Origin of the sequence: Rhodoplanes sp. P11, assembly GCF_964266735.1 — a bacterium.
Taxonomy (GTDB): domain Bacteria; phylum Pseudomonadota; class Alphaproteobacteria; order Rhizobiales; family Xanthobacteraceae; genus Rhodoplanes; species Rhodoplanes serenus.
Window position 1 is genome coordinate 1,413,174 of sequence record NZ_CAXWGY010000001.1, and the last position, 55,589, is coordinate 1,468,762.

The window sequence follows — 55,589 nt, forward strand, 5'->3', positions numbered from 1 at the left end:
GACTCCGAGGTGGCGCCGGGCCGCATCGGCCTCGCAGCGCCGATCTTCCGCGGCGACCAGGTGGTGGCCGGCATCAGCCTGGTCGTCACCACGCCGGTGATGAGCCGCGCCCAGGTCGAGGCGTTCGTGCCGAAGCTACAGGCCGCCGCCGAGGCGATCGGCGAGCGGCTGTCGGACGACCAGGGGCTGCCGCGATGAGCCGCACGTCGTGTCGCCGCGGTGCCGCGTTCGGCCGTCGAAACCGCCGCCCGCGTGGGTTTGCATATCGGGCGGTGTAGGCTAATCAGGAGGACCAAGAAACACGCAGGAGACGAACGCTTGAGTGGGACGATGCGGGCCCTGGTGCTGCGCCGGCACGGCAGCCTCGATGATCTCGACTATGTCACCGACCATCCCCGCCCGGCCGTCACGGCTGGGCATGTCGTGATAAGGGTGCGGGCCTCGTCGTTCAATTATCACGACGTGTTCACGGTGCGCGGCATGCCCGGCATCAAGGTACCGCTGCCGGTGGTGATCGGCCTCGACATGGCGGGCGAGATAGCCGAGATCGGGCCGGGCGTCACCGGCTGGTCGGTCGGCGACCGCGTGCTGGTCAACCCGGTCAATCGTAAGCTCGGCCTGATGGGTGAGATGCTGGACGGCGGCATGGCCGAGTACTGCCGCGTCGCGGCCGATCAGCTCGTCGCCATGCCGGCCGGCGTCACCTTCGAGCAGGCGGCGGCGCTGCCGGTCGCCTACGGCACCGCGCACCGCATGCTGATCACCCACGACACCGTCAAGGCGGGCGAGCGGGTGCTGATCCTCGGCGCCTCCGGCGGCGTCGGCACCGGCTGCGTCATCCTCGCCAAGATGCTCGGCGCCGAGGTGATCGCCTGCGCGTCCAGCGACGCCAAGCTGAAGCGCCTGCAGGAGATGGGCGCCGACGAGGCGATCGACTACACCAAGGTCGATTTCTCCAAGTGGGCGATCGAGCGCTACGGCAAGCCGCAGCGCCGCACCTACGAGGGCGGCGTCGATGTGGTGATCAACTTCACCGGCGGCGACACCTGGGCGCCGTCGCTTAAGTGCGTGAAGCGCGGCGGCAAGATCCTGGTGTGCGGCGCCACCGCGGGCCACGATCCCAAGGAGGATCTGCGCTACATCTGGAGCTTCGAGCTGAAGATCATCGGCTCCAACAGCTTCTACGACGACAACCTGGCGGCCCTGATGGAGCTGATCGCGCAGAAGAAGCTGGCGCCGGTGATCGACACGGTGTTGCCGCTGGACGAGGCCCGCGAGGGCCTGCGCCTGATCCAGGACCGCGAGGTGATCGGCAAGGTCGTCGTCACGCCGTGAGCCGCCGCGTGCGCGGCCCGCGCACGCGGCATTCAGATCCTCCACGCGAAAGACATTTCATGAGCCAGGACCTCACGGCCGAGCAGGTCGACGCGATGATCACCCAGGGGCCGTTCCATCAGTGGCTCGGCCTGAAGGTGACGGCGCTCGACGACGCGGGTATCGAGATCCGCGCCACCTGGCGGGAGGAGTGGAAGGTCCACCCCGAGCGCCCCTACACCCACGGCGGCATCCTGGCGACGCTGCTCGACCTCGCGGCCGACTGGGCGCTGGTGCGCCGCACCGGGCGCGGGGTGCCGACCATCGACCTGCGGGTCGACTATCACGCGGCGGCGATGCCGGGCGACCTCGTCGTGCGCGGCCGCATCGTCAAGGCCGGCAGCCAGTTCTCGACCGCGGAGGCGCAGATCTTCGATCTCGACGGCAAGCTGCTGGCGAGCGGCCGCGCCACCTACTTCACCGGCGCCGTGGCGAAGCCGAAGGGCTGACGGACGCATGCGCGACGTGGCCAATCTCGGTGACCTGATCGATCGCGCCGACGACCCGGACAAGCTCGCGGTGATCGATCTCGGCGGCGAGGAGAGCCCGCGCGAGGTCACCTATGCGGCGCTCGACGCCGCCGCGAACGGCGTCGCCCGCGCGCTGACGTCCCGCGGTTTTTCGCGCGGCGACCGAGTGGCGATCCTCTCGGCGAACCGCTCCGAATATCTCGCCGCCTATCTCGGCATCATGCGGGCCGGTCTCGTCGCCGTGCCGGTGAACTTCAAGTTCCCGCGCGAGACCATCCGGTTCATCCTCGCCGACTGTGGTGCCCGCCTCGTCTTCTGCGATCCGGCGCGGCGCGCCGACGTGCCGGCGGATCTGCCCGCCGTCGATTTCGGGGCAGCCGGCCAGGAGGGGTTCGCGGCGTTCCTTGATCCCGGCCCGTTCACGCCTGTCGCGCCGCGGCCCGACGAGCCGGCGATGTTTCTCTACACGTCGGGGTCGACCGGCACGCCCAAGGGTGTCGTGCTGTCGCATCGCAGTCATCTCTGGGTGGTGCGCACGCGGCTCGCCGGCCAGGATCTCTCGGGCCACCGCTTCCTGATCGCGGCGCCGCTCTATCACATGAACGCGCTGGCGCTGGCCAAGCTCGCTTGCGCGGCGCACGCCACCATCGTGCTGCTGCCACAGTTCACCGCCACCGCCTATATCGAGGCGATCGGCCGCTACCGCGCGACGTGGCTCACCGCGGTGCCGCCCATGATGGCGATGATGCTGCGCGAGCACGACCTCTTGGCGCGCACCGATCTGTCCAGCGTGAAGCTGGTGCGCATGGGCTCGGCGCCGGTGAGCGCCAGCCTGATGGCGAGTCTGCGCCGGCTGCTGCCGGACGCCGCGATCACCAATGCCTACGGCACCACCGAGGGCGGCCCGGTGGTGTTCGGCCCGCATCCCGGCGGGCTGCCGCAGCCGGAGACATCGGTCGGCTATCCGCATCCGCAGGTCGCGGTGCGGCTCGTCGACGGCGACGACCGCGACGCCGACGAGGGCGAGCTGGAGCTGAAGTCGCCGGCCGTGATGCTCGGCTATCACGCCCGGCCCGACGTGCCGTCGCCCATCACGGCGGACGGCTTCTACCGCACCGGCGACGTGTTCCGGCGCGATCCGCAGGGCTTCCACTATTTCGTCGGCCGGGTCGACGACATGTTCGTGTCGGGCGGCGAGAACATCTATCCGGGCGACGTGGAGCGCATGCTGGAGCGCCATCCCGACGTGGCGCAGGCCGCCGTGGTGCCGGTCGACGACGAGATCAAGGGCCAGAAGCCGGTGGCCTTCGTGGTGCCGCGTGCCGGCACCCGGCCGGACGCCGCCTCCGTCAAACAGTTCGCGCTCGATCACGCGCCCGCCTACCAGCATCCGCGCCGGGTGTGGTTCGTCGACAAGCTGCCGCTCGCCTCGACCAACAAGATCGACCGCGGAGCGCTGCGCCACGAGGCGGCGCGCCGCCTCGGCGAGCCCGACGACGGGACGTGACGGCCCTGTCGTAACCACGCGGCGCCGCCGCTCAGCTGCGCACGTCGCGGCGCCAGCGAAACAGGTGCCGTTCGAGCGGCGCCAGAAGGCCGATCTCGATCACTACCATCATGGCGATCTGGGCGATGGTCCAGGCGAACACCTGATCGGTCTGGATCAGGTCGGACGCCTGGCGCAGCCGGTAGCCGACGCCGCTCGAGGCGCCGAGCGTCTCCGCCACCAGGCTGACGCGCCAGCCGAACCCGAAGGCGAGCCGGGCGCCCGAGAAGAAGTAGGGCAGGATCGACGGCACGTAGATCTTGAGCAGCGTCTTCAAGCGCGAGAAGCGTAGCGTCTGCGCCAGCTCGACATAGTCGGCGTTCACCGCCTGGGTGCCCTGCCAGACATTGGTGATGATCAGCGGCAGCGCCGTCATCAGCACCACGAAGATCGGGGTGAGGGGCGACAGGCCGAACCAGATGATCGCGAAGATCGCCCAGATGGCCGAGGACACCGTGTTCATCACCGGCAGCACCGGCTCGAAGAAGGCGCCGAGCGTGCGGTTGGAGCCGAGCAGGATGCCGCCCGGCACCCCGATGGCGACCGCGAGCGCGAAGCCGGCCAGCACCCGCGACAACGTGGTGAGCAGGTTGGCGACGAGATCGCCGCTCGCCGCCAGCGTCACCAGGCGCTGCGCCACCCGGTCGGGGCTGGGCAGCACGTAAGGCGCCGTCGCCAGCGAGGCGGCCCACCACAGCGCGATCAGGAGCAGCAGCAGGCCGGTGCGGCGCAGCGCCAGGCCGGTGCGGCTGGTGGCCGGCGTGCCGCCGGTGTCGGCCGGGGCTCTCACGGGGCCTTGGCCTGCTGATAGGCGGCGGGTGCGAACAGCGTGTCGGGCACCGGCTTCTCGATGGTGCCGGCGGCGCGGAACACCTCCGCCATGGTCTTGAGGGTGGCGATGTCGGCGGGCTCCAGCGAGGCGATGTAGATCTGGTCCCACAGCTTCACATACGAGGTGGCGTCACGCGCGTCGAGATTGGCGGTCCGCCGCAGGATATCGGCGGCCTTCTCGGTCTCGCTACGGCCGAACGCGGTCGCCGCCATGATGCCCTTGACGAACTTGGTCACGGCCTGCGGGCTCTGGCGGGCGAAGCTCTGATGCACCAGCGCGACCGCGAGGATCGGCGGCGCCTTGGCGCCGGTCATCCGCTGCCACTCCTCGACCACGTTGCCGAGCGGGCGCAGCTTGACGTCGGCCACCGAGGCGAGGGTGACGGCGCGCAGCGCCGCGACGTCGATGTCGCCTTGCGTCAGGAATTGCAACAGCCGGCCCTCGTTGCCGGGCACCGCCGTGTAGTCGCTGCGCTTGAGATCGTGGTTGCGTTCCAGCACCGCGGTGGTGATGGCATACATGGCGCTGCCGGCCGGCGACATGCCGACCTTCTTGCCCTTGAGGTCGGCGAGCGAGCGGATCGGCGAGCCGTCCTTGGTGACGAAGGTGGCTTCGGCGATCTGGGTGACCAGCGCCACCTCGAGTGGCGCGCCTTCGCCGCCGAGCGTGAAGGCGCCGGTGGCCGGCGCCCCGAAGGCGACGTCGATCGACTGGGTGATCAGCGCCTTGGTGGGCCCGTTGACGTCGGAGAACTTCACAAATTCGGGGGCGAGCCCCTGGGCCTCCAGGAACTTGCCGACCTCCAGCACGGCGCCGAAACCGACGCTGAAGCCGCTGGTCCAGTAGCCGACGCGGATCTTCTCCTGGGCGACGGCGGCAGCCGGCATCAGCAGGGCGGCCGCCAGGGCGAGGAGGGCGGTGGTCTTGCGCACGGGCATCGGGGTCTCCGTTGCGGAGGAGGGAACAGTCAGATCACCCAGTCGGATGACAGGCCGGCGATGGCGGCCCGCAGGTCGGCGACGAGCGCCTGCGCCTGCGGAGTGCCGAGGCGCGGATGCGGCAGCGTCACGGTGGTCTCGGCATGGACGCGGCCGGGCCGTGGCGACAGCATCACGATGTGGTCGGCGAGGATCACCGCCTCCTCGACGTCGTGGGTGACGAACACGATCGACATCGCGCGCTCACGATGGATGCGCAGCAGCTCGTGATGCATGGTCGTGCGGGTCTGCGCGTCGAGGCGCGAGAACGGCTCGTCCATCAGCAGGATGTCGGGCTCGGTGACGAGGCTGCGGGCGAGCGCCACGCGGCTGCGCATGCCGCCGGAGAGCTGGTGCGGATAGGCGCCGGCGAAGTCGGCGAGGCCGACGCGGGCGAGCTCGTGCTCGGCCCGGCGGCGCCGCTCGCGGCTGCCGATCGAGCCGGCTTCGAGCGCCAGCGCCACGTTGCCGAGCGCCGAGCGCCACGGCAGCAGGCGATCGTCCTGGAACATGTAGCCGAGCCGCGACCAGTCGACGGTTCCGCTGGTCTCGTGGCCGAGCACCAGCACCCGGCCCTCGTCGGGCGTCAGCAGGCCCGCCGCCATGTTGAGCAGCGTCGACTTGCCGGAGCCGGACGGCCCGAGGATCGACACCACGCTGCCGGCCGGCACGTCGAAGGAGACGTCGCGCAGCACCTCGAGCGAGGTGCCGTCGGCGCGGCCGAAGCGCTTGCCGACATGGCGAAACGCCAGGGCGTGGCGGTGGTCGGGGGGTGCGTGAGAGCTGGTCGTTGGTGTTGCGTGGGGCGTGGCGTCCATCGGCCGGTGGGGGTTCGGGGGTCGGACGCGCTCGGGCCGCGTCGCTCTGGCTCTCAAGTTCAGCAAAATCCTCCCCCGTGCAAGCGGGAACGACGTCCGCCGGTAGCGTGTTCCGCCTCGACGCCGCCCGGTCCTCGTATATAAGGCGCCCTCGCGGCTGCGGGCATCAACCGACGCGCGAAGCGCAAGAAAGCGACAGCGGCCACAGGATCGAGGAAGCTCATGAACGAATGCGTGCGTCGGCTGCCCGGAGCAGAGGAGATTTTTCTCGATCACGTCGGCCATTTCGTCGCCGACCGCGAGGCCGCGGCGGCGGCCCTCGCGCGGGCCGGGTTCGCCCCGACGCCGCCCTCCGTGCAGGTCAATCCGACGCCCGACGGCACGATGACACCGGCCGGCACCGGCAATGTCACCGCGATGCTGGACCGCGGCTATGTCGAGGTGCTGTTCAAGACCGCCGACACGCCGCTCGGCCGCCAGCTCGACACGGCGCTCGGCCGCCATGCCGGTGTCCATCTGGTCGCTTTCGCGGTGGCCGATGCGGCCGCCCATCACGCCCGCATGGCGGCCGAGGGCTTGCCGATGCAGCCGCTGGTGTCGATGCAGCGGCCGGTCGACACCGAGGCGGGACCGGATGTCGCCGCCTTCACGGTGGCGCGGCTGTCGCCCGGCGTGATGCCGGAGGGGCGCATCCAGCTCCTCACCCACCGCACCGAGCACACCGTGTGGCAGCCGCGTTGGCTGCGCCAGCCGAACGGCGCGCTCGCGCTGCTGGACGCGGTGATCGCGGTCGGCGATGTCGGCGAGGCGGCGGCGCGCTTCTCTCGCGTGCTCGCCCGTCCGGCCCACGCCGCCGAGGGACGCGCCTCGCTGGTGCTCGACCGTGGCCGCGTCGAGCTTGCGACGCCCGACACCGTCTCGGCCTGGCTGGGACTGGTGCCGCCGGGCCTGCCCTTCATCGGTGCCTATGCGATCGCAGTCGCCTCGCTGGGGGCGCTGCGGGGCCGGCTGGCGAGCGCCGGCATCGCCTTCACGGTGCGCGACGGCGCCGTGATCGCACCGTTTCCGGACGAGCTGGGGCAGGGCGCCTGGGTGTTCGTCGAGGACGCGGCGGCGCTGCCCTGGCGGCGTTGAGGCCGGGGGGAGGGGGCGGAAACTCACCGTGTCGTCGCTCGTTGAGCCTTCAGTCGGGAGATGCCGACGCGGAGGTGAGATAATGCGGCGCCGCTCGATCTGGACCCGATACGGTTTCGCCTGGGTGACCGGCGGGCTGTTCCTGATCACCTTGTCGGGGCACTGGCTGTTCGGCTGGTACGCCTATGTGGGCGAGCAGGCGCTGCATGGCCGGCCACCCGAAGTCGGCGACTACACCATCATGATGCTGCGCGACACGCTGGAGAACTGGCAATCGGAGTTCCTCCAGCTCCTATGGCAGGTCGCCGGACTTGCGCTTCTTCTGCATGTCGGCTCGCCGCAGTCCAAGGAGGGCGATGACCGGATGGAAGCGAAGATCGATGCCATCCTGCTGGCGGTCGACCGCCAGCAGGGCGAGAAGCTCCTGGAGGAGATCGACGCCGACTACGAGGGCCGCCACACCGATCCGCGGGTGGTCCGGATGATCGAGGCCGAGACGCGCGGAGCGTCGGCACGCGACGCTGCGCCTCGGTCCTGACGCGCTCGGCTGCGGGCCTCAGCGCGGTCCGGCCGGCCGGGCCGGGTCGCGCACGGGCGCATCGCGCGGATCGTCGCGGTTCGGCCGGTCACGACCGGCCCAGCGTTCGTCGCGATCGTCACGATCGTGATCGAAGTCGCGGCCGGGCGAGCGACCGGAGCGGAGCGGGGTGCCGGCTGTGCCCCCCATGAAGACGAAGCCCGCGGACGGGACGAGGATCAGAAAGAGGGCGAGGATCACTCCGAAGTTCTCGACCATGGCGGGCCTCCGATCGGTTGTGGGAGTCGTTCGAACAACCGCGCCGGCGCGGCGCTGTTCCACACGCGCGGTCGTGCGTCCGCGCGTTCCCGGACCGCGTGCGTCGCGACGGCGACACGAGCCTCTGCGCCAGCCTTTGCGGCAGCCCTCGCGGCGATCCCGCGCCGAGGCCGGGCGCCCTGCGAAATCAAAGCCATAGCGTTAAGCGCGCGTTAAATGCGCCCGGCTAGGCTGGGCCGATCCCGAGTGCAGTCGTGGCGCGTTCGCGCGGGACCCGTGATGTCGATGTCAGTTGCGTTGCGCGCGTTCCCCGGCCGGCCGGCATCGGCGCGGCCGAGGCTGCGGCGTGCCGGTGCGTCCTGGTTGGTGCGGGGCGCGGCGGCGCTGCTCGTCCTCGTGGCGGTCGGGCTCGTCGGGTTCACGAGCCCGGCGGCCGCGCGGGCCAAGGCCGAGCTGTCGGTGGTCACCAGCGAGGGGTTCGGCCGCCTCGTCATCCTGTTCGACGAGGACGTCGAAGCCAAGGTGCGGTCGGCCAACGGCATCGTGGTGGTCAGCTTCGACCGGCCGGTGGATATCGCGGTCGACCGTCTGTCGAGCCAGGCGTCCGGCTATGTGGCGGCGGCCCGTCGCGATCCCGACGGCAAGGGGGTGCGCATCGCCCTCGCCAGCAAGCTGCGCGTCAATTCGCTGACCGCCGGCGAGCGTCTCTATGTCGATCTCCTGCCCGACACCTGGACCGGGGCGCCCCCCGGCCTGCCCCAGGAGGTGGTGGAGGACCTGGCCCGGCGTGCCCGCGAGGCGGAGAAGAAGGTCCGCCAGCAGCAGCAGATCGCCCGCCAACGGCAGATGCCGCTGACGCGGGTGCGGGTGTCGAACCAGCCGACCTTCTCGCGCTACGTCTTCGATCTGCCGGACCTGATTCCGGTCGCCACTGCGCGCGAGAAGGACTCGATGACGGTCACCTTCGACGCGCCGCTGAAGTTCGATCTCGCCGACGCCAAGGGCGCACCGCCCCCGATGATGGCCGGGATCGAGACCGAGATCCGCGACAACATCACGGTCGTGCGGTTCAGCTTCATCGGCAATGTCGATGTCCGCACGTTCCGCGAGGACGCGAGCTTCGTGGTGGATGTCGGCGCCGTCGAAGCCGGCAAGCGGCGCGCCGAGAGCGATCCCACCGGCCTCGCCGCCCTGCTGGCCGAAGGGCGCGACCGCCGCCGGCCGGCGCCGCCGAGCGTCGATCCGCCGCAGACCGTGCCGGCACCCGGCCCGGCGACACCCGCCCCGGCAGCGGCTGCTGCGGCTCAGGTGCCGCCTCAGACGGCGCCCGTGCCGCCGGCGACCCGGCCGGCTCCTGCTCCTGCTCCTGCTCCTGCTCCTGCGCCGGCGCCGCTCGCCGCGCCGGTGACACCTCCGCCCCCCGTCGCGCCGGCTCCGGCAGTGGCTCCGGTTCCGGCTTCGGCGCCGCCTCCGCCCCAGCCGGCCGTGGCGGCCGCTCCGCCGCCTCCGCCGGTCATGCCTCCGCCGGACGCACCGCCCGCCGCCGTCTCACCGGCCGCCGCCGTCTCACCGGCCGCCGCCGTCTCACCGGCCGCGCCGCCGCCCGCGGCCCCTGTGCCTGCTCCTGCGCCGGCCGCGGCCGAGCCGCTCCGCGCCGCCGGGGCGACGCCGCTCGTGCCGGCCGATCCCACCGGCGCCGTCACGGTCGAGGTCACGCGCCAGTCCGACACGCTCAGCCTCGGCTTCCCGTTTGCGGTGGAGACGCCGGTCGCCGTGTTCATGCGGGCCGATTCGCTGTGGGCCGTGTTCGACACCCGCGCCCGCCTCGACATCGGCGCGATCACCCGTGACCGCAGCGGCGCCGTCCGCACCGCCACCGTGATGCCGCTGCGTGACGGCCAGGCGCTGCGCCTCAAGCTGGAGCGGCCGCGCCTCGCGACCGTCCGGATCGAGGGCTCGATCGTCACCATCCTGATCGGCGATCAGGTGATGGAGCCGCCGCGTCCGCTCGGCGTCGTCCGCAATCCGCCGAGCCAGAGCCGGGCGACCGCCGCGGTTCCGTTCGGCGATCCGCGCACCATCCACCGGCTCACCGATCCCGAGGCCGGCGACGAGCTCATGGTGGTGACCGGGCTCGGCCCGCCGCGCGGCTTTCTCCAGGGGCAGGACTTCGTCGAGTTCAGCGCGCTGCCGTCGGCCCATGGCGTGGTGGTGCAGCCGCTCGCCGACGACCTGACGGTCGAGCTCGGGACCGATCGCGTCACCATCGGCCGTCCGGGCGGGCTCGCGGTGTCGTCGAGCGACGCCGCCGGCCGGCGCTCCGGCCTGTTTCGCCCCGCCGTGTTCGACCCGCAGCTATGGGGCTTCGACCGCGAGGCCAATTTCGAAGAGCGCCGGCGCAGCCTGATCGACGGCGCCGCCGAGGCGCTGGAGACCCGCCGCACCGGCGCCCGCATGGACCTCGCCCGCTTCTATCTGGCGCGGGAGATGTATCCCGAGGCCAAGGGGGTGCTCGACGTGGCGATCGGCGACGAGAAGCCGGGGGCCGACGATCCCGCCGGGCTGCTGATGCGGGCGCTCGCCAGCATCATGCTGGGGCGCGTGCCGGATGCCCTCAAGGATCTGTCGCATCCGGTCGTCGTCGGCCATCCGGACGCCCAGATCTGGCGCGGCATGGCGATGGCGCGGCAAGGCAACTGGGCCGACGCCTACGACAAGTTCCGCAATGCCGAGGCGAGCGTCGCGCCGCTGCCGATCCAGCTCCAGCGGATGATCCTCAAGGAGGCGGTACGGGCCGGCATCGAGGTGAAGGACTTCGCCGGCGCCGCCCGCACGCTGCACGCCTTCGAGACCCTCGGCATCGACAAGGATATGGAAGGGGCGATCGCGGTGCTGGCCGGGCAGGTGGCGGAAGGGCTCGGCCGCAGCGGCGACGCGCTCACCGACTACCGGCTGGCGGTCGGCTCGGGCAGCGGGCCGGCGGCCGCCCAGGGCCGGCTGCGCGAGACGGTGCTGCGCTATCATCTCGGCGACCTCAAGCGCTCCGAGGTGATCGCCGATCTCGAGGAGCTGACCACCATCTGGCGCGGCGACGAGACCGAGACCGAGGCGCTCCAGCTCCTCGCCCGCCTCTACACCCAGGAGGCGCGCTATCGCGACGCCTTCCACGTGATGCGCACCGCCCTGATGGCGCATCCGAACTCCGACCACACCCGGCGCATCCAGGAGGAGGCGGCCGCCACCTTCGATACGCTGTTCCTGGCCGGCAAAGGCGACGCCATGCCGGCCGTCGATGCGCTCGGCCTGTTCTACGACTTCCGCGAGCTGACCCCGATCGGCCGTCGCGGTGACGAGATGATCCGGCGGCTCGCCGACCGGCTGGTCTCGGTCGACCTGCTCGACCAGGCGGCCGAGCTGTTGCAGCACCAGGTCGACCACCGGCTCCAGGGAGCGGGGCGCGCCCAGGTGGCGACCCGGCTCGCGATCGTCTACCTGATGAACCGCAAGCCGGACCGCGCCCTCGCCACCCTGCGCTCGACCCAGAGCACCAACCTCGCCACCGAGCTGCGCAATCAGCGGCTGCTGATCGAGGGCCGGGCGCTGTCGGACATCGGCCGGCCCGACCTCGCCCTCGAGGTGATCGGCAACCTGGAGGGCCGCGAGGCGATCCGGCTGCGCAGCGACATCCTGTGGGGCGCCAAGCGGTGGCAGCAGGCGGCCGAGCAGATCGAGCTGATGTATGGCGACCGCTGGCGCGACTGGCAGCCGCTGAGCGAGCCGGAGCGCGACGACCTGCTGCGCGCCGCGGTCGGCTACGCGATCGCCGGCGACGCCATCGGGCTCGGTCGCTTCCGCGAGAAGTACGTGGCCAAGATGGCTGACGGGCCGACCCGGCGCGCCTTCGACGTGGCCACTGCGCCGAGCCCGACCAACACCGGCGAGTTCGCCGGCATCGCCCGCATGGTGGCGGCGACCGACACCCTGGACAGCTTCCTGCGCGACATGCGGATGCGCTATCCCGAGACCGGCTCGTTCAGCCACGACGTGCCGCTGCCGCCCGGCAACCAGACCCGCGCGCCGCTCGCCGACCCGATCCCCACCGCGGCACTGCGGCCGCGACCGGCCACCGCCAAGGCGACGCGCTGAGCCGCCGCCGAGCTGGCCCGCCGCGGTCTTACGAGATCCGGCTGATTCATTCGGCGGTCATTCCGGAAGCCGCGAAGCGGCGGTCCGGAATCCAGCCGAGAGTCAAAAGCTTGCGGTAGATGACGTGTGTCGCTGGGTTCCGGGTTCGCGACGGAGCCTGCGCCCGGACGGCGCGAAACGCCGATCCGGGTGCCGCGCCCCGGAACGACGGCGAGCTGATCACCCGGAAACGGTATCAGATCGGGCCGTAGCTCTGCACCAGGCTGCCCGCGACCAGATTCCAGCCGTCCACCAGCACGAAGAAGATCAGCTTGAACGGCAGCGAGATGACGGCCGGCGGCAGCATCATCATGCCCATCGACATCAGTACCGAGGCGACCACGAGGTCGATGATCAGGAACGGCAGGAACAGGAGAAAGCCGATCTCGAAGGCCCGCTTCAGCTCGGAGATCATGAAGGCCGGCACCAGGATGCGCAGCGACAGCTCCTCGGGGGTGGCGGGCGCCTGCTGGCGGGCCATGTCGACGAACAGCTTGAGGTCCTTCTCGCGGACGTTCTTGAGCATGAAGGCGCGGAACGGCTCGCTCGACCGCTCAAACGCCTGCTCGGGGGTGATCTCGTTGTTGACGAGCGGCCGCACGCCGACGTCCCAGGCCCGTTCGAAGGCCGGCCCCATCACGAACGCGGTGAGGAACAGGGCGAGCGAGATGATCACAGTGTTGGGGGGCGCCGTCGCGGTGCCGAGCGCGGTGCGCAGGAGCGACAGCACCACCACGATGCGGGTGAACGACGTCACCATCACCAGGATGGACGGCGCCAGCGACAGCACCGTCAGCAGCGCGATGAGCTGAATCACCCGCTCGGTGAGGCCGCCGCCCTGGCCGCCGAGATTGATGTTGATGTCCTGGGCGGCCGCCGGCCCGGCCGTCAGCACGGCAGCCGTCAGCAAGACAGCCACCAAGGTAGCGGCCACGGCGGTGGTCACCACGGCCTTTGTCGCTACCTCGGCCGCCACCGTCGCCAGACGAACGCGGCGGCCGTCCTGCGTGCGCGTCACGGCTTCCCGGGGGCCCGCCCGAGCAGGTTCGCCATCTCCTCCTCGAGGCTCTCGTAGGGGGTCTTGGCGGGCTTGGCGTCGGCCGGCTTGGTTTCGGTCGAGCTGGTCTCGGCGTGCTCGCCCGGGCGCTCGTCGACCGGCCGCGGCTCGACAGGGGCCGGCTGTCCGGCCGCCTCGGTGGCCGGCGGCGTCGGAGCGGCGGCATGATCGGGCTCGGCCGGGGCCGCGACGGGCGGGATCGCGGCGTGCGGGGCCGGCTCGGGCGACAGCGGCCGCGGGGCGATCGGGGTGCCGCGGCCGATCGGCGCGCCGCCGCGCGGCTCGAGCGAGCTGCGCAGCGACGGCCGAGCCCGCGGGGCCGGCGGCACGAGGGGAGCCGGCTCCGGGGCGGCCGGCGTCGGCGATTCGGTGGTCGGCGATCGGCGCAGCGCGGCTTCGAGCTGCTCGGCCATGGCGGCGAGCTGGCGGTCGCTCGACTCCTCGGATGGGCTCGCGATCGGCGCGGTCGGGATCGGCGGCGCGCGCCGCGGCTCCAGCGGCCGCCGCAGGTCGGTGGCGGGCCGGCGCGGCTCGGGAATGCGTGGCTCGGACATCCGCGGCTCCGGGATGCGCGCCTCCGGCGCACGCGGCTCCGACATCCGGGGCTCCGACATCCGCGGTTCGGGGATGCGCGGCTCGGGGATACGCGGCTCCGGCATCCGCGGCTCGGGAATCCGTGGCTCGGATACCCGCGGCTCCACCAGGCGCGGATCGACGATCGGGGGCGGAGCACTGCGGGCGAACTCGGCCGCCAGGCCGGCGAGACGGTCGGCGGTATGGGGGCGGGGGCCCGGCTCCGGCTGGAGCGGCAGGTCCTCGGCGACCGGCGGCATCGGCATCATGGGGCGCTCGCCGCCGCGGCCACGCGGCGGCTCCGGCGGCGTCGACCACAGGCCATTGTCGGCCGGCCGGCCGGTCGGTTCCAGGCGCGGCGCCGGCGCCTCGCGCATCGGCGCGGCCGGCTGGCCGCGCACGATGTTGGCCTCGACCACCACGTCGGTGGGGCCGCCCAGCATGATCAGGTGCTCGACATTGTCACGCCGCACCAGCACCAGCCGGCGCCGGCTGTCGACCGCCGTCGCCTCGATGACGCCGAGCCGCGCCTGCCGGCCGCGGGCCGCCGCCGCACCGAGCGCACCGGAGCCGAATCGCCGCACCAGCCACGCCACGCCGCCGATCAGCGCCAGAACGATCACGAAGGCGATGAAGAATTTCGCGGGAAGCGGCATCTCGCCGACCATGGCCATTCATCCTTTCTCCGCTCCTGCCGCGTGAGCCGAGCCGATTCGTCGAAGGGTTAACGGGACGGGCAAAATCTGCCTCCCGCGCGTTGACGGTTTCTTAACACGAAAGGCAAGCGACGCCCACAACATACGGCAACCCGGCGGTTTTCCGGAAGCGGCAAGACCGTGGCGCCGGGATGGCGCCGGTGCGGTTAACGCGCCGTTAACCATGCGCTCGGCAATCTTTGCCGGGCGGCACCCGAAGGTGGCGCGCCCGAGGCGGACGACCACGATGGCGATCTCCGACATTCCGATCTTCTCGATGCTGCGGACCCGGATGCAGTGGCATCAGGAGCGCCAGCGGCTGCTCGCCGAGAACGTCTCCAATGCGGACACGCCCGGCTTCCGGCCGACCGACCTGGCCCCGCCGTCCTACGAGCGGGCCGGGGGGACTGCTCCGGTGACGCTCGCCCGCACCGATGCGGCCCACATGGCCGGCCTCGGCGGTGGCCAGCAGTTCCGTGGCCGCGGCGAGCAGTTCGCCGTCCGCCCGGCCGGCAATGCGGTCCACCTCGAGGACGAGATGCTCAAGGTGGCCAACAACCAGATGGACTACCAGGCTGCGACGCAGCTCTACGCACGCAGCCTGGCCTTGATCAAGACCGCGATCGGCAAGTGATCCGGTCGAATGATCCGGTGCCGAGTGACCCGACCGAGGTGACGCCATGGATTTCGTGAAATCGCTCGCGATCGCCGCCTCCGGGTTGCGGGCCCAGGCCGGCCGGATGCGGGTGCTCTCCGAGAACATCGCCAATGCCGAGTCGACCGCGCCCCGCGCCGGCGTCGATCCCTACCGCCGGCGGGTGCCGACCTTCCGGTCCGAGCTCGATCGCAGCCTGGAGGCGCGCGTCGTCACCATGGGGCCGGTGCGGACCGATTCGAGCGACTTCCGCACCAAGTACGAGCCCGGCCACCCGTCCGCCGACCCGGCCGGCAACGTCCGCTACCCGAACGTCAACTCGCTGATCGAGATGACCGACCTGCGCGAGGCCCAGCGCTCCTACGAGGCCAACGTCAACGTCATCGGGGCGACGCGCCGGATGATCCAGCGCACCCTCGACATCCTGCGCGCCTGATCCGAGGAGGACACGCCATGGCCATTCCGGGGATCGCCGCCAACGCCTACGCGGCCACCGCCCGCCTCGTAACGCCGGGGGCCGGCATCGACCGCACCGTCGGCGACGCCGCCGCCGGCAAGAGCGGCGATTTCGGCGCCATGCTGCGCGACGTCGTCAACGACGTCGCGGCGGCCGGCCGCCGGTCCGACTCCCAGAGCCAGGCGATGGTGGCCGGCAAGGCCAACATCGTCGACGTGGTCACCGCCGTGGCCGAGACCGAGACCGCCATCCAGAGCCTCGTCTCCGTGCGCGACAAGGTGATCCAGGCTTACGAAGAGATCATGCGGATGACCATCTGACCGCGTCGGCCGCGGCGATCGGGCCGTCCGATCGCCGCCGCCGTGGGGCAGGGGACCGCGAGGGACTACACGCAGATGACCGGGCCGGAAGTCCTCGACGTCGCACGCGACGCCATCATGACGCTCGTGCTGGTGTCGAGCCCGCTGATGCTGGTCGGCCTGGTGGTCGGCGTGGCGATCTCGCTGATCCAGGCGCTCACCCAAATCCAGGAGATGACTCTGGTGTTCGTGCCGAAGATCATCGCCATCTTCCTGGCGATGATTCTCGCCCTGCCGCTGATGGGCGATCTCCTCGCCGGCCACATGATGCGGATCGCCGCCAAGATCACCGGCGGCTGAGCCGGCCGGAGGCGCGCATGCGCATCGACCTGTCCTTCCTGCCGCCGCTCGCCGTCGCCTTCATGCTGATGTTCGCCCGCACCGGAACCATGGTGATGCTGCTGCCGGGTCTCGGCGAGCGCAGCGTGCCGGTGCGGATGCGGCTCACCGCCGCGCTGCTTCTGTGCGCCCTGGTGCTGCCGCTGCACCGCGACGCCTACCAGGTTAATCTCGGCAGCTTCGGCCCGGTGATCGGCCTGCTGCTCGGCGAGATCCTGATCGGCGTCATGCTCGGGCTGACGGCGCGGCTGTGCCTGTCGGCCCTCCAGGTCACCGGCTCGATCGTCGCCCAGCAGCTCGGCTTCGGCTTCGTCACCACCATCGATCCGACCCAGGGCCAGCAGGGCGTGATCGTCGCCAACTTCCTCACGCTCCTCGGCGTCGTGCTGATCTTCGCCACCGACCTGCACCATCTCGCCATCGCGGCGCTCGGCGACAGCTACGTGCTGTTCCGTCCCGGCGAATTGCCGGCGACCGGCGACATGGCGGCCTTGATCACCCGGCTGATCGCCGGCGCCTTCTCGATCGGGGTGCAGATCTCGGCCCCGTTCCTGGTGTTCGGCCTCCTGTTCAATGTCGGGCTCGGGGTGCTGTCGCGGCTGATGCCGCAGATGCAGGTGTTCTTCGTGGCGATGCCGCTGTCGATCTTCGCCGGCCTGATGATCTTCGTGGTCGTCGTCGGTGCCATGATGGCGACCTTCCTCGGCTATTTCGAAGGCGTGATGCATCTCATCGCGCCGCGTGCCTGATCGCGGAGCGGGCGCGCCATGGCCGAGGAACAGGACCAATCCGAGAAGACAGAGGACCCGACACAGCGAAGGCTGGATCAGGCCCTCGAGCACGGCGACGTCGTCAAGAGCCAGGAGGTCTCGACCTGGTTCGTGATCGGCGCCGCGACGCTGGCGCTGTCGGTGTTCGGCGGCTCGGCGAGCGCCTCGCTCACCACCACCATGCGGGGGTTGCTCGCCCAATCGTGGCAGATACCGGTGGACGGCCGCGCGCTGGTGCGGCTGACCGAGCAATTGAGCCTCGAGGTGCTCGCCGCGGTGGCGATCCCGTTCCTGCTGCTGTTCCTGGCCGGGCTCGCCGGCAACGTCATCCAGCACCGGCTGGTGTGGTCGACCGAGAGCCTGTCGCCGAAGCTGTCCAAGATCTCGCCCGCGGCCGGCTTCAAGCGCCTGTTCTCGAAGCAGTCGCTCGCCAACTTCATCAAGGGAATCCTCAAGCTCGCGCTGGTCGGCACGGCCGTCTCGATGCTCCTCTGGCCGGAGCGCGACCGCCTGGAGGCGCTGGTGTCGACCGATCCGGCCGCCGTGCTGCCGGTGTCGCTCGCTCTCACGCTCAAGCTGCTCGGCGTCGTCATCGCCATCCTCACGGTGGTGGCGGCGGCCGACTACCTGTTCCAGTACCGCCAGTGGTACGAGCGGCAGAAGATGTCGCTCAAGGAGATCAAGGACGAGTTCAAGGAGACCGAGGGCGACCCCAAGATCAAGGCGCGCATCCGCCAGCTCCGCCAGAGCCGCGTCCGCAAGCGCATGATGGCGGCGGTGCCGGGCGCCACCGTGGTGATCACCAACCCGACCCACTACGCGGTCGCCCTCAAGTACGAGGGCGGCATGAACGCCCCCCTGTGCGTTGCCAAGGGCGCCGACCGCATCGCCCTGAAGATCCGCGAGGTCGCCGCCGAGGCCGGCGTCCCGGTGGTGGAGAACCCGCCGCTCGCCCGCACCCTCTACGCCACCGTCGACATCGATCAGGAGATCCCGCCCGAGCACTACAAGGCGGTCGCCGAGGTGGTGGGCTACGTCATGCGGCTCAAGAGGGCGTGGTCGTGATCCTCCGACTGTTGCGCCGCACTGCGGCATTCGCCGGCCTGCCGGCCCCCTCCCTTGTGAGGAATCGGGGACTCGGGCACAGATTGATTCGCAAGGTCGGGCGACGGAGCCTTATCCGATGACGACTCAGGACCTGACCGGGAAGGGCGGCTTGGACGTGTTTCCGGGCGGCGAGCGGCGAGGAAGCATCCGGTTCGTGCTGGCCATCGCGCTGGCCCTGATAGCCGCCGCCACCGGCCTCCTGTTCGTCGGCCGCGGCGAGGCGGAGCCCTATGTGCTCGGGCTGTTGGCCGTGCTCGGCATGGTCGGCGTGTTCTCGCTGCTCGCCACCGCGACCGGCATCCTGCGCTTCGCCGGCGGCGAGGCGAGCCCGATGTATCGCCGCGTCCTCGACGACGCCTTCGACGGCATCGTGGTCACCGACCCGAACGGGCGCGTGGTCTACGCCAATCCGGCCTATTGCCAGCTCGTCGACGCCGCCGACCTGAGCGACGTGCGGCCGGTGGAGCGGGTGTTCATCGGCGACCCCGACGTGTCGGAGGCGGTCTATCGGCTGCTCAAGGCGGCCCGCGAGGGGCGCCGGCTCCAGGAGGAGGTGCGGGTCAACGGCTTCTCGGGCGAGCCGGCGCGCTGGCTCCAGATGCGGGTGCGGCCGCTCGGCCGCAGCGGTGCCGATGCCCGCCACACGGTGTGGACGGTGGCCGACGTGTCGCGCGAGCGCGAGCGGCAGGAGAACGTCTTCCAGGAGCTCCAGCACGCCATCGACTATCTCGACCATGCGCCGGCCGGCTTCTTCTCGGTCGACGGCACCGGGTCGGTCGGCTACGTCAACGCGACGCTGGCCGAATGGCTCGACTACGATCTCGCCGAGGTCGGCTCCGGCGGTCTCCAGATCGCCGACATTGTGCCGGCCAACGGCGCCGCGCTCCTGACCGCGACCGCCTCGCAGCCCGGCCAGGTCAAGACCGAGGTGCTCGACCTCGACCTCAAGACCCGCAGCGGCAAGACGCTGCCGGTCCGCCTCTACCACAAGGTCGCCTTCGGGGCCGACGGGGCGCCGGGCGCCTCGCGCACCCTGGTGCTCAACCGCGCCCGCACCGAGGGCGCCGATCCGCAGCGCGCCGCCGAGGTGCGCTTCATGCGGTTCTTCATCAACACCCCGATGGCGATCGCCACCGTCGACCGCGCCGGGCGGATCGCGCGCAACAACGGCCTGCTCGCCGGCATGTTCCAGGGCGTGGTGGCGGCCGACGCGCGGCCGGAGGGGCGCTCGATCCTCGCCGTGGTGGCCGAGCGCGATCGGCCGGCCCTCGAAGCCGCGATCGTCAAGGCGGCGCGCGGGCAGGGCGACATTCCGCCGGTGGAAGCCGCGCTCGCCGGCGAGCAGGAGCGCTGGGCGCGCTTCTGGGTCACCGCCGTCGAGGAGGAGGGCGACCAGGAGGCCGCCATCGTCTACGCGCTGGAGACCACCGAGCAGCGGGCGCTCCAGAAGCAGGTCGATCAGGCCCAGAAGATGGACTCGGTCGGCAAGCTCGCCGGCGGCATCGCGCACGACTTCAACAACGTGCTCTCCGCCGTGATGATGGCGACCGACTTCCTGCTCAACGCCCACAAGCCGACCGATCCGTCCTTCCAGGACATCATGCAGATCAAGCAGAACGCCAACCGCGCCGCCGCCCTGGTGCGGCAGCTGCTGGCGTTCTCGCGGCGCCAGACGCTGCGGCCGCAGGTGCTCGATCTCGGCGAGGCGCTGTCCGACATCTCGATGCTGCTGCGCCGGCTGATCGGCGAGAAGGTGGCGCTCGACGTCCGTCACGGCCGCGACCTGTGGCCCGTCAAGGCGGACCTCTCGCAGTTCGAGCAGGTGATCGTGAACCTCGCCGTGAACGCGCGGGACGCCATGCCGGACGGTGGCCGGCTGACGCTGCGCACCACCAACGTGCCCGAGATCGAGAGCCGCGCCTCCGCCCCCAAGGGCATGCCGCCCGGGGACTACGTGCTGATCGAGGTGACCGACACCGGCTCCGGCATCCCGCCCGAGATCATCGATCGCATCTTCGAGCCGTTCTTCTCCACCAAGGAGGTCGGCAAGGGCACCGGCCTCGGCCTGTCCACCGTCTACGGGATCATCAAGCAGACCGGCGGCTACGTGTTCGTCGACTCGGAGATCGGCAGCGGCACCACCTTCCGCATCTACCTGCCGCGCCATGTGCCGACGCCGGAGGAGACCGAGGCGGCGGCGGCCCTGCTGGCTCCGGTTCAGGCCGGCCCCGGCGAGGCGCGCACCGCCGCGGCCGATCACACCGGGCAGGGGACCATTCTGCTGGTGGAGGACGAGGAGGGCTTGCGTGGCCTCAACGCCCGCGGGCTGGCGTCGCGCGGCTACACGGTGTGCGAGGCCGGCAACGGCGCCGAGGCGATCGAGCTGATCGACGCCGGCCAGAAGGTCGATCTCGTGGTCTCCGACGTGGTGATGCCCGAGATGGACGGGCCGACGCTGCTCAAGGAGCTGCGCAAGCGTCATCCCGACCTCAAGATCATCTTCGTCTCCGGCTACGCCGAGGAGGCGTTCGCCAAGAACCTGCCCGAGGGCGGCCAGTTCTCCTTCTTGGCGAAGCCGTTCACGCTGAAGCAGCTCGTCGCCGCCGTGAAGGAGACGATGGCGAGCTGAGCCGTGGGCTACCAGACGAGGCCGACGCGCCGGCTTCACGCCCCCCAGACGAGGCGAAGGTGATCGTGAAGAGCACGCCCGATCACCATGACGACCCGGACGACACCGGCGACCCGCGGGTCACCAATCTCGTCCTCGTGGTGGTCTTCGTGCTGGTGATCGCCGCCGGCTGGTGGCTGGTCGACGCCCTCCTGGAGCAGCGCCGCCTCGACGACTGCGCCGCCCAGGGGCGGCGCGACTGCGGCCGCATCGTCGTGCCGCCGCGCTGAGCGCCCCTTGCGGCGCCGTGCCCCCTTGCGGCGCCGCGGCTCTTGCGTCGCGCGCCGCGACCGTCGATACCTGTTCGGTCGTCGTTCGGGGGGCGTGCACGTCGCCATGCTGGGGCTCGGGGTCCTGCTGCTCGTCGGGGTCGCGGGGCTCGCCGCGTCTGCCCTCCTGACCTCTTGGCTGGCGCGTCGGATCGAGGCCGAGCACCCGCCGACCGGACGGTTCGTCGACGTCGGGCCGACTCGCGTTCATCTCGTCGATCTCGCGCCGGCTGTTTCGGCCGACGAGAACCTCCCGGCCGTCCTGCTGCTGCACGGCGCCAATGTGCAGCTCGCCGACATGCGGGTCGCCCTCGGCGATCGGCTCGCCCGCCGCCTGCGGGTGATCGTGCCGGACCGGCCGGGCCAGGGCTGGACCGGCGAGGGCGGGCCGGTGGTGTCCGATCCGGGCCATCAGGTGGCGCTGATCCGCGCCGCCGTCGAGGCGGTCGGGGCGCGCCGGCTGATCGTCGTCGGCCACTCGCTCGGCGGCCTGATCGCGCTGCGCTACGCGCTCGACGAGCCACAGGCGGTGGCCGCCCTGGTGCTGATCAATCCGACCACCCATCCGCGGCCCGGCGGCCTGCCGTGGTACCAGCGCGCCGCCGAGGTGGTGTTCGGGCCGCTGTTGATCCGCACCGTGCTGCTGCCGATGACGCTGCCGATGCTGGACCGGCTGAGTGTCCGCCTGTTTCGCCCGGAGCCGCCCACCGAGGGCTATGCGGCCCGCACCGGGCTGGCGCTCGGCCTGACGCCGCGGCGCTTCCTCGCCAGCATGCGCGAGTATGCCGATCTGCGCGATCACCTCACCGCAGTGGCGCCGCGTTATCCCGACATCACAGTGCCGACCCTGATCGTGCTCGCCGAGGCCGACCCGATCGTGCCGCCGGCCCTGCACGGCGAGATCCTGGCCAAGGTACTGCCGCGCGGCCGCGTGCTGCGCCTGCCGGGCGCCGGCCATATGGCGCATCACCGCCACGGTGAGGCGATCGCGGCTGCGATCGAGCGGCTCGCCGGCCTGCCGCCGGGCTGACGCCGGCTTGCCGTCAGGCGGACGGCGCCGTGCGGCGGCTCGTCCTCGGGGGTCGTCGAGGCGGCCGCGCAGCCGGGTCGGCGGGGCCTCGGTCGGGGGCTTCCCGGCGTGCCGGGAGGGTGCCAGGGGACCGCACGGGCGCTGCCGGAACCCTTGAAAGGCGACCGCGATCATGCCATGAGAAGGCCACGTCCGGCCCGTGGCGGAAACGCCCGGCGGCCCGGAGGAGTGTAGCTCAATTGGTCAGAGCACCGGTCTCCAAAACCGGGGGTTGGGGGTTCGAGTCCCTCCACTCCTGCCAGCGCTAAAAACCCAGCTCCCGAACTCTGCTTTCGAATCCCGACATTGGCTCGGTCTCGTCGGCGAGCCTTGGCGTGCTCGCCCGGTTCGAGCGGACGGCTGTCCTCCGCCGATCGCGACCGGTCACTCCCGCGCGCTCGGCGGCGCTGTCGTGGGCCGCGGGGTAGGCGGGATTGCGGGTTGTCTATAGGCGGGACTAGACAACTTGTAGTATTGCGCTCGATCGGAATTACAGGTGTCGTCGCACCGTCATCGAAAGCGGCTGGGCGAGACCGATGGGACCTGCGACACGGCGGGTGCGGGGCAGGGGTCGTGGTGCCGCGAGCCGGCCTTCCGCGAGCCCGGATGCCGATGCCGATGCGATCGCCGGCATCGCGGCGGAGCGGGCGACCGCGCAAAACGATCTTTCGGCGGCTGCGTCCCCGTCGGGCGCGCGTCTCCCGGGCGTCCATCGGTCCGACGGCCGCATCGGGCGGCGGCTGTTCGTCCATATCGGCGGCTTCGATCCGGAGACGCCGGAGCGGGTCCATGCGCGGCTGGTTCGCGAGCTGGCCCGGTTCCGCCGGACCTGGTCGACCCTGACCTGGACCAGCGCGCCGCGCTACGACGCCGACGGCGCCGCCTGGACGGTCGAGACGACGGGCCGCGATTGGCACGTCTCGACCCTGGTCCGGTTCGTCCGCTGGGACGACGTGATGGCCGACTACGCCAGGCGTCCGCTGTGGCTGCGGACCGCGCGCGGGGCCGTGGCTGGCCTCGACTTCGCGGCCGGCGGCGCACTCAAGGGCTATCTGCGGACCAACTGGCGCTATGCGCTGTTCTTTCTCTACCCTCTCGTCGTCGTCGCGGCGCTCCTGGCGGCGGCGGTCTACGCCGGAGCGGCGGTCGCCGCCCTGACCGGCTGGACGGCGGCCGGCGCGCTGGTCGCCGTCGTCGGCTTGGGGCTGCTGATCTACGGCCCGGTGCGCTGGCTCCACCTGCCGCTCGCCTCCGACGACTGGACCTTCGCGCGCGATTATATCCGCCACCCGCCGCCGACCCTGATCGACCGGCTCGACCGCCTCGCCGCCGAGATCGTCGCGGCGGCTCGCACCGGCGAGGTCGACGAGGTCGTGGTCCTCGGTCACAGTCTCGGGGCCGTGCTGGCCGTGGACGTTGTCGAGCGGGCCTTGCGGCTCGATCCGGAGCTGGGCCGCGGCGGTTCGCCGGTCGCGCTGGTCACGGTCGGCTCGTCGATTCTGAAGATCGCGCTGCACCGGGGCGCCGTCCGCCTCCGTGCCGCCCTGTCCCGTGTCGCCGCGGCTCCGGCTCCGTTCTGGGTCGAGTATCAGGCGCTCGTCGACATCATGAACTTCTACAAGACCGATCCGATCGCCGAAGCGGGCCTGCCGCCGAGCGGGCGGCCGCTGGTGCGCGTCGTGCGGATCAGCAAGATGCTCGACCCCGACTATTATCGCCGCATCAAAGGCCGCTTCTTCCGGCTGCATTGCCAGTTCGTCAGCGGCAACGACCGGCGCGCCGCCTACGACTATTTCGTGCTGGCCTGCGGGCCGGTGGCCGTGCGAGAGCTGGCCTGTCTGCCGGAGGGGCCCGCATCGGCCTTCGCGGCGGACGGCTCGCTGATCGACCGCGGGGCGCCGAGCGCCGCGACTTGCGCCACCGGCGCCAGCTCCACCATGATGTCCGCCTGATGACTCCGTTCCTGGCCAAGGCCGCCTGGCTGCTGCTCGCGGGCGGCTGGATCGTGATCCGCTACCCTTATGCGCGTCGCGCCCGCCGCACCCCGGTGGCCAGCAGCCGGCGCGGCCTGCGCGAGCGCCTCCTGATGGCGGTGTCGTTCACCGGCCTCGGGCTGCTGCCGGTCGTCTATCTCGTCACCGGCGCGCCGCGCTTCGCCGACTACCCGTTCCAGCCGGTGCAGGCCGCGCTCGGCGTCCTGGTGGTCGCCGCGGCCCTGGTGATGTTTCGGCTCTCCCACAAGGCGCTGGGCCGCAACTGGTCGATCAGCCTCGACGTCCGCGACCGGCACAGCCTGGTGACGGCCGGGATCTACCAGCATCTCCGCCACCCGATGTACACGGCGTTCTGGCTGTGGGCGGTGGCGCAGGCGCTCCTGTTGCCCAACTGGGTCGCGGGTCCCGCCGGCCTGATCGGTTTCGGCGTGCTGTTCTTCGGCCGGGTGGGTGACGAAGAGCGGATGATGCTCGACACCTTCGGCGACCAGTACCGCGTCTACATGGCGCGGACCCGGCGAATCATCCCGCTCCTCTACTGAGAACATGCGCCCCCGCCGGTCGGTGCGGGTCGCCCGCGGGCGGCGGTGCCACCCCGCCCGGGCAAGCCGGGTGACGCGACCGCGGGCCGTCGGGCCGCTCGCGCGCGTCGACGATTTCGCGTGACTCGCCGACAGGTTCGGCCATTCGCCGGGGTCCCGCCGACAAGGTTATCACCCGCAAGTATTACGCGCGCGAACTGTCGGGTGGCCGCACGCAAAGCGTGCCCAATAAGCAACAGTGTACCTCGAAACCGCGGCGCCGAGGCGTTTCAGCACTAATGAAAGGTTGCGGAGACGGGGACGATGCCCGACCCTTCGGCCACCTGCACGTTCTGTCGTGGGGACCAAGGGGACTATTCTACGGGGGCTCTCATGTTGAAGATCGCAATCATCGCGTCCGCCAGTCTCGCGCTCGTCGGTTCCGCCATTGCGGCCGACATGCCGACCCGCCAGCCGCCGCCGCCGGTCGCGGCCGTCGGCAAGGCGCCGGTCGGCAAGGCGCCGATCGGCAAGGCGCCGATCGGCAAGGGGCCGGTCGTCGCCCGCTACTGAGCCGGGTCGGGTCGGCGGCTGCGTCCGTCCGACCTCGCCCCTGGCGGGCCGACCGGATCGTCGGTTCGCCACGGACCAGCGGGACCGCCGGCCGACAGTGTCGACCTGCGGTCCCGCTCCGGATGATCCGGTCCTGCGAACCAAGGGAGGCGGCGATGAACGTCCTTTCCAACAACACGCGCTGCCTGCGCGGCCTGGCCGGGCTGCTTGCGATCACCATCTGGGCCGGTTTCGGCATCACCTCGGGGCATGCTCAGAGCGTGCCGGTGACGCGGGTGGCGACGGGCTCGCCGGACGCCGCCGCCGAGCTCGCTGTCCAGCCTGCCAAGCCGGCGCCCAAGGCGGCTGCCCGCTACTATGTCGATTTCCGCGCCCGCACCGCGTCGAGCTACGGCCATGCCTTCATCTGGTACGGTCGGGTCGGCCAGCGGGCCGTCGAGGTGGCTGGCCTGCATCCTGCCACCGACAGCGTCATCCCGTACATTCTCGGCCATATCATTCCGGTGCCGTCGGAGACCGGGAAGAGCTATGGCGACCTCGACGAGCAATATCTGACCGCGAGCTATCGGGTGTTCCTGAGCGAGGCCGAGGCCCGCAAGGTGTTCGCCTACATCAAGCACAAGCAGGCGACGTCGCCGGTGTGGAACGCCGCGACCATCAACTGCGTCGCCTTCATCTCGGACATCGCCCAGTACATGGGGCTCGAGGTGCCGGGCTCGAACCTGCTCTATCCGGAAGAGTGGGTGAACCGGCTGCGAACGCTCAATCGCGGCCGCAAGGTCCAGATCGCCGCGGCGCCCTGAGAGGACGTTTGGTTTGGACACTCCGACGGGCTGCGTCGGAGCCGATTTCGGCCCGGAAGGAGCCGATCGAAGGGGGACCCCAGGACGTACGGTCGAGATCGGCGGTTCCCGGACTTTGGTCCGGGCAGCTGGGCGGCCGAAAGCGGCCCGGCCACTGAACGCGGGCTCGCCCGAGTTCAACTCGTCATGTGAGGCATCGGGTAAGCCCGACGCGCGGGGGCGCTGCGAGCGCCGCCAGGGACGTCGAGACGCTCGCCGCTATCCCCGATATCGGCATCCGTTCTCTTTCTGGCCTTCGACTGTGTGCACCGCGACGCAGCCTCCGTCCGAGTGTCCAAACGGGCTCTTACGTGTTCGGGTTTAGCACCGGGCGTGTGGGGCTCGCGGAGACCACCCTCCATCGCGATTTCGATCTTTCTTCTCGGAGGCCAAGGGCGCAGCCGTCCTCGCCCGTCGAGAGGTCGCCTTCGGCGGCGCTCGCTGAACGAGGACGGAAAGTGGCTGACGCGATCCCGCACCCGTATCGGGAATTGCGCCGTTGTCAGAAGTCGCGGCCCGATGAGCTGGCGCCGGGCCGGGCCGGGACAGCGGCCCCGCTCCCCCCGGGGGCCGGCACGGCGGTGCCGCCCGGCGCGGCGGACGGCACATCGGGCACGCCGCCGCCTCGTTTCATGCGCTCCTCGGCGCTCTTTAGAATCTCGGCCGTGCCGCGCGAGTCGGCCGCCCAGGCCGGCGACCACGCGATGGCGACCGTCTGCATTCCGGCTTTTGACCACGGGTGCTCGCCGCGCCAGGACCGGACCTCGGCGGCCCCGACCAGCTCCAGGTCCTTGGCGACTAGCGTGATCTTCTGGGCGAACGCGCTGTTGTCGAAGGAGGTGGCGGAGCCGTCCGTGAAGTCGCGGCGCTCGTACCGCTCCTTAAGCGATGAGCCGGCCACCAGCTTCTCACCGACGAACCGCTGGATGGCGGCGAGCGCCAGCAGGCGGGCGCGGTCCTTGTCGGCCGCCATTAGGGATGATCGTGGCACCGCACCGAAGCCGACGACGACCCGCTGTCCGCGCTCGTCGGTATAGACCCGGGCGCCGGTCGTGTACGCCAGCCAGTCGGGGTTGTCGGCCGCGATCTGCGCGAACCGCTGGTGCAGCGACGGCCCGGGCTCGCCGCTGGGAGCGGTGGCCGCCGGGTTCCAGATCGCCTCGGCGATCTGCTGTAACGAGGGTGTCCACACCAGGCCGGCGAGGACCGCGTAGCGTCCGGGGTCTCCGGCGCTCGGCCCCTCGCACTGGATGGCCGTGAACGCACCCGACGCATAGAGCTGGGTGCCCGACTCGATCGCGGAGTTCAACTGCACCTGCAACGTCGCCACCTTGTCTTGGCGCTCCTTGTCGGTCGCGCCGCTGCCGGTCCAGTTGCGGTCGTATTTCCGGATCTCGGCGTCGAGCGCCTTGTCGGCCAGGGTGAGCGCCTTGTCGGAGAGCGACAGCGACTCGCGTGCCGGCCGGAGTGCCGGCGGTGGGTCGTCGCCGCCCAGCAGTTGCACGGCGGCGGTGCGGCTCGACTTCAGTGTCACCGACATGGTCTCGGCCAGCGCCTTGCGGGCCGTCATCTCGGCGTAGCTCATCATGGCGTTGCGAGCGGTGAGCCAGTTGGGCGAGCCGACCGGCTCGCCGACGATCTCCTGTCCGTGCTGGACCAGGACGATGCGGCCGTCCTTGTCGTTCTTGCCTTCCTGATAGCCTTCGCGGGCCAGCCAGTCCTTCCAGCAGGCTTCCACGGTGGCGAAGCCACGCGCCGCGGGCGGCGGCGGCGCTCCGCCCGTGATGGCGATGTGATCCGGCGGCGCCGCGATGGCCGCCCCGACCAGCAGGGCAGCCATCGAGAAGCTCAAGGCGAGATCGGCGGTCCAAACCATGACGTGCTCCGAAATCGATTGCGGGCCCGTGAGGCGCTCAGCGGGGCCCTCTGTTCATGATGCCCCTGAGGGTGTCGAAGAAGAACTGTTGGATCTGTTCCTGCTGCCGCCTCTCGGCTTCGGCCTTAGTGGCTGCGAGAGCGGCGGCGGCGGCGGCATCCTCGGCGGCCTGCTGCAAGGCCGTGAGCTCGGCGGCAGCGTCGGTATGGCCGAGTGTCGCGGCCCGTTGGGCTAGGGTGGTGGCGTGCTCCAGGCTTCCGTCGACTTGATTCCTGCGGATCAGCTTGGCGAGGCTCAGCATCGCGCTCGGATCGCCGATCGCGGCGCCCTGCCGGAGCGCTTTCGCGGCGCCGGCATAGTCGGGCACGGGGCGGAAACCAGGATCGAGCAGCAGCCAGCCGTAGTTGTCGAAGGCGGCGGCGTAGCGCTGCTTCATCAATTCGTCGAGGAGCGACGCGGCCCGCTTGGGATTGAGCTTCTGATAGGCGCGAGCGAGCTGATATCGGTAGCGCGGCTCTCCTGGATAACGGTCGGCGGCGGCCTGGCAGGCCGCGACCGCCTCCTGCGCATTGGCGCGCACGATATCGAAATCGGCCCCCGGCACCGAGGCGGGCCGGCGCAGATCGTTGGGGTTGGCGGCCAGCCGGTCACAGGTCTCGGCCGCCTTGGCGAGCGCGCTGCGGCGCGCCGCCTCCTCCTCCTCGGCCTGCCGGGCGGCTTGCGCGGCGGCCGCGGCGGCCCGCTGCCGTTCGGCGTTCGCGGCTTCCTGCCATTCGTCGCGGATCTTCTCGGTCACCGGCTGAAGCCGGCCGCCGTAGCGCGGATGAAACCCTTCCGCGTCGAAGAACTCGAACGTCTTGTTGCGGCGCCAATACCATACCCGTGCCTGGCCGGTCTTGGGGTCGAACCAGGGCTCGGCCGCGGGATCGACCGGGGCGGGCGGCTTGCGCTCGCGCTCGGCGCGCTGCTTGGCCTGCTGGCGCAGGAATTCGTCGGTCGGGACGCACACGGTCACGACCACATCCATGACGATGATGTCGCCCTCGTCACGCTCGCCGACCACCTTGGGGCGGGCAAATCCCCCGAGGCCGCTCTGCTCGATCTGGCGAAACCAGCTCCGCGCCTTGTCGTCCGCGATCTCGGTCTTGTTCTCGCGGCGCGACTGCACCTCGATGCCGATGACCTGTGCGACGGCGTCTTTCGACGCCTGCTCGATGGCACGGGCCCGCGCGGCCGACCGCGCTTCGCCGCGCTCGATACGCTCGCGCACAGCGGTCGACACCGATTGCAGGCGGGAGCAGTTCTTGTCCTCGAGCGCCAGGATCGGAGGAATGATGCCGAACAGCCCCATGCCGGCCCCGATCACTGCGGCGATCCGCCCTCGCACCGCCATTGCCGTCCAACCACTCGCAACACGGACAATAGTGAGGTAATTAGAAACCAGGCGCCTGTGCTGCGTCAACTACCGCGTGTGCCGGCTCCGGGGGATCATGACCATCGCGCAACGCGGGTGGCAGCGGCCTCCCGTTCCTTGGGAGGGGCGCCTCGAAGCCAAGGCTGCGTATCGTTCCGTGTCGTTGAATACGGAACGCTATGGCGATGTCGATGAGCGGTCCGGCGGGGCGCCCGGCGGCCCTTGGGCGCAGCCGGGACGTGTCGCGCGGAGGGGCGTCCGCGGCGCTGAATTCTCAGACGAAATCTGAGCCGGCATCGGCCGCTCGCGGGGCGGGTTCTGTTGACGGACCTGCCCGAACGTGTAAAACGGGCCGACCTGGACGTTTGAAGTCTCGGACTCGTCAGCAGGGGCTGCCCCCATTTCGACCGCGATCCGAGTCTGCTGGTGTCCGGGGTCCCTCCACTCCCGCCGGGTCTGAGCGACGACGCGGTCGCGCAGGCCGCTCCGGGGGGCGGCTCTCGCCGCAGCAGACCGCGAGGGAGGGGAGCGACGGCGGTCCGCCCGTCGCTCGCGCGGGCTCTTTCACGAAGTCGGACGATCGGAACACGCGATGGCGAAGGTAAGCCCGTTCAAGTTCTTGCAGGAGGTCCGCTCGGAGACCGAGAAGGTCACCTGGCCGAGCCGGCGCGAGACCGCGATCACCACCGTCATGGTGTTCGTGATGTCGGCGACCGCCGCCGTGTTCTTCCTGCTCGCCGATCAGATCATTCGCTTCGGCGTCACCCTCGTGCTCGGAATCGGACGCTGAAGGGCGCGGATCGGGTAACGGACATGAGCAAGCGCTGGTACATCGTTCACGCCTACTCGAACTTCGAGAACAAGGTCGCCGAATCGATCCGCGAGCAGGCCCGGCAGCGGCACCTCGAGCATCTGTTCGACGAGATCCTGGTCCCGAAGGAGAAGGTCACCGAGGTGCGGCGCGGCCGCAAGGTCGACTCCGAGCGCAAGTTCTTCCCCGGCTACGTGCTGGTGAAGATGGAGCTGACCGACGAGGCGTACCATCTCATCAAGAACACCCCCAAGGTGACCGGCTTCCTCGGCACCGACAACAAGCCGATGCCGATCTCCGAGTCGGAGGCCGGCCGCATCCTGCACCAGGTGCAGGAGGGCATCGACCGGCCGAAGCCGACCGTCTCGTTCGAGATCGGCGAACAGGTGCGGGTCTCTGACGGCCCCTTCGCGTCGTTCAACGGCGTGGTCGAGGAGGTCGACGACGCCCGCTCGCGCATCAAGGTGGCGGTGTCGATCTTCGGCCGCGCCACCCCGGTCGAGCTGGAGTTCGGCCAGGTCGAGAAGGTGTGACCGCGCGGCGGGCCGCCCAGGCTGCCCGCTGCCTGATTCTGAAACGCATCGAATGACTTTGAGACGGTTTTTCGAGGGCTCGACGAGCCCCGATGGCCGTCCTCGCAGCCCCGGCGACCACTCCGGTCGCCTCGCCTGACGACCGGGTCGCCCACGGCGGCCGACAGGTCGCTCCCCGCCGCAGGGCTGCACGCAGCGCCGTCCGGATCGCGCGTCGCGCGTCCAGGCGCCGGTCCGGGACGAGCCCGGCCACATCACGCTTTCACCGAGGAGTCCGGGCGAGCCGCCGCTCGCCGCGGGCGCCGTGCGCAACCCGCGACGTCGGTCGACCCGATGTCGCAGCCGCGTCACACGAGGGCTTCCGTGCCGACCCTGCTCACCGAATCGCCGTCGCTCGCCTACACGCCCGAGGTCGCAGCCGCGACACGCCCCGCCTGGGATCGCCTGCGACGGGTGATGCCGGAGGCCGAATGGATCACCCATGCGCCGCTCGTCCACGCCATCCAGCGTCTCAAGCGGGAGCGGCGCGCCGTCGTGCTGGCCCACAATTACCAGGCACCAGAGATCTTCCACGGCGTCGCCGACCGGGTCGGCGACAGCCTGGCGCTCGCCCAGCAGGCGCGCGACACCGACGCCGAGGTGATCGTCCTGGCCGGGGTCCATTTCATGGCCGAGACCGCCAAGCTGATGAACCCCGACAAGGTGGTGCTCTGCCCCGAGCCGGAGGCCGGCTGCTCGCTGGCCGCCTCGATCACCGCCGCGGATGTCCGCGCCCTGCGGCAGCGCCATCCCGGCATCCCGGTGGTTGCCTATGTCAACACCTCGGTCGCCGTGAAGGCCGAGGTCGACATCTGCTGCACCTCCGGCAACGCCGTCGAGGTGGTCGAGTCGCTCGGCGTGTCGCGGGTGATCTTCCTGCCGGACCGCTACCTCGCCGCGCACGTCGCCACGCAGACCGCGGTGGAGATCGTCCCGTGGACCGGGAGCTGCGAGGTCCATGTCCGCTTCACGGGTGAGGAGATCGAGGAGTATCGCAGCAACTACGATGACTTGCTGGTGGTTGCTCACCCGGAATGTCCGCCCGACGTGCTGGCCGCGGCCGATATCGTCGGCTCCACCGCCCGCATGGTCGAGCTGATCGAGGCCAAGAAGCCGCCGCGGGTGCTGCTGATCACCGAGTGCGCCATGGGCGACAACGTCGCCGCCGCGGTGCCGGAGGTGGAGATCGTGCGGCCGTGCAATCTTTGTCCGCACATGCGGCGGATCACGCTCGCCAACATCCTGGCGGCGCTGGAGACGCTGTCGCCGCGGGTGGAGATCGACCCAGCCGTGGTGGCGCCGGCGCGCCGGTCGGTCGAGCGGATGCTGGCGGTGCGGCCGGGAGCGCGCCGTGCGGGTCCGTGACGCCGGCGTGGTGGTGATCGGCTCGGGCCTCGCCGGGCTGACAGCCACTCTGGAGGCGGCGGCCGCGCCGGCGCTGGCGCCGGTCGTCCTGCTCACCAAGACGGCGGAGCTGGCCGGCGGCAGTAGCGCCGCCGCCCAGGGCGGCATCGCGGCCGCGGTCGGCCCCGGTGACGACCCGGAGGCGCACGCGGCCGACACCGTGGCGGCGGGGGCGGGCCTCGTCGATCCGGCGGTGGCGTTGCTGGTCGCCCGCGACGGCGCCGCCGCGGTGCGTGACCTGCTCGCGCGCGGGCTGCCGTTCGACCGCGATACGAACGGAGCGCCGGCGCTCGGCCGCGAAGGCGCCCACGGCGCGGCCCGCATCCTTCATGCGGGCGGGGACGCCACCGGCCGCGTGCTGGTCGCGGCGCTGGCCGAGCGGGTGCGGGCGATGCCGTCCGTGCAGGTGGCGACGGGAGCCTTCGCGTGCGACCTGGTGGTCGCCGACGGGCGGATCGCCGGGGTGCTGGCGGTCGACCGCGACGGTTTCGTCTGGTACCGCGCCGCCCGGGTGGTGCTCGCCACCGGCGGCGTCGGGGCGATCTACCGGCGCTCCACCAATCCGCCGGAGGCGACCGCCGACGGGCTCGCCCTGGCGGCGCGTGCCGGCGCCCGGCTCGGCGATCTCGAATTCGTCCAGTTCCATCCGACCGCGCTGGCGGCCGACACGGCCGACACGCCGGCGGCCGGCTGGAGCCCGGCGCCGCTGCTCACCGAGGCCCTGCGGGGCGCCGGGGCGGTGCTGCGCGACGACCGTGGGCGGGCCTTCATGGCGGACGAGCATCCGGCCGCCGATCTCGCCCCGCGCGATGTCGTCGCCCGGGCGATCGGCCGCCGCGTCGCCGCCGGCCGCTCCGTCCTGCTCGACCTGCGGCCGGCGCTGGCGGCGAGCCCGGACGGCTTCCCGACCGCGGTCGCGGCCTGCCGGGCCGCCGGCCTCGATCCGTTCGCGATGCCGGTGCCGGTCGCCCCGGCGGCGCACTATCACATGGGCGGCGTGATCACCGACACCGAGGGGCGTACCTCGATCCCCGGCCTGTGGGCCTGCGGCGAGGTAGCCCGCACCGGCGTCCACGGCGCCAACCGGCTGGCCAGCAACTCGCTGCTGGAGGCGCTGGTGTTCGGACGGCGCGCCGCCCGCGATCTCGCCGCCGCACCGGGCGATGTCCCGGCCTCCGTCGTGCTGACGCGGCCCGCCGTGTCGGGACCGGAGGCCGCGCCGGCGATCGCCGCCGTGGTGGCCGAGCTACGCGCCGTGATGGCGACACGGGCCGGGCTGGTGCGCACCGCGGCCGGCCTCCGGGCGGCCGTGAACGATCTCGCTGCGCTCGCCGAACGGCTCGCGGCGCTGCCGACCCGCTCGCCAGAGGCGATGGGGAGCGGCTTCGGCCCCGACGAGGTCCGGCGCTGCGGCGAGGCCCGCAACATGCTGCTGGCCGCCCGGCTGATCGTGGCGGCGGCGCTGGCCCGCCCGGAGAGCCGGGGCGCCCACTGGCGCGACGACGACGCGGCGAGCACGGCCGACACGGTTCCGGCTCCCGCCCGCCCGCCGATCGGCCTCGCCGCCGGGGCCGGGCTTGTCTCTCCGGCCGTGCCGGGATAGATAGCCGGCACGCCGCCGTCGGTCCTCCTCGGGACCGGCGTGCGACGCCGTGGGAGGAGGGGCGGTTCGCCGACCGCCCTTGATCCGGACCACGAACCCTGCGAGCCGGCGGCGCCGGCGCGAAGGACCCACCATGGCGAAAAAGATCACAGGTTATCTGAAGCTTCAGGTACCGGCGGGCGCGGCCAATCCGTCCCCGCCGATCGGCCCCGCGCTCGGTCAGCGCGGTCTCAACATCATGGAGTTCTGCAAGGCGTTCAACGCCCAGAGCCAGCAGCTGGAGAAGGGATCGCCGATCCCGGTCGTCATCACCATCTATGCCGACCGCTCCTTCACGTTCGAGATGCGCACCCCGCCGGTGTCGTACTTCCTCAAGAAGGCGGCCGGCATCCAGTCGGGCGCCAAGGCGACCGGCCGTGACCATGTGGGCGCCATCACGCGCGATCAGCTGCGCGAGATCGCCGAGAAGAAGATGAAGGACTTCAACACCGACAACATCGAGTCGGCGATGCGCATGATCGAAGGTTCCGCCCGCTCCATGGGCCTGGACGTGAAGGGTTGATCGTCATGGCTCAGCATGGAAAGCGGGTTCGCGCCTCGCGCGAAGGAATCGATCGGGACAAGCTCTACGGGCTCACCGATGCGGTGCAGCTCATCAAGCAGCGCGCCACCGCGAAGTTCGACGAGACCGTCGAGATCGCGATGAATCTCGGCGTCGATCCCCGTCACGCCGACCAGATGGTGCGCGGCGTCGTCAGCCTGCCGAACGGCACCGGCCGCACCCAGCGGGTGGCGGTGTTCGCCCGCGGCGCCAAGGCCGACGAGGCACGGGCCGCCGGGGCCGACGTGGTCGGTGCCGAGGACCTGGTCGAGCGGGTGCAGGCCGGCAACATCGACTTCGACCGCTGCATCGCGACGCCCGACCTGATGCCGCTGGTCGGTCGCCTCGGCAAGGTGCTCGGCCCGCGCGGCATGATGCCGAACCCGAAGGTCGGCACCGTGACCATGGACGTCACCTCGGCCATCAAGGGCGCCAAGGGCGGCTCGGTCGAGTTCCGCGTCGAGAAGGCCGGTATCGTGCATGCCGGCGTCGGCAAGGTGTCGTTCGACGCCGACAAGCTGGTCGAGAACATCAAGGCGTTCGCCGACGCGGTCGCCAAGGCCAAGCCGGCGGGTGCCAAGGGCCAGTACATCAACCGGATCGCCATCTCGTCCACCATGGGACCGGGCGTGAAGGTCGAGCCCTCGACGGTGCTGTCTGCCGCCGCAGCGGCCCAGCACTGACACAATTCGGTGCGATACGTGACGGCCGGAGCGTTCGCTCCGGCCGTTTCGATTCGCGCCAGCCGTGTTTTTGCGTGGAGAGCCCCGTTCGGGCCTGGGCGCACGGTCGAGCGGGTGTTGGCGGACCGTCGGTGACCTGTTTATGTTTACATGACAGGTGATGGCGGGACCCGTTGATGGGAACCGAGGGCGCGCGCGAAGCGGCCGTCGGGAGAACACGAGGTGCTCGGGATGACGGCGTGCCGGCTGCTGACCTGCGTGCTCGCTGTCGTGCTGCTGACTCCGGCGGTGCCGACCCGGGCTCAGGACAACCTGGGCGCCAATCGCCTCGAAACTGATCACCGCGATGCCGCTCGCCTCGAAACCGATCGCCTCGAAACCGATCGCCTCGACGCCGCTCGCCTCGACGCGGCTCGCCGGGACGGCGAGCCACGGATCGGCGAGCGCGGCCCGGTCGGCTGGGTTCTGCGCGTTCCGATGCCGTCGCCAGCCACCCTGGGCGCGGCCGGCGCCCCGATGCTGATCGAGCACGGCCTTTCGGTGACGCGGCGCGACGGCCCGCTCGACCGCTCCGGCCGTGCCGGCCTGCTGCTCGCCTGCCGCCGCGGCACCCTGGAGCTACTCGCTCTCGATCTCGACTGGCCGCCGGGCGGCAGCCCCGTGGGCGAGGTGGACGTGACGGTGCAGCTCGACGCGACGGCCACTCCGGAACGCTGGCGGGTGCTCGGCAACGCCTATGCGCCGCCCGATCCGGCCGCCTTGCTGGAGCGGCTGCGGCTCGCCCGCACCTTCGCGCTCCAGGTAGCGACGCCGGCCGGCGAGCGTGAGCTGAGCTTCGATCTGCACGGCGTCGCCGAGGCGGCCGGCAACCTGCGCTCCGCCTGCCCCTTCTGATCCGGGCCGCGGGTCTGGGCTGCGAGTCTGGGGGCGATGGCGCGCCGGCGGACCCGCGCGCCGCTTCGAGCGGAATCCAATCCAACTGGATCGGACACCGCTCGAGAAGTCCTTGCGTGATCGCATTTTCGACGGCGAACCGGCGTCCACTTCGCCGCAGAATGCTCTAATCGATCACGCCTTCGGCAGGCCGCCGCGCTCGAACACCGGCGTCTCGTCCTCGCGATCCTCCCGGCCCGGCCCGGTGCCGATGTCCTCGGCGGCGCGGCGTGTCACCTCGCTGGTCTCGTCGAGGCCGTCGGGCGTCTCGACCGCTCCGGTGCCGGGCTCGTGGGCGCCGGTGACGGCGCTGCGTGGCACCGCTCCCACGTCGTCGCGGCGGGTCTCGTCGTCGGTGATGTCGCGGTCGGCCGGGTCGCGGTCGGCGGATCGCCCGCCCGGGGTCTCCAGGAGCGGCCGGTCCCAGGACGATATCTCGGGCTCGTCGGCGTAGCCTTTACCGGGGCGGGCCTCGCCGCGGCGCAGGCGCGTGGTCTCGTCACGATCCATCGGGGCGCTCCTCACGGATGGGCGTCCCGGGTCAACCTGTCAGGCGGACGGCCGTTCCGGCCGCGCGGAAAGCCCGCGCGGTGGCGAGGCGCCGCCGCCGTCAGGTCCCGCCGTCAGCCGCGCCATCAGGCCGTGCCGTCAGCTCACGAAGGCACTGCGCAGGGCGCGGCCGAGCGCGAAGGCGTAGTTGTGGAGATTGAGGTCGCGCAGCGCCGGGACGTGCTCGATCATCGCCTTGCAGGCATCCAGCTTGAGCGCATCGGCACCCGGCCGGCGCCGGCGCAGCTCGTCCGCCAGATCGGTCAGGATCACCGGCGGGCATTTCAGGCCGCCGAGCACCACGCGGCTGACGTCGCGCTCGGGATCGAACACCACGGCCGCGATGGCGTCGGCCGACTCGCTCACCGTCCGGGTCACCTTGTAGTAGCCCCAGCGCGCCAGCTTCGAGCCGCGCGGCACGGTGAGCGCGGTGGCGATCTCGGCCGGGCCGAGCGCCGTCACGAAAGCGTCGGGGTAGAAGGCCGTCATCGGGATGGCGCGCCGGCCGTCGGGCGACAGCGCCATCACGGTGGCGTCCAGGGCGATCAGGGCGGTCGGCCAGTCGGCGCAGGGATCGGCCCAGCAGGCGCTTCCCCCGAGGGTGCCGCGATTGCGCACGCCGCGATGCGCGATGCCGTGCGCCACGTAGGACAGCATCCCGGTCATCGGGTCCGGGATCAGACCGTCCTCGATCATCGAATGGGTCACCATCGCGCCAACGACGACGTGATCACGATGCGCCTCGATGGCGCGCAGGTCGATGGCCTGGCCGAGATCGACGAGAACGTGCGGGATCGACGAGCGCAAGCTCATCTGTGGGATGAGCGATTGTCCGCCGGCCAGCACGGCGGCCTGCTCGCCGTACTGGGCCAGCACGTTCACCGCCTCTTCGGCGTAGAGCACGCGAACATAATCGAAGAGAGCCGTATCCATGAGGGAACCAGCGACGCGATCGTCATCGAAGGAAGGGGCATCCGGCGCGGACAGCGAATGCGCCGTCGCGGCGGCCTGCCGAACTGCCGCGGCCCGCCGTGACGAGCCGGACTGACCGGACGAAGCCGCGGCACGAACACCCATGTCCGGGTTGCGCCGAACGGATTCGTCGACCGAAGGGTGCGTGGACCACGAGGCCCGCCGGTGCGAGGTGTAGAACAGTGCAATCCACCACGAACCGAGCCGGCATCAAGGTCGCACGAATCGACACCAGTTTCCGAACAGATCGGTATCGACACGGCAGGTCTCATACAGGACGCGCCGTTTGTCAATTTATCATAACAGTCAGGTCGTGACGATGATTGGACATGGTTGCCGGGCCGCGTCGTGTGCACGGCGTGACGGGGCGGGCGCGCGCCGCTCGGGCCGCCCTCGCGCCGGCGGAGCCGCCGATCAGGCAGACTTCGCCAGGCCGTCTTCGATCAGGCGGAGCTGCCGACCGCCGACAGCGCGGCGCGGCGCTTGCGGGCCGGCCGCGCCGCCGCCGTCAGGCCGGCGGGCGGTTCGGCGGAATTCGAGGCCGGCGACACCGGGGTCGCCACCCGCATGGCGAAATCGTCGATGGTCGACTTCAGCCCGTCCTCCAGAGCGACGCGCGGCGCCCAGCCGAGCGCGCGAGCGGCGGCCGCGATCTCGGGCCGACGGCGGCGCGGATCGTCCTCGGGCAGCGGCCGGTAGGTGATCGGCGAGCGCGATCCGGTCTGGCGCAGCACCATGCGGGCGATCTCCTCGACCGTCACCTCCCGCGGGTTGCCGAGATTGATCGGGCCGGTGATGGCGTCGTCGCTTTCCATCAGCAGCTCGAGGCCGTCGAGCAGATCGGCCACATAGCAGAACGAGCGGGTCTGCGAGCCGTCGCCATACAACGTGATGGGGCGGTTGCGCAGCGCCTGCACGACGAAGTTGGAGATCACCCGGCCGTCGTTCTCCAGCATGCGCGGCCCGTAAGTGTTGAAGATGCGCGCCACCTTCACGGGCACGCCGTAGAGCCGCCGATAATCGAAGAACAGCGCCTCGGCGCAGCGCTTGCCTTCGTCGTAGCAGGCGCGCGGGCCGGTGGTGTTGACGGCGCCGCGGTAGCTCTCCGGCTGCGGGTGGATCTCCGGATCGCCATAGACCTCGCTGGTCGACGCCTGGAGCACGCGGGCGCCGGTCGCGCGGGCGAGCTCGAGCACGTGGAGGGCGCCGAGCACGCAGGTCTTCACGGTGCCGATCGGATCGCGCTGATAGTGCGGCGGCGAGGCCGGGCAGGCGAGGTTGTAGATGCGATCCACCGGACCGTCGATCGAGAGCGGATCGCGCACGTCCGCCTCGACGAAGCGGAAGTTCGGATGATTGAGCAGCGGCCGGACGTTGTCGAACCGGCCGGTGTCCAGATTGTCCAGGCAGGTGACGGCGTGTCCCTTCTGCACCAGGCGATCGCAGAGATGCGAGCCGATGAAGCCGGCGCCGCCGGTCACGACGATGTTGAGCTTTTCGATCACGGGCACGCGCCCTCTCCCTGCTGGTTGGTCGCCTGCGGCATCACGTCGTCGAAACCCGTCCGGTGACCGGGTCCCCGAGGTACAAACATCGGCGCCGCAGGCGGTTCCTCATCTGTCTCACGCCACGGCTCCGACGCCGGGGCGAACGCCCTCGCGCCGCGCGCGCGCCGCCAGCGCCTCGGCGTGATACGCCTCCAGGGTGCGGGCGCGCTCGCGCGCCGTGTGCTCGGCGAGAACGCGCCGGCGTGCCGCCGCCGCGATGTCGCGCCGCCGCTCCTCGGGCATGTCGCGCAGGATCGCCATCGCCTGCTCGGTGGCATCGGCGATCAGGATCTCGGTGCCGGGCGTGAAGAAGGAATCGAGCCCCGCCCAGCGGTCCGACACGATCGGCACGCCGCAGGCCGCCGCCTCGAACAGCCGCACGCTCGGCGACCAGCCGGCCGCGATCATGTCGGCGCGGGTGACGTTGAGGGTGTAGCGCTGGGCGCAGTAGAAGCGGGCGTGCTCCTGCGGCGGCAGGTGCTCGATGCGCTCGACATTGGCGGGCCACGCGATGTCGGCCGGATACTGCGGGCCGGCCACCGCAAAGCGCAGCGAGGGCAGCCGGCGGGCGGGCTCGATCAGCAGCCGGTCGAGGGTGCGCTGACGGTCGGGGCTGTAGGTGCCGATGTAGCCGAGCGTCAGATGCGGCACCACGTCGTGCGGCTTGTGGAGATCGGGATCGACCGCGCAGTAGAGCGCGCGGGCGGCGCGCGCGCCCCAGCTCGTCTCGATCAGATCGAGCACCGGGCCGCCGGTGAACGACAGGTAGAGATCGAAGCGCGGAATGGTGGCGGGCGCGATGTAGTCGGTGGTGCCGTGCTCCAGCCGCGCCAGCGTCACCGGGGTGTCGATGTCGTAGAACGCGGTGACGCCACGCGCCTGCGTCGTCACCCATTCGGCGACCGCCGCGCCGTCCGGCACGAACGAGCCGACGATCACCAGGTCGGCGTCGCGCACCGCGGCGGTGTGGCGGCGCGGCAGATCGGCGAGGGTCTCGTAGAGCTCGACCCGGCACCACGGCGGCTGCCGCAGGTCGCGGTGGTCGCGATACCACGGCACGTCGCGCTCCAGGAAGGTGACGCGGTGGCCGCGCTCCGCCAGCCCCTTGATCAGCGCCCGCCAGGTGGTGGCATGGCCGTTGCCCCACGACGACGTGATGGACAGGCCGAGGACGACGATGTCGAGCGTCATGCGGCGACTCCGCAGGTGCGACCGCCGTCGCCGAGCCGGTCGAGCACCTGGCGGGCCCGGTGCGCATAGGTGTGGGCGGCGAGCACGCGCGCTCGCGCGGCGTCGCCGATCATGCGGGCACGTGTGTCGTCGAGGCCGTCGAGCAGCGTCTCCACCGCAGCGCCGTCGTCGGCCAGCAGGATCTCGTGACCCGGCTCCAGGAACTCGGCGATGCCGTCCCAGCGGTCGGTGATCAGGCAGGCCCCGGCACCGGCGGCCTCGAAGATCCGCGTCGGCGGCGAGAAGCCGGTGCGCGCCATGCTGGCGCGGTTGATGTTGAGGGTCGCACGCGACGAGCAGAAGAAGGCGTTGTGGTCGCCGCTGCCGACATGGCCGAGGCGCTGCACATTGCCGGGCATCGGCTTGTCGTCCCAGCCGGCGCCGCCGAGCAGGAAGCTCCGCTGCGGCAGCCGTGCCGCTGCCCCGAGGAAGAACTCCTCGACGCGCGCCTCGCGGTCGGGCAGCCGGTTGCCCAGGAAGCCGAGATCGCAGCGCCAATCCTCGCGCGGCGCGACCGGGTGGTGCGTGTCGGGATCGACGGCGTTGTAGATCGGCACGCAGGCGCGGGCGCCGAGCGCCGTGTAGGCATCCACCACCGGAGCGCCGCCGCCATAGGTGAAGACGATGTCGTAGCGCGGCACCGCGGCCCGCAGATGGTGCGCGGGATCGGCCCCGATCGCCTCCAGGGTCGCGGGTGCGTCGACGTCCCACCAGGCGATGCAGGTGCCGGGGCGCGCCGCCTGCGGCACCGCGATCTCCAGCGCCTGATCGAACACACCGACGCCGCTCGCCTTGACCAGCAGGTCGGCGTCCGCCGCGGCCTCGTCGAGCGCCCGCCGCCAACCGTCCTCCGTGGCCGGGTAGACGACCACTCTCGCCCAGGGCGGATCGTCGATGTCGCGGTACTGCTGCCGCTGATAGGCGTCGGGCTCGTAGAAGGCGACATCGACGCCGTGGGCAGCGAGCGCCTTGAGCAGCCCCCGATAGTAGGTGGCGGCCCCGTTCCAGTAGGAGGAGACGAGGCTCGATCCAAAGAAGCGCAACTTCATGATGCGGCCGTCCTGATCAGTTCGGTCGAGTGCGGAGCGGGAGACGAGGCGGATAATTCGGCGGATGACGACGCGGGGCGCGAGGGCGCAGGGCTCGGCTGCGCGCCGCGCAGATGCGCCACGATGGCGATCAGCTCGGCGACCCGATGGGCACAGGTGTGGCGGGCGCGGATCGCCGCGAGCCCGGTGCGGGCGAGGGCGTCGGCCTGATCACGATCGGCGAGGAGGCCGGCGAGCGCCGCCGTCATGACGGCGCCGTCCGGTGCGGCCAGATAGCTGCCGGGCGGGAACAGTCCTTCGGCATCGTCCCACGGCGCACTGACGAGCGGGATGCCACAGGCGAGCGCCTCGAACACCCGGATGGTCGGGATGCCGCGCAGCGTCTCGGCATAGGGCCGGCGCGGCACATGCACGGTGACGCGGGCGCGCGCGAACGCCTCCGGGGCGCGGTGGTTGGGCAGCCAGCCGGCATAAGCGAGGCCATGTGCGGCGAGCGCGGCGCGTGCCGCCTCCGGCCAGCGCACGCCGTGCACGCGCGCCGCGATGCCGAGTGTGGCCACCGGCTCCATGAGAAACTGCCGCAGCTCGGCGTCGCGCTCGCCGTCGCCGTAGTTGCCGATGAAGACCAGGTCGGTTTCCGTGTCGCGCACCAACGGCCGGAACAGCGCCGTGTCGGCGGCCTCGTGCCAGGTGAAGACGCGGCGGCCCCAGCCGCGTCGCGCATAGACGTCGCGCAGCACCTCGCCGAAGGCAAGCACCGCGTCGTAGCCGTCGAGATCGAAGCGGCCGATCTCGTCGGGCGCCGTGACGGCGCGGTGATGGGTATCGTGGAAGAACAGGAGGAAGCGACCCCCCTGCGCCCGGCGGACGCCGAGCGCGGCGATCAGCGCCGGCTCGTTCCACTCGTGCGCCAGCACCAGGTCGGCGCCGTCGAGGGCGCGGTCGAGATCGGGGCCGTCGAGGCCGTAGCGGTGGACGCGCAGGCCCGGCACCAGGGCCGCCCCCTCGGCGAGCGCATCGGCGCCACCGTCGGCGAGCGCGTTGGTGCGGCTCCAGCCGTTCGCCGGCTCGTGCACGTCGACCGTGTGGCCGGCGGCCAGCAGCTCGCGCGCGACGCCGCGCAGGAAATGGGCGTTGCCGTGATTCCAGCACGACGAGATCGAGTGGCAGAAGATCACCACCGTCATGCCGGTGCTCCGCCCGTCGCGATGATCGTGGCGCCGGCGACGGCGCGGTCGTTCGTGGGCGCCACACGACATGCTGCGAGTGCCGCATGCACGGTCTCGATCCGGTTCACCATGGCGTCGGCACCGTAGCGGGTGGCCCGCCGGCGGGCGGCGGCCTGGAGGGCGCGGCGGCGCGGCGCGTCGGCGCACAGGGCCGTCAGGGTAGCGGCGAGCGCCGCCGGATCGTCCGGCGGCACGAAGGCGGCGGCGCCGTCCCACAGCTCGCGCAGGCTGGCGATGTCGGACAGCACCAGCGCGGCGCCGCACGCGGCGGCCTCGGCGATGCCGAGCCCGAACGGCTCGTAGCGGGCGGGGGCGACGAACAGCTCGGCGGCGCGCATCTCGGCGAGGAGCGCCGCGCGATCGAGCCGGCCGAGCGCCGTGACGCCGTCCGGCAGCGCGATCGGTGCGCCGCCGTCCGGCGATGCCGTGTCGCCGGCGAGCCGCACCGGCCAGGGCAGCCGCGGCGCCGCCCCCAGCAGCGTGTCGAGCCCCTTGGCCTCGTCCCACAGACGGCCCGCCGCGAGGATCACGGAGCGGCGCTCCGGCGGCGGATCGTCGGCCGGCGGAACCGCGACGCCGTTCGGGATCACCACGCCGGGGCGTGGCGGCGCGTAGAGATCCGCGATCGCGTCGCGCAGCGCGCGGGTGGGGGCCGCCCAGGCGTCCGCGGCCGCGAGACCGGCCGCGACATGGTCGGCATAGACGCGCCAGCGCGGATCGTCCGGCACGCCGCCGCGGCAGGCCCGCCACCAGGTGCGGACGCAGGAGTGCGCCACCACCAGCACGGGGACCCCGACATCGGCGGTGGCCTCGCGGAAGCCGCCGAGATGGACGATGTCGGGCCGGAACGCGCGGGCGATCGCGGCCAGCGTCTCGCGCGCCCGGTCGAGGTCGCGGCCCTCCGGGTCCATCCATTCGAGCGCGAGATCGGTGACGTGCAGGCGCACGGAGCCGCCCGTGAGGGCGCCGACGGCGGCGATCTCGCGATGCTGTGTCGACGACGGCGGCGGCCCGAGCGTCACCACCAGCACGGTATCGCCGTGGCGGGCCAGGGCGCGGGCCAGCGTCACCGTGTAGGTCCACACGCCGCCGACCGCATCGGCGGTGATCAGGATGCGGCGTCGCGCCGGCCTCACGGGCAGCACTCCGGCGCTGTGCACGGGGCACGCTCCAGAACGTGGAGAGGCTGCGGACGCTCCTCCTGGATGTCGCTGAAGCCGGCGAACTGGCCGAGATACCAGGCGTGCGCCCGCTCCCATGCCTGATCGTCGGGCTCGCCCCACAGGCGGCGATAGTCCGGCGATCCCGGATAGGGATAGAGCGGCACCGGATCGTTGGCCCAGACCCCAGCGTCCCGCATGGTGTCGCGCCAGCGCTGCACCGTCTGGTCGTCGTCCTGTGGCATCTCGATCAGGTTGGCCTGCACGAACGGGATATGGCGCTTGGCGATGACCAGGCGGTCGGCCAGCTCGTCGGTGGAGAGACGGCACTTCTTGGCGAGCGCGTCGCGTCCTTCCGGGCTCAGGCTCTCGACGCCGGCCTCCACCGAGACGCAGCCGGCGCGGCCGAGCAGAGCGAGCTGGTCGGGCTTCCACAGGTCGATGCGCGTCTGCACCCCGAAGGCGAGGCCGCGGCCGACCAGCCCCTCCAGCAGCTCGGCATTGGGCAGGAAAATCTCGTCGATGAAGTAGACGTATTCGACACCTTGGCGCTGGAGCCCGTCGATCTCGGCCAGCACCGAGGCGGCGGGCCGGCGGCGGTAGCCGTTGCGGAAGTTCTCCTTGGCGCAGAACGTGCAGTGATAGGGGCAGCCGCGCGATGCTTCGACCTCGGCGCCGGGACCGGCGGGCGTGGCGTCGAAGCGATGGTGATGATGGTGGTGGCGGGCGATCCACGCGTCCGGCCAGGCGAGCGGCGCCATGTCGACGAAGCGTGCCGCCTGCGGGCCGCCCTGGATGCGGATCTCGCCGCCCTCGTGCCGGCACAGGCCCGGCACGCCGTCACGCTCGCCGGCGGCGAGCCGCGCCAGCGGCTCCTCGCATTCGCCCATCACGACGATGTCGACGCCGAGCTTGCGCAGGGTGGCGCGCGGCGTCGTCGAGCCGTGCGGGCCGACCGCGACGAGCAGCGGCGCGAGATCGCGCAACGCCGCCACCGTTTCCTGCGGCACCCGCAGCTCCGGCGGGGCGCAGCGCCAGAACAGGTAGGTCGGCGCCGTCGTGATCACGATCATGTCGGGACGGAACGCGCCGATCTCGGCGGCGAGATCGGCGAGCGATAGGCCGAGCAGCGGGGCGTCCACCATCCGAACGGCATGGCCGGCGCGTTCGAGCAGTGCTTGCGCACAACCGAGCTCGATCGGCAGATGCGGGGCGCGGCAGCCGAAATAGATGCTGCCGTCGAAGTGCCAGGGTGGATTGACGAGGGCGATCTTCATACGAAATCCAGTCGCGGTCGGCGGGGCGCCGCGATCCGGAAGCGACCGCAGCGGCAGGGTTCGGCCGTCGGGGCGGCCCTCGATCGGGCGAGTGCGATCGTGGCCGCCGACGCTCAGGCGACGAGGCCGCGGCGCTCCAGCTCGGCGGTGGCGTGCTCGACCTGATCGATGGCGATCTCGGTCGACAGCCATTCGGCCAGCTCCACGAGCCCGGCCTCGAAATCGACCGCCGGGGCGAAGCCGAGGCGGCTGCGGCTCTTGGTCAGATCGGCGAAGCAGTGACGGATGTCGCCGGTGCGATACTTGCCGGTGACGTGCGGGGCGAGATCGGCGGCGCCCATCACGCGGGCGAGATCGTGGGCGACCGACTCGATGGAGCGGCTGGCGCCGGAGCCGACGTTGAAGGTCTCGCCGGCGCCGGTGTCGGTGGTCAGCGCCAGCCAGCAGGCTTGCGCGACGTCGCGCACATGCACAAAGTCGCGGCGCTGGCGGCCATCCTCGAACACGAGCGGCGGACGCCGGTTGAGCAGACGCGCCGCGAAGATCGCCAGCACGCCGGTGTAGGGGTTGGAGAGCGCCTGATGCGGCCCGAACACGTTGAAGAACCGCAACGCCACGGTCGGAATCCGATAGGCCCGCCCGGTGATCAGGCTCATCCGCTCCTGCACGTACTTGTTCAGCGCATAGATGGAGTTGAGGGCGGGGTGCTTGGTCTCGGGCGTGGGCACCGCCTCCAGCGGCTCGCCGTCGGCGTCCTCGGGCTCCCAGCGGCCGTGGCGAAGCTGATCGGCGCTGCGCTCGGCCGGCTCCACCAGCGTTCCGTCGGCGCGCCGCGCCAGGCCCTCGCCATAGATGCTCATCGACGAGGCGACCACCAGCCGCTGCACCGGATGGCGCAGCAGCGCCTCCATCAGCACCGCGGTGCCGAGATCGTTGGTGTTGGTGTAGGCGGCGATCTCGTACATGCTCTGGCCGACGCCGACCGCGGCGGCGAGATGGATCACCGCATCGCAGCCGTTCAGCACGGTCGCCAAGGTCTCGCGGTCGCGCACGTCGCCGACCGTCAAATGCGCCTCGCGCGAGAGGTAGCGAGGCTTGGTCTCGCCGCCGTGCACCTGCGGGTCGAGATTGTCCAGCACCCGGACCTCGCAGCCGTGCTCGAGCAGCAGATCGGTGACGTGAGACCCGATGAATCCCGCCCCGCCGGTTACCAACACGCGCCGCGCCATCGTGCCTCCCTTTCGCTTTCGCTGTCCTGGTGCGAACGCGACGCGAAAAGGATTGTTCCTGCCCGATGGTGTGGCCACACCGAACTGATCAGATCAGGAGGGTACTCACGCGGCGGCGGTCGGTGTCGCCGCAGGCATTCCGGTGAGGGCGAGGTGCCGCGCCACCAGCGCGGCCATCGCCGCAAAGGAGGGCAGGCGGCCGAGCGGTGCCGCCATGCCGCCGCCGCGGATCAGCACCGGCACTTGCTCGCGCGTGTGGTCGGTGCCGGGCCAGGTCGGATCGCAGCCGTGATCGGCGGTGACGACGAGGAGATCGTCAGGACGGAGCAGGGCGGTCAGCTCCGGCAGGCGGCGGTCGAAGGCTTCGAGCGCGGCCGCGTAGCCGGCGACATCGCGGCGGTGGCCGTGGAGCTGATCGAAGTCGATGAAGTTGGCGAACAGGAGGCCATTGTCGGCAAGCGCACCGATGCCCTCGCGGGTGCGGTCGAACAGGGCGTCGTTGCCGCTCGCCGGCCACTCTCGGCCGGTGCCCCGGTGGGCGAAGATGTCGCCGATCTTGCCGATCGTGATCACGTCGCGCCCGGCGGCCGTCGCGGCATCCAGAATGGTGGCATCGGGCGGCGGCACCGCGAAGTCCTTGCGATGGGCGGTGCGCACGAATCCGCCTTCGGCGGTTCCGTCGAACGGACGCGCGATGACGCGGCCGATGCGCAACGGATCGATCAGACGGCGCGCCACCCGGCACACCGCGTACAAGCGGTCGAGCCCGAAATGCTCCTCGTGCGCCGCGATCTGGAACACGCTGTCGGCCGAGGTGTAGCAGATCGGCTTGCCGGTGCGGATATGCTCGGCGCCGAGCGCCGTCACGATCTCGGTGCCCGACGCATGGCAGTCGCCGAGGATTCCGGGAATGTCGGCCTCGCGACACAGGGCGGCGACGAGATCGGGGGGAAAGCACGGCGTGATGCGGGGGAAATAGCCCCAGTCGAAGCGCACCGGGCAGCCGGCGATCTCCCAATGGCCGGAGGGCGTGTCCTTGCCGCGCGAGATCTCGGCGGCGCAGCCATAGACGGCCGCCGAGGCGTCGCCATCCTGGCGGGCGAGGCCCGGCGGCACCCGCCCGGTGGCGAGCCGGCAGGCGTCGCCGAGGCCGAGCCGGACGAGGTTTGGCAGTGTGAGCGGGCCGGCCCGGAGGCCGGCGCGGTCGGCGAGGCCGCGGGCGCAGGCCTCGGCGATGTGGCCGATCGTGTCGGCGCCTTCGTCGCCGTAATTCGCCGCGTCCGGCGCGCCGCCGATGCCGACCGAGTCGAGGACGAGCAGAAAGGCGCGGGCCATGCGGGTCGGCTCCGGTGGCGACACAGGGTGCGACGGCGGTCGGCCCAGCCCGACCGCCATCAAGAGAACGCGCCGGGCGCGGTTCGGTGCGTCGACGTCGTGCGCGATCTCTACACGAACGCGCCGGCCCGGTGCAGCAGGAAGGCGGCGCCGTCCCAGCCGCGGAACGGGTGGCTGCCGTTCACCCGCACCGCGAGCCCGCTGCGCTCGGCGAGTGATGCGACCGCGGCGCGGTCGGTGGCGATGTCGCCCCCGTAGGACCAGTTCAGCGCGACGAGGCTGCCGCCCGGCCGCAGCACCCGAGACGCCTCGGCCACGTGCCGGTCGGCGACGCCGGCCGCCACCAGATACGGCATGGTGTCGACGGCGAGCACCAGATCGAACGTCTCGTCCCGGAACGGGGCGAGGTCGCGCCCGCCGGTGCGCAGCACGGCGACGTTGCGATGATCGCGGCTGCGGGTGCGGGCGGTGCGTGCCATCACGGCCGACACCTCGGTGCCGACGATCAGCGCCACCTGCGGGGCCAGCGCCACCAGGAAGCGGCCGATGCCGCAGCCGAGATCGAGCACCCGGCGGTCGGCGCCGAGGAGGCCCTGGGCGGCCAGCCAGGCGACGATCTCGTCGGTGACGGCGTCGAGCAGGGCCGGGCGGCCGAGCGAATAGAGCGCGACGCTCGCCTCCGGGGAACGGGCGCCGGCGCGGTCGAACACGGCGGCCCAGTGGGCCACGGCGTCGTCGCCCGAGACGGCGGCGGGGGGCGGCGCCTCGTGGGCGTCGAGCACGGCCGCGACCGCGTCGAGCGCCTCCGGCGCCTCGGCGAGCAGCCGCGCTGCGCCGCGCAGCCGCTCCGTCTCAGCCCGGGCCCCGGTGGCGGCGAGCCGGGCCGACGCGGTGGCGATCGCCTCGGCGGCCTCGTCGGCCGCGAGCCCCGCCATGACGAGCCAGGTCAGCGCCACGGCGGGCGGCAGGGTGCCGTCGGCACAGCGGGCGATCGCCGCGCGGGCGCGCGGCGGCAGCCCGCCGGGCAGTCCGGTCCGGCGGTCGGCGCTCACGCCTGCGTCTCCGTGCGGCGGAACAGGCGGCGTCGGCTGTGGGTGACGACGGCGCCCCAGCCGCGCTTGTAAGGCTCGTCGCCGCGCAAGAAATGGAACTCGCGGGCACCCGCTCGGACGGCATCCTCCAGGGCGGCGGCGAACAGGAGCGTTCCCGGGCTCTCATATGCGAAGGCGGCGTCGAAGCCGGCCAGGTAGGCGTAACGGCGGTGGCGATCGACGAGCTGAACCATCACCGCTGCCACGGCGCCCGCGATGATGACGGCGTCGAGACGGACGAGGCCGGCGGCGAGGAGGCCGGGCAGCGCCCGCTCGTGAAAGTCCCGCACCCGCGCATCGGCGAACACGCCGGGCTCGCCGCGGGCCGTCCACCGCGCCTGATGCAGCGTGATCAACGCGGAGAGCAGGCGCGCCGCCTCGTCGCGGTCGCGGGCCGTAATGATCTCGACCGCACCGCGGCGGCTCGCCCGGTTGCGGTCCATGCGGATGGCGCGGCGCTTGCGGGGCGGCAGCGCCGCGGCGACCTCGTCGGCGCTGGCCGGCAGCGCCAGCACCGGGCAGGGCGCCGCCTCGTCCATCGTTTCGGTGCAGCCGGGCGGCACGGGCAAGGTGGTGGCGGCCGCACCGGGGGCGAGGTCGGTCAGCTCCCATTCGTCCCAGTCGCGATCGGCCGCGGCGGCGCCGACCAGCCGCGGGGCGGCGTCCGGCGTGTCGGGTTCGATCAGCACGTCGAGATAGTCGGTGGTGCCGAGCCCGATCGGCAGCAGGCGCCGCGGGGCGTGGCCCTCCGGCCGCGCCTCGGCCGGCGCTTCGCGATAGAGCGGCGCCAGTGCCACCAGCCGGTCGCCGCGGTGGACCGTGACGACGCGCAGCGTGCCGGGCGCGAAGCTGTCCCACCACGGCAGCAGCCAGGCGGGAGACTGGAACGGCGTTGCGGAGGGTGAGCGCCGCCACAAGTCCACCCAGGCGGGCGCGAGGGCCGCGACGGCGTCGCGCTCGCGCAGCACCGTGGTGGCGAGGGGGCTCATGCGGCAGCTCCGGGCTGCGCTTCGATACCCGCCAGGCGGCGGTAGAGCGACAGATAGGCGTCGGTCATCGTCGCGAGGGCGAAGCGCCGCTCCGCCACCACCCGGCAGGCGGCGCGGTCGAGGGCGTCGCAGCGGCGGATGGCGTCGGCCATCGCGGCGTCGTCGTCGACCAGGAAGCCGGTGATGCCCTCGTCGATCGCCTCGGCGAGTGCCCCGGTGGCGAAGCCCACCACCGGCGTGCCGGCGGCGAGCGCCTCGCGGGCGACCAGCGAGCTGGTCTCGGGGGCGAGCGACGGCACCAGCAGGCAGCGCGCCGCCGCGAGCAGCCGGCGCTTGCGGGCAAAGCCGACCGGGCCGAGGAAGCGCCGGCGGGCGTCGAGCCGGGGCCGCACCTCCTCGTCGAAATAACGGCGATGCGCCGTGTATGGAAAGGTCTCGCCGGCGATCAGCAGCGGCATGTCGGCGCGCCGCGCCGCATCGAGCGCGAGATGCACGCCCTTCTCGGGGCAGATGCGGGCGAGCATCAGGGCGTAGCCGCAGCGTCGCCGCCCCGGCGCGAAGCGGTCGACCGCGACGCCGTTCTCGATCACCGCGAGACGCCCGGCGAGGTCGGGCCGGGTGGCGCGCTGGCTTGCCGACACACAGACGAGATGCGTGCCGGGCCGCGGCATGAGCGCCGCCTCGGCGTACCAGGCGAGTGGCAGGTGCAGGGTCGCCACCACGGGAGGATTGTTCGGCGGACCGGCCGGCCGATAGTGGTCGAAGTCGACGCCGTGCAGGTGGACGAGATCGATCCGCCGCGAGCGCAGCACCGCCGTGATCTGATCCGCCGCGGCCCGTCGTCCGCGCGCCACGGCGTCGTCGTCGAGGAGACCGCCGATCGGCGGCAGCGCCATCAGCTCGCCGGCGACCTGCGAGCCCGCGGCCGCGATGACGATCGAGCGATGGCCGGCGGCGATCAGGGCGGCGTCGAGGGCGGCCAGCACCTGCTCGGCGCCGCCGACCGCGTCGGGACCGACCGGGGCGAAGGGATAGGCGACCGAGAGCACCGTGAGCGGCATGGTGCTCCGCCTCACAACACCGGACCGACACCGAGGAACCGGCAGGCGAGCCGGGCGAGCCCCTGCCAGCGGGGGCCGGTCATGCCCCAATCGTGCTGCTCGTAGATCAGCCGGCCACTGTTCGGCAGCGCGGTCAGATCGGCCGGCACCGCCTTGCGGAATCGCTCGGCGATCAACGGGAAGGAGGCGAGGGTGCGCTGCTGCGTGGCGTGGGCGGCCAGCATGCGGCGCTTGCGGGCGATGTCGTCGTCGTCGAGCCGCAGCTCGACCACCCGGCTCTGCGGGTCGGGCGCGAAGGACTGGTGCAGCCAGCCCGACAGGCCGAGCCGGTACAGCGGCATCTCGATCACCGCAACACCGTCGTCGCCGCCGATCGCGGCCGCAGCCCGCACCGCGAACGCGACAGCGTCGTGATCCGGATGGCCGCCCTCGAACGCATGGGTGAGCACCACGCGGGTGCCGGCCTCGGTGAACAGGGCGGCGAGCCGGCGGGCGAGCGCCGGCATCTGCAAAGCGACCTCCTGATCGAACAGGCCGAGCCGTGTCACCTGCGCGTCGGCGACCCCGGCCAGCGCGAGCGCTTCGACCAGCTCGCGGCGGCGCGCCTCCGCATAGGCGGCCGGGCTCTCGAAACCGTGCTCGGCGGCAGCCTCGGCACGCCGCGGCGCACCGTCGGTCACCATCACGATGCGAATGCCGGAGAGGCGCGGAAGCAGCGCCCCGCAGGTGAGCGTCTCGTCGTCGGGATGCGCCACCACCAGGGCGACGTGGCTCGCGTCGATGGACGCGCGGTCCGCCTCGGCGATCGCGGCCAGCAGGGCGTCGGCGACCGTGGCGCCGTGGTCCGGCGTGCTGGTCGGAGCGGCGGCGCTCATTCGGCCGGACAAGCGACGGGCGGCGTGGCGCGGTGATGGGCGTAGCGCTCCACCATGGCGGCGCAGAAATCCGCGAAGATGCGCGGGTCGCGCGGCGGGCTGGTGTGATGCGGCGCGATGCCGAGATGCTCCGGCGTGAAGCAGAACGTCACCGTCACGTCGAACTCGGCGAGGGCGTCCATCTGGCGGTCGAACCAGGCGAGCGCGTTCGGGCGGAAGCTGTCGGCCCACGACAGTCCGGTGCGCAGATAGGTGACACCGAGCCGCTTCATCCAGCGCACCGCCTCGTCGAGCCGATGATCCTCGAAGTGGAACCACTGGCACAGGCCGAGCGTCGGCGTGTGGCGGGCGAAGGTCTCCAGCGCCAGCTTCGGCGTGCCGTCCTCGCGCAAGAGTCCCATGTCGAAGTGGCGGTAGTAGGACGAGCCCTCGGCCTCCTTGTGGCGGGTGGTGGCGGGCCAGGCGCGCGGCAGGTCGTAGAGGCTGTACCAGTGGATGCGCGGGGCGCGGCCGGCCAGCAACGCCGCGGTGCGCTCGACGCCGAACACCTGCACCTCCTCGGCCCCGAAGCTCGACACGCCGACCTCCGACACCCACAGGGGCCGATCCGTGACGGCGCGGATCTCGTCGAGCTTCTGCGGCCAGTCGTGGATGCGCCACAGGTTCCAGTCGAGCGGGAAGCCGTGCACCGCGACGACGTCGACATGGTCGAGCACGCCGCGCCCCGCCATGTTGACGATGAACGACGGGTCGATGGGCGAGATGCCGCCGAGCACCCGCGGAAGCGACGGGTCGACCGCCGCGATCGCCTTGCCGGCCAGGATCGCCATCTCGGCGAAGCGGCTCCAGTCGGGATCGATCTCCGGGTCCCAGTGCGACTTGTTGTTGGGCTCGTTCCAGAGCATCACGGCTTCGATCATGGCTGCTCCGGCATGGTGACGGTCGGGCGCTCGGCGGCGACGGCGGGATCGGGCTCGGTGCAGCGGCACACATAGACCTCGGGCTCCGGATGCGCCGCGATGGCGAAGCCGGCGCTGCGCAGCATCGCCTCGACGCAGGCGCGGTTCGGGACCCACCAGTTGGTCGGGTCGCCGGCGTAACGCTTCTCGACGAAATGCAGGCGCGGGAAGTCGGGCCGGTCGAACGGCTCCGTCTGCCAGAAGTCGTAGTCCTCGGCGGTCTCGGCGACGTCCGCGCTGCCGCGCTGCATCGACTGGAACACGAGGAGATCGCGCGCCACATGGGCGCGGATCAGGTCGAGGGCGAGCAGCGGATGGCGGAGGTGATAGAGCACGCCCATGAACAGCACGACGTCGAAGGTCTCGCCGATGCGGCCGACCTCGTAGACCGAAAGGCGGCGGAACTCGATGTCGGCGCCCACCACCTCGGCGGCGAAGCGGGCCTGCGCCAGGTAGTCCGGATCGGCATCGATCCCGAGCACGCGGGCGGCCCCGCGGCGCTTCATCTCGATGGCGTAGAAGCCGCCGTTGCAGCCGATATCGAGCACGCTCTTGCCGGTCAGGTCCGCCGGCACCGCGTCGCGGAAGCCGCGCCACTTCACCGCCGGATAGTCACCGAGGAAATGATCGGGCGCGGTCTGGACGCCGGCGAGATCGAGATTGTGGAACCACGGGCCGAGCGCCGCGACGCGAGCGCGGATCTCGTCGCGCGAGAGCGCGGCGGGGGGGTGCTGATCGCGGCGCGCGGCCGCGTTGGTCGCAGGCGGTGTCACGGCAGTCTCACCTCGCGGCTGTGCGGCACGCCGGCGACGCCGGACGGCAACGTGGTGTGATGGGGTGCGACGCCCTCACCGAGCAGGCCGATGGCGGCGCGGTAGCCATGCACGGTGCCGACGTCCACGTAGCTGGAGCCGGCCTTGACGCCGACGGCGCTGCCGCCCTCGGCCAGCCAGGCATTCACCAGCGTGCCGATGTACTCGTCGCGGCGCTCGGGCCGCCGCCACAGTGCCGCGAGCGCGTGGAACACATGCCCCGGCATCTTGAAGGCGCCCCAGATCCAGCGCGAGCGCACCTCGGGCTGCTTCACACGGATGGCGGTGACGCGCTCGCTGCCGTCGAGCTCGACGGCGTCGAACAGCTCCGGCCGCTCGACCGGGAACAGCAGGAAGGAGAGGCGGTCGTCGGGCAGGCTGGCGAGCGCATCGGCCGGAAACCACACGGTGTCGGGCAAGCCGACCACCACGGTCTCGTCGGGCGCGATCAGCGGAGCCGGGCGGAACACCGCGTCGCACAGGCCGACCGGACGCGGCTGCACCATGTAGGCGATGTCGGCTGGCCCATAGGCGGCGCCGTAGTACTCCATGATGTCGGACTTGCCGGGCGAGATGACGAAGCAGATCTTGTCGGCCCCGCCGAGGATCATCCGCTCGACCAGATACTCACTGACGGCGCACGGGCGCTCGCCGGTCTCGTGCGGGCGGCTGCCGACCGGCAGCAGCTCCTTGGAAAAGGCGAGCGGCTGGATGCGGCTGCCGCGACCCGCGGCGGGGACGATACCCCACATGTTCAGGCTCCCAGGGCTCGGACGGGATCGATGTCGGGGGCGGGGCGCGCCCCGGCGCCGACGTCGGCGCCGGCGTGGCGCTGCGGCGCTCCGAGGTCGGCGATCAGGCGTTCCAGCTCCGCAGCGCGGTGCGCCGAGGTGTGGCTCGCGAGCACGCGGGCGCGGGCGGCGGCACCCAGGCGGATCAGGGCGGCGTCGTCGCGGTCGAGTGCCGCTTCGACGTCGCTCTCGTCGCGTGCGATCAGGATCTCCTCGCCTGGCGTGAAGAAGGCATCGAGCCCATCCCAGGCATCGGTGACGATGGCGGCCCCGCAGGCGGCCGCTTCGAAAAGCCGGCCGGAAGGACACCATCCCATCTCGGCCATGGCGCGGCGGGTGATGTTGAGGGTGAGGCGCGACGACGAGAAGAAGGCCGGGTGCTCGGCCGGCGGCAGATGACGGACGAACCAGATGTTGTCGCCCCACGGGAAGCCGTGCGGATACTGGGCGCCGCCGATCAGGAACCGCTGCTCGGGTCGACGCGCCGCCGGCCGCACCAGCAGGGCTTCGAGCGTGGGCTGGCGGTCGGCCGCCCAGGTGCCGAGATAGGAGAGATCGGCCCGATAGCGCGGCACCGGCTCGACCGGGCGATGCACGCGCGGATCGACATGGCCATAGAGCGGCGCGGTGCGTCGCGCACCGAGCCGCCGGCGCAGCTCGTCGAGGGCGTGGCCGCCCGTGTAGCTCAGCACCAGATCGAAGCCCGAGAGGCCGCCGGCCGGCAGATACGGAACGGCGGCGCCGTCGCGCAGGCTCGCCAGCGTCACCGGGGTGTCGAGATCATAGTAGAGCTTTACGGGACGGCCGGCGTCGAGGACGAGATCGGTCGCCTCCGGCCCGTCCGGACAATACGAGGTGACGATCGCCACGTCGGCATCGGCGAGATCGCGCCGCGCCCGCATCCGCACCGCTCCGAAATCGTCATACAGCACCAGCTCGCCGTTGGGCAGCGAGTCGATATCGCGATTCATCGCGTAGTACGGCACGTCCCGCTCGTAGAAGACGACGGTGTGGCCGCGCTGGGCCAACGCACCGATCAGCCCGCGCCACAGGGTGGCATGGCCATTGCCCCACGAGGACGAGACGGTGAGGCCGAAGATCACCAGCTTCATGCCGTCACCCGCTGGTCGGGCGCGACGCACTCGTCGGGCGCGAGGGTCTCGTCGAGCGCGAGGGTCTCGTTGAGAGACAGGATCTTGGCGCCCCACGATCCGACCACCAGGATGCTGACGCCGGCCGGGCCGATCTCGAAGCGATCGTAGGCATCGAGCGGCAGGCCGAGATAGTGCAGCAGCGCCGCACGGATGACGTCGCCATGGCTGACCACGGCGATGCGGCCCTCGGGATGGAGGCGTGCGAGCCCGTCGAGCAGGCGGACAATGCGCGCCTGGACGCTCCGCATGCTTTCTCCACCGGGTGGCTGCGCCTCGGCACGCCGCTCGTTCCAGGCCCGCCAG

Annotated in this window: 54 protein-coding genes and 1 tRNA gene (2 of these 55 cut by a window edge); 28 read left to right on the top strand and 27 right to left on the bottom strand. The window is 71.6% G+C overall.

What is annotated here, in order from left to right; translation table 11 throughout:
• The 4 genes from ACFQUV_RS06225 to ACFQUV_RS06240 form a co-directional block, all read left to right on the top strand.
• A protein-coding gene (locus ACFQUV_RS06225) for an IclR family transcriptional regulator (protein WP_129609814.1) crosses the window boundary here: on the top strand, nt 1-198 show its 3' end. It extends 564 nt beyond the left edge of the window; 198 of the gene's 762 nt are visible here — the last part of the coding sequence; the start codon falls outside the window, past its left edge; the stop codon is at nt 196-198.
• Between the two features lie 132 nt (nt 199-330).
• Nucleotides 331-1,335: a zinc-binding dehydrogenase gene (locus ACFQUV_RS06230; RefSeq protein ID WP_207211521.1), complete on the top strand. Its 1,005-nt coding sequence runs from the start codon at nt 331-333 to the stop codon at nt 1,333-1,335.
• 59 nt (nt 1,336-1,394) lie between these two features.
• On the top strand, nt 1,395-1,823 hold the full coding sequence (locus ACFQUV_RS06235; RefSeq protein ID WP_111384440.1) for a PaaI family thioesterase: 429 nt from the start codon (nt 1,395-1,397) through the stop codon (nt 1,821-1,823).
• A gap of 7 nt (nt 1,824-1,830) precedes the next feature.
• Nucleotides 1,831-3,351: a class I adenylate-forming enzyme family protein gene (locus ACFQUV_RS06240; RefSeq protein ID WP_129609810.1), complete on the top strand. Its 1,521-nt coding sequence runs from the start codon at nt 1,831-1,833 to the stop codon at nt 3,349-3,351.
• Between the two features lie 31 nt (nt 3,352-3,382).
• Here the strand turns inward: ACFQUV_RS06240 and ACFQUV_RS06245 are convergent, their stop codons facing one another.
• From ACFQUV_RS06245 to ACFQUV_RS06255, 3 genes are read right to left on the bottom strand one after another with little or no spacing between them, the layout of a single operon-like run.
• Entirely contained in the window at nt 3,383-4,180 is a 798-nt protein-coding gene (locus tag ACFQUV_RS06245) for an ABC transporter permease (protein WP_129609808.1), read from the bottom strand.
• Entirely contained in the window at nt 4,177-5,160 is a 984-nt protein-coding gene (locus ACFQUV_RS06250) for an ABC transporter substrate-binding protein (RefSeq protein ID WP_129609806.1), read from the bottom strand. Before ACFQUV_RS06250 ends, ACFQUV_RS06245 begins: the two co-directional genes overlap by 4 nt.
• A 29-nt stretch (nt 5,161-5,189) precedes the next feature.
• Nucleotides 5,190-6,017 carry an ABC transporter ATP-binding protein gene (locus tag ACFQUV_RS06255; RefSeq protein ID WP_129609804.1) on the bottom strand — a complete coding sequence of 276 codons (828 nt, stop codon included), beginning with the start codon at nt 6,015-6,017 and terminating at the stop codon, nt 5,190-5,192.
• A 222-nt stretch (nt 6,018-6,239) separates the two neighbouring features.
• Here ACFQUV_RS06255 and ACFQUV_RS06260 point away from each other — a divergent pair, with 222 nt between their 5' ends.
• On the top strand, nt 6,240-7,151 hold the full coding sequence (locus ACFQUV_RS06260) for a VOC family protein (protein WP_129609803.1): 912 nt from the start codon (nt 6,240-6,242) through the stop codon (nt 7,149-7,151).
• Nucleotides 7,152-7,233: 82 nt separating this feature from the next.
• A complete protein-coding gene (locus tag ACFQUV_RS06265; RefSeq protein ID WP_129609801.1) occupies nt 7,234-7,689 on the top strand; it encodes a DUF6766 family protein in 456 nt (151 codons plus the stop codon).
• 18 nt (nt 7,690-7,707) lie between these two features.
• Here the strand turns inward: ACFQUV_RS06265 and ACFQUV_RS06270 are convergent, their stop codons facing one another.
• Nucleotides 7,708-7,947, bottom strand: coding sequence for a hypothetical protein (locus tag ACFQUV_RS06270; protein WP_129609799.1), 240 nt, complete (start codon nt 7,945-7,947; stop codon nt 7,708-7,710).
• A 279-nt stretch (nt 7,948-8,226) separates the two neighbouring features.
• Between ACFQUV_RS06270 and ACFQUV_RS06275 the strand changes: the two genes are divergently transcribed.
• Complete coding sequence (locus tag ACFQUV_RS06275) at nt 8,227-12,093, top strand: tetratricopeptide repeat protein (RefSeq protein WP_207211517.1); 3,867 nt, start codon at nt 8,227-8,229, stop codon at nt 12,091-12,093.
• 235 nt (nt 12,094-12,328) lie between these two features.
• Here ACFQUV_RS06275 and fliP read toward each other — a convergent pair whose 3' ends face one another.
• Nucleotides 12,329-13,081 (bottom strand): flagellar type III secretion system pore protein FliP, encoded by a 753-nt coding sequence (fliP, locus tag ACFQUV_RS06280; protein WP_129609908.1) that lies wholly within the window; start codon nt 13,079-13,081, stop codon nt 12,329-12,331.
• Between the two features lie 65 nt (nt 13,082-13,146).
• Nucleotides 13,147-14,436 (bottom strand): flagellar biosynthetic protein FliO, encoded by a 1,290-nt coding sequence (locus ACFQUV_RS06285; RefSeq protein WP_244601635.1) that lies wholly within the window; start codon nt 14,434-14,436, stop codon nt 13,147-13,149.
• A 268-nt stretch (nt 14,437-14,704) separates the two neighbouring features.
• Here ACFQUV_RS06285 and flgB point away from each other — a divergent pair, with 268 nt between their 5' ends.
• The 14 genes from flgB (at nt 14,705) to ACFQUV_RS06355 (ending at nt 26,041) form a co-directional block, all read left to right on the top strand.
• The gene (gene flgB, locus ACFQUV_RS06290; RefSeq protein WP_111388757.1) at nt 14,705-15,091 is read left to right on the top strand and encodes a flagellar basal body rod protein FlgB; all 387 of its coding nucleotides are present in this window, start codon (nt 14,705-14,707) and stop codon (nt 15,089-15,091) included.
• 46 nt (nt 15,092-15,137) lie between these two features.
• A complete protein-coding gene (gene flgC / locus ACFQUV_RS06295) occupies nt 15,138-15,548 on the top strand; it encodes a flagellar basal body rod protein FlgC (protein ID WP_111388758.1) in 411 nt (136 codons plus the stop codon).
• Between the two features lie 17 nt (nt 15,549-15,565).
• On the top strand, nt 15,566-15,889 hold the full coding sequence (locus ACFQUV_RS06300; protein WP_129609797.1) for a flagellar hook-basal body complex protein FliE: 324 nt from the start codon (nt 15,566-15,568) through the stop codon (nt 15,887-15,889).
• A 75-nt stretch (nt 15,890-15,964) separates the two neighbouring features.
• Complete coding sequence (gene fliQ, locus ACFQUV_RS06305) at nt 15,965-16,228, top strand: flagellar biosynthesis protein FliQ (protein ID WP_129609796.1); 264 nt, start codon at nt 15,965-15,967, stop codon at nt 16,226-16,228.
• Between the two features lie 17 nt (nt 16,229-16,245).
• Entirely contained in the window at nt 16,246-17,016 is a 771-nt protein-coding gene (gene fliR / locus ACFQUV_RS06310; RefSeq protein ID WP_129609794.1) for a flagellar biosynthetic protein FliR, read from the top strand.
• An 18-nt stretch (nt 17,017-17,034) separates the two neighbouring features.
• Nucleotides 17,035-18,102, top strand: coding sequence for a flagellar biosynthesis protein FlhB (gene flhB / locus ACFQUV_RS06315; protein ID WP_378394390.1), 1,068 nt, complete (start codon nt 17,035-17,037; stop codon nt 18,100-18,102).
• A gap of 118 nt (nt 18,103-18,220) precedes the next feature.
• Nucleotides 18,221-20,773 (top strand): cell cycle histidine kinase CckA, encoded by a 2,553-nt coding sequence (gene cckA, locus ACFQUV_RS06320; RefSeq protein ID WP_129609792.1) that lies wholly within the window; start codon nt 18,221-18,223, stop codon nt 20,771-20,773.
• Nucleotides 20,774-20,832: 59 nt separating this feature from the next.
• Nucleotides 20,833-21,042, top strand: a complete 210-nt coding sequence (locus ACFQUV_RS06325) for a hypothetical protein (protein ID WP_129609790.1) — start codon at nt 20,833-20,835, stop codon at nt 21,040-21,042.
• A 106-nt stretch (nt 21,043-21,148) separates the two neighbouring features.
• Complete coding sequence (locus ACFQUV_RS06330) at nt 21,149-22,111, top strand: alpha/beta fold hydrolase (protein WP_129609789.1); 963 nt, start codon at nt 21,149-21,151, stop codon at nt 22,109-22,111.
• Nucleotides 22,112-22,335: 224 nt separating this feature from the next.
• Nucleotides 22,336-22,412, top strand: a tRNA-Trp gene (locus ACFQUV_RS06335).
• A gap of 274 nt (nt 22,413-22,686) precedes the next feature.
• Entirely contained in the window at nt 22,687-24,102 is a 1,416-nt protein-coding gene (locus ACFQUV_RS06340) for a hypothetical protein (RefSeq protein WP_129609788.1), read from the top strand.
• Nucleotides 24,102-24,686 carry a protein-S-isoprenylcysteine O-methyltransferase gene (locus ACFQUV_RS06345; protein WP_129609787.1) on the top strand — a complete coding sequence of 195 codons (585 nt, stop codon included), beginning with the start codon at nt 24,102-24,104 and terminating at the stop codon, nt 24,684-24,686. Before ACFQUV_RS06340 ends, ACFQUV_RS06345 begins: the two co-directional genes overlap by 1 nt.
• 372 nt (nt 24,687-25,058) lie before the next feature.
• The gene (locus ACFQUV_RS06350; protein WP_129609786.1) at nt 25,059-25,238 is read left to right on the top strand and encodes a hypothetical protein; all 180 of its coding nucleotides are present in this window, start codon (nt 25,059-25,061) and stop codon (nt 25,236-25,238) included.
• A gap of 155 nt (nt 25,239-25,393) precedes the next feature.
• Nucleotides 25,394-26,041 carry a hypothetical protein gene (locus ACFQUV_RS06355; RefSeq protein WP_244601634.1) on the top strand — a complete coding sequence of 216 codons (648 nt, stop codon included), beginning with the start codon at nt 25,394-25,396 and terminating at the stop codon, nt 26,039-26,041.
• A gap of 541 nt (nt 26,042-26,582) precedes the next feature.
• Here ACFQUV_RS06355 and ACFQUV_RS06360 read toward each other — a convergent pair.
• Nucleotides 26,583-27,956 carry a hypothetical protein gene (locus ACFQUV_RS06360; protein WP_129609785.1) on the bottom strand — a complete coding sequence of 458 codons (1,374 nt, stop codon included), beginning with the start codon at nt 27,954-27,956 and terminating at the stop codon, nt 26,583-26,585.
• Nucleotides 27,957-27,993: 37 nt separating this feature from the next.
• Nucleotides 27,994-29,349 (bottom strand): tetratricopeptide repeat protein, encoded by a 1,356-nt coding sequence (locus ACFQUV_RS06365; protein ID WP_129609784.1) that lies wholly within the window; start codon nt 29,347-29,349, stop codon nt 27,994-27,996.
• A 613-nt stretch (nt 29,350-29,962) separates the two neighbouring features.
• On the opposite strand from ACFQUV_RS06365, the gene secE reads away from it, so the two are divergent.
• The 7 genes from secE (at nt 29,963) to ACFQUV_RS06400 (ending at nt 35,938) form a co-directional block, all read left to right on the top strand.
• A complete protein-coding gene (gene secE, locus ACFQUV_RS06370) occupies nt 29,963-30,160 on the top strand; it encodes a preprotein translocase subunit SecE (protein WP_111385612.1) in 198 nt (65 codons plus the stop codon).
• 23 nt (nt 30,161-30,183) lie between these two features.
• The gene (nusG, locus tag ACFQUV_RS06375) at nt 30,184-30,714 is read left to right on the top strand and encodes a transcription termination/antitermination protein NusG (protein WP_111385611.1); all 531 of its coding nucleotides are present in this window, start codon (nt 30,184-30,186) and stop codon (nt 30,712-30,714) included.
• A 333-nt stretch (nt 30,715-31,047) separates the two neighbouring features.
• Nucleotides 31,048-32,118, top strand: coding sequence for a quinolinate synthase NadA (gene nadA, locus ACFQUV_RS06380; RefSeq protein WP_129609782.1), 1,071 nt, complete (start codon nt 31,048-31,050; stop codon nt 32,116-32,118).
• Complete coding sequence (locus tag ACFQUV_RS06385) at nt 32,105-33,760, top strand: L-aspartate oxidase (RefSeq protein ID WP_129609780.1); 1,656 nt, start codon at nt 32,105-32,107, stop codon at nt 33,758-33,760. The genes nadA and ACFQUV_RS06385 overlap by 14 nt, the downstream gene beginning before the upstream one ends.
• 133 nt (nt 33,761-33,893) lie before the next feature.
• Nucleotides 33,894-34,322, top strand: a complete 429-nt coding sequence (gene rplK / locus ACFQUV_RS06390) for a 50S ribosomal protein L11 (RefSeq protein ID WP_111386778.1) — start codon at nt 33,894-33,896, stop codon at nt 34,320-34,322.
• Between the two features lie 5 nt (nt 34,323-34,327).
• The gene (gene rplA, locus ACFQUV_RS06395; RefSeq protein WP_111386798.1) at nt 34,328-35,044 is read left to right on the top strand and encodes a 50S ribosomal protein L1; all 717 of its coding nucleotides are present in this window, start codon (nt 34,328-34,330) and stop codon (nt 35,042-35,044) included.
• Nucleotides 35,045-35,275: 231 nt separating this feature from the next.
• Entirely contained in the window at nt 35,276-35,938 is a 663-nt protein-coding gene (locus ACFQUV_RS06400; protein WP_165364007.1) for a hypothetical protein, read from the top strand.
• A 174-nt stretch (nt 35,939-36,112) separates the two neighbouring features.
• On the opposite strand, the gene ACFQUV_RS06405 is transcribed toward ACFQUV_RS06400, so the two are convergent.
• The 19 genes from ACFQUV_RS06405 to ACFQUV_RS06495 form a co-directional block, all read right to left on the bottom strand.
• On the bottom strand, nt 36,113-36,487 hold the full coding sequence (locus tag ACFQUV_RS06405; RefSeq protein WP_111386785.1) for a hypothetical protein: 375 nt from the start codon (nt 36,485-36,487) through the stop codon (nt 36,113-36,115).
• A gap of 138 nt (nt 36,488-36,625) precedes the next feature.
• Nucleotides 36,626-37,459, bottom strand: coding sequence for a xanthine dehydrogenase family protein subunit M (locus tag ACFQUV_RS06410; protein WP_165364005.1), 834 nt, complete (start codon nt 37,457-37,459; stop codon nt 36,626-36,628).
• 482 nt (nt 37,460-37,941) lie between these two features.
• Nucleotides 37,942-39,003, bottom strand: coding sequence for a UDP-glucuronic acid decarboxylase family protein (locus ACFQUV_RS06415; RefSeq protein ID WP_207211520.1), 1,062 nt, complete (start codon nt 39,001-39,003; stop codon nt 37,942-37,944).
• A 117-nt stretch (nt 39,004-39,120) separates the two neighbouring features.
• Nucleotides 39,121-40,236 carry a glycosyltransferase gene (locus ACFQUV_RS06420; RefSeq protein ID WP_129609771.1) on the bottom strand — a complete coding sequence of 372 codons (1,116 nt, stop codon included), beginning with the start codon at nt 40,234-40,236 and terminating at the stop codon, nt 39,121-39,123.
• Nucleotides 40,233-41,324, bottom strand: coding sequence for a glycosyltransferase (locus tag ACFQUV_RS06425; protein ID WP_129609769.1), 1,092 nt, complete (start codon nt 41,322-41,324; stop codon nt 40,233-40,235). Before ACFQUV_RS06425 ends, ACFQUV_RS06420 begins: the two co-directional genes overlap by 4 nt.
• Nucleotides 41,321-42,511 (bottom strand): glycosyltransferase, encoded by a 1,191-nt coding sequence (locus tag ACFQUV_RS06430; RefSeq protein ID WP_129609767.1) that lies wholly within the window; start codon nt 42,509-42,511, stop codon nt 41,321-41,323. Before ACFQUV_RS06430 ends, ACFQUV_RS06425 begins: the two co-directional genes overlap by 4 nt.
• Nucleotides 42,508-43,713: a glycosyltransferase family 4 protein gene (locus ACFQUV_RS06435; protein ID WP_165364003.1), complete on the bottom strand. Its 1,206-nt coding sequence runs from the start codon at nt 43,711-43,713 to the stop codon at nt 42,508-42,510. Before ACFQUV_RS06435 ends, ACFQUV_RS06430 begins: the two co-directional genes overlap by 4 nt.
• Nucleotides 43,686-44,990: a TIGR04295 family B12-binding domain-containing radical SAM protein gene (locus ACFQUV_RS06440; RefSeq protein ID WP_129609763.1), complete on the bottom strand. Its 1,305-nt coding sequence runs from the start codon at nt 44,988-44,990 to the stop codon at nt 43,686-43,688. Before ACFQUV_RS06440 ends, ACFQUV_RS06435 begins: the two co-directional genes overlap by 28 nt.
• A 113-nt stretch (nt 44,991-45,103) precedes the next feature.
• Nucleotides 45,104-46,219, bottom strand: coding sequence for an NAD-dependent epimerase/dehydratase family protein (locus ACFQUV_RS06445; protein ID WP_129609761.1), 1,116 nt, complete (start codon nt 46,217-46,219; stop codon nt 45,104-45,106).
• A gap of 105 nt (nt 46,220-46,324) precedes the next feature.
• Nucleotides 46,325-47,554 carry a phosphopentomutase gene (locus ACFQUV_RS06450; protein WP_129609759.1) on the bottom strand — a complete coding sequence of 410 codons (1,230 nt, stop codon included), beginning with the start codon at nt 47,552-47,554 and terminating at the stop codon, nt 46,325-46,327.
• 110 nt (nt 47,555-47,664) lie between these two features.
• Nucleotides 47,665-48,606: a class I SAM-dependent methyltransferase gene (locus tag ACFQUV_RS06455; protein ID WP_244601632.1), complete on the bottom strand. Its 942-nt coding sequence runs from the start codon at nt 48,604-48,606 to the stop codon at nt 47,665-47,667.
• A complete protein-coding gene (locus tag ACFQUV_RS06460; RefSeq protein ID WP_129609757.1) occupies nt 48,603-49,634 on the bottom strand; it encodes a GNAT family N-acetyltransferase in 1,032 nt (343 codons plus the stop codon). Before ACFQUV_RS06460 ends, ACFQUV_RS06455 begins: the two co-directional genes overlap by 4 nt.
• A complete protein-coding gene (locus ACFQUV_RS06465) occupies nt 49,631-50,695 on the bottom strand; it encodes a glycosyltransferase (protein ID WP_129609755.1) in 1,065 nt (354 codons plus the stop codon). The genes ACFQUV_RS06460 and ACFQUV_RS06465 overlap by 4 nt, the downstream gene beginning before the upstream one ends.
• A gap of 11 nt (nt 50,696-50,706) precedes the next feature.
• Complete coding sequence (locus tag ACFQUV_RS06470) at nt 50,707-51,570, bottom strand: PIG-L deacetylase family protein (protein ID WP_129609753.1); 864 nt, start codon at nt 51,568-51,570, stop codon at nt 50,707-50,709.
• On the bottom strand, nt 51,567-52,490 hold the full coding sequence (locus ACFQUV_RS06475; RefSeq protein ID WP_129609752.1) for a beta-xylosidase: 924 nt from the start codon (nt 52,488-52,490) through the stop codon (nt 51,567-51,569). Before ACFQUV_RS06475 ends, ACFQUV_RS06470 begins: the two co-directional genes overlap by 4 nt.
• On the bottom strand, nt 52,487-53,230 hold the full coding sequence (locus ACFQUV_RS06480; RefSeq protein ID WP_371851719.1) for a TIGR04290 family methyltransferase: 744 nt from the start codon (nt 53,228-53,230) through the stop codon (nt 52,487-52,489). The genes ACFQUV_RS06475 and ACFQUV_RS06480 overlap by 4 nt, the downstream gene beginning before the upstream one ends.
• Before the next feature lie 68 nt (nt 53,231-53,298).
• Nucleotides 53,299-54,093 carry a sugar phosphate nucleotidyltransferase gene (locus tag ACFQUV_RS06485; RefSeq protein ID WP_129609748.1) on the bottom strand — a complete coding sequence of 265 codons (795 nt, stop codon included), beginning with the start codon at nt 54,091-54,093 and terminating at the stop codon, nt 53,299-53,301.
• 2 nt (nt 54,094-54,095) lie between these two features.
• Entirely contained in the window at nt 54,096-55,244 is a 1,149-nt protein-coding gene (locus tag ACFQUV_RS06490) for a glycosyltransferase (RefSeq protein ID WP_129609747.1), read from the bottom strand.
• Nucleotides 55,241-55,589 carry the 3' portion of a histidine phosphatase family protein gene (locus tag ACFQUV_RS06495; protein WP_129609746.1) on the bottom strand. Its footprint extends 305 nt past the window's final position, so only the last 349 of its 654 coding nucleotides appear in the window; the start codon falls outside the window, past its right edge — the gene reads right to left on this strand; the stop codon is at nt 55,241-55,243. Before ACFQUV_RS06495 ends, ACFQUV_RS06490 begins: the two co-directional genes overlap by 4 nt.

Bases quoted from the DNA above. Each gene is read 5' to 3' on its own strand.
- ACFQUV_RS06230 (WP_207211521.1), top strand. From the start codon at position 331: ATGCGGGCCCTGGTGCTGCGCCGGCACGGCAGCCTCGATGATCTCGAC.
- ACFQUV_RS06235 (WP_111384440.1), top strand. From the start codon at position 1,395: ATGAGCCAGGACCTCACGGCCGAGCAGGTCGACGCGATGATCACCCAG.
- ACFQUV_RS06240 (WP_129609810.1), top strand. From the start codon at position 1,831: ATGCGCGACGTGGCCAATCTCGGTGACCTGATCGATCGCGCCGACGAC.
- ACFQUV_RS06250 (WP_129609806.1), bottom strand. From the start codon at position 5,160: ATGCCCGTGCGCAAGACCACCGCCCTCCTCGCCCTGGCGGCCGCCCTG.
- ACFQUV_RS06255 (WP_129609804.1), bottom strand. From the start codon at position 6,017: ATGGACGCCACGCCCCACGCAACACCAACGACCAGCTCTCACGCACCC.
- ACFQUV_RS06260 (WP_129609803.1), top strand. From the start codon at position 6,240: ATGAACGAATGCGTGCGTCGGCTGCCCGGAGCAGAGGAGATTTTTCTC.
- ACFQUV_RS06265 (WP_129609801.1), top strand. From the start codon at position 7,234: ATGCGGCGCCGCTCGATCTGGACCCGATACGGTTTCGCCTGGGTGACC.
- ACFQUV_RS06270 (WP_129609799.1), bottom strand. From the start codon at position 7,947: ATGGTCGAGAACTTCGGAGTGATCCTCGCCCTCTTTCTGATCCTCGTC.
- ACFQUV_RS06275 (WP_207211517.1), top strand. From the start codon at position 8,227: ATGTCGATGTCAGTTGCGTTGCGCGCGTTCCCCGGCCGGCCGGCATCG.
- ACFQUV_RS06285 (WP_244601635.1), bottom strand. From the start codon at position 14,436: ATGGCCATGGTCGGCGAGATGCCGCTTCCCGCGAAATTCTTCATCGCC.
- flgB (WP_111388757.1), top strand. From the start codon at position 14,705: ATGGCGATCTCCGACATTCCGATCTTCTCGATGCTGCGGACCCGGATG.
- flgC (WP_111388758.1), top strand. From the start codon at position 15,138: ATGGATTTCGTGAAATCGCTCGCGATCGCCGCCTCCGGGTTGCGGGCC.
- ACFQUV_RS06300 (WP_129609797.1), top strand. From the start codon at position 15,566: ATGGCCATTCCGGGGATCGCCGCCAACGCCTACGCGGCCACCGCCCGC.
- fliQ (WP_129609796.1), top strand. From the start codon at position 15,965: ATGACCGGGCCGGAAGTCCTCGACGTCGCACGCGACGCCATCATGACG.
- fliR (WP_129609794.1), top strand. From the start codon at position 16,246: ATGCGCATCGACCTGTCCTTCCTGCCGCCGCTCGCCGTCGCCTTCATG.
- flhB (WP_378394390.1), top strand. From the start codon at position 17,035: ATGGCCGAGGAACAGGACCAATCCGAGAAGACAGAGGACCCGACACAG.
- cckA (WP_129609792.1), top strand. From the start codon at position 18,221: ATGACGACTCAGGACCTGACCGGGAAGGGCGGCTTGGACGTGTTTCCG.
- ACFQUV_RS06330 (WP_129609789.1), top strand. From the start codon at position 21,149: ATGCTGGGGCTCGGGGTCCTGCTGCTCGTCGGGGTCGCGGGGCTCGCC.
- ACFQUV_RS06340 (WP_129609788.1), top strand. From the start codon at position 22,687: ATGGGACCTGCGACACGGCGGGTGCGGGGCAGGGGTCGTGGTGCCGCG.
- ACFQUV_RS06345 (WP_129609787.1), top strand. From the start codon at position 24,102: ATGACTCCGTTCCTGGCCAAGGCCGCCTGGCTGCTGCTCGCGGGCGGC.
- ACFQUV_RS06350 (WP_129609786.1), top strand. From the start codon at position 25,059: ATGTTGAAGATCGCAATCATCGCGTCCGCCAGTCTCGCGCTCGTCGGT.
- ACFQUV_RS06355 (WP_244601634.1), top strand. From the start codon at position 25,394: ATGAACGTCCTTTCCAACAACACGCGCTGCCTGCGCGGCCTGGCCGGG.
- ACFQUV_RS06360 (WP_129609785.1), bottom strand. From the start codon at position 27,956: ATGGTTTGGACCGCCGATCTCGCCTTGAGCTTCTCGATGGCTGCCCTG.
- ACFQUV_RS06365 (WP_129609784.1), bottom strand. From the start codon at position 29,349: ATGGCGGTGCGAGGGCGGATCGCCGCAGTGATCGGGGCCGGCATGGGG.
- secE (WP_111385612.1), top strand. From the start codon at position 29,963: ATGGCGAAGGTAAGCCCGTTCAAGTTCTTGCAGGAGGTCCGCTCGGAG.
- nusG (WP_111385611.1), top strand. From the start codon at position 30,184: ATGAGCAAGCGCTGGTACATCGTTCACGCCTACTCGAACTTCGAGAAC.
- nadA (WP_129609782.1), top strand. From the start codon at position 31,048: ATGTCGCAGCCGCGTCACACGAGGGCTTCCGTGCCGACCCTGCTCACC.
- rplK (WP_111386778.1), top strand. From the start codon at position 33,894: ATGGCGAAAAAGATCACAGGTTATCTGAAGCTTCAGGTACCGGCGGGC.
- rplA (WP_111386798.1), top strand. From the start codon at position 34,328: ATGGCTCAGCATGGAAAGCGGGTTCGCGCCTCGCGCGAAGGAATCGAT.
- ACFQUV_RS06400 (WP_165364007.1), top strand. From the start codon at position 35,276: ATGACGGCGTGCCGGCTGCTGACCTGCGTGCTCGCTGTCGTGCTGCTG.
- ACFQUV_RS06405 (WP_111386785.1), bottom strand. From the start codon at position 36,487: ATGGATCGTGACGAGACCACGCGCCTGCGCCGCGGCGAGGCCCGCCCC.
- ACFQUV_RS06410 (WP_165364005.1), bottom strand. From the start codon at position 37,459: ATGGATACGGCTCTCTTCGATTATGTTCGCGTGCTCTACGCCGAAGAG.
- ACFQUV_RS06420 (WP_129609771.1), bottom strand. From the start codon at position 40,236: ATGACGCTCGACATCGTCGTCCTCGGCCTGTCCATCACGTCGTCGTGG.
- ACFQUV_RS06425 (WP_129609769.1), bottom strand. From the start codon at position 41,324: ATGAAGTTGCGCTTCTTTGGATCGAGCCTCGTCTCCTCCTACTGGAAC.
- ACFQUV_RS06430 (WP_129609767.1), bottom strand. From the start codon at position 42,511: ATGACGGTGGTGATCTTCTGCCACTCGATCTCGTCGTGCTGGAATCAC.
- ACFQUV_RS06440 (WP_129609763.1), bottom strand. From the start codon at position 44,990: ATGAAGATCGCCCTCGTCAATCCACCCTGGCACTTCGACGGCAGCATC.
- ACFQUV_RS06445 (WP_129609761.1), bottom strand. From the start codon at position 46,219: ATGGCGCGGCGCGTGTTGGTAACCGGCGGGGCGGGATTCATCGGGTCT.
- ACFQUV_RS06450 (WP_129609759.1), bottom strand. From the start codon at position 47,554: ATGGCCCGCGCCTTTCTGCTCGTCCTCGACTCGGTCGGCATCGGCGGC.
- ACFQUV_RS06460 (WP_129609757.1), bottom strand. From the start codon at position 49,634: ATGAGCCCCCTCGCCACCACGGTGCTGCGCGAGCGCGACGCCGTCGCG.
- ACFQUV_RS06465 (WP_129609755.1), bottom strand. From the start codon at position 50,695: ATGCCGCTCACGGTGCTCTCGGTCGCCTATCCCTTCGCCCCGGTCGGT.
- ACFQUV_RS06470 (WP_129609753.1), bottom strand. From the start codon at position 51,570: ATGAGCGCCGCCGCTCCGACCAGCACGCCGGACCACGGCGCCACGGTC.
- ACFQUV_RS06475 (WP_129609752.1), bottom strand. From the start codon at position 52,490: ATGATCGAAGCCGTGATGCTCTGGAACGAGCCCAACAACAAGTCGCAC.
- ACFQUV_RS06485 (WP_129609748.1), bottom strand. From the start codon at position 54,093: ATGTGGGGTATCGTCCCCGCCGCGGGTCGCGGCAGCCGCATCCAGCCG.
- ACFQUV_RS06490 (WP_129609747.1), bottom strand. From the start codon at position 55,244: ATGAAGCTGGTGATCTTCGGCCTCACCGTCTCGTCCTCGTGGGGCAAT.